This window comes from Vreelandella lutescens (genome assembly GCF_014640815.1).
In the GTDB taxonomy this organism is placed as follows: domain Bacteria; phylum Pseudomonadota; class Gammaproteobacteria; order Pseudomonadales; family Halomonadaceae; genus Vreelandella; species Vreelandella lutescens.
The window spans coordinates 516,501-572,391 of the sequence record NZ_BMHM01000002.1 but is presented as its reverse complement, the minus strand read 5'-3'; the positions used below and the strand labels follow the sequence as shown (position 1 = coordinate 572,391).

The 55,891-nt window shown below is 54.4% G+C and carries 55 protein-coding genes (1 of these 55 running past the window's edge); 25 read left to right on the top strand and 30 right to left on the bottom strand.

Features of this window, described 5'->3' with window-relative positions; translation table 11 throughout:
- Positions 1 to 231 precede the first annotated feature (231 nt).
- Positions 232 to 1,062 carry a 3-oxoadipate:acetyl-CoA acetyltransferase gene (locus tag IEW65_RS07005; protein WP_188638762.1) on the top strand — a complete coding sequence of 277 codons (831 nt, stop codon included), beginning with the start codon at positions 232 to 234 and terminating at the stop codon, positions 1,060 to 1,062.
- Between the two features lie 407 nt (positions 1,063 to 1,469).
- Positions 1,470 to 2,333 (top strand): cell division protein, encoded by an 864-nt coding sequence (locus IEW65_RS07000; protein ID WP_188638761.1) that lies wholly within the window; start codon positions 1,470 to 1,472, stop codon positions 2,331 to 2,333.
- Between the two features lie 176 nt (positions 2,334 to 2,509).
- Here IEW65_RS07000 and IEW65_RS06995 read toward each other — a convergent pair whose 3' ends face one another.
- Complete coding sequence (locus IEW65_RS06995) at positions 2,510 to 2,788, bottom strand: type II toxin-antitoxin system Phd/YefM family antitoxin (protein WP_188638760.1); 279 nt, start codon at positions 2,786 to 2,788, stop codon at positions 2,510 to 2,512.
- Between the two features lie 122 nt (positions 2,789 to 2,910).
- Here IEW65_RS06995 and IEW65_RS06990 point away from each other — a divergent pair, with 122 nt between their 5' ends.
- Positions 2,911 to 3,999 carry a flavin monoamine oxidase family protein gene (locus IEW65_RS06990; RefSeq protein ID WP_188638759.1) on the top strand — a complete coding sequence of 363 codons (1,089 nt, stop codon included), beginning with the start codon at positions 2,911 to 2,913 and terminating at the stop codon, positions 3,997 to 3,999.
- A 17-nt stretch (positions 4,000 to 4,016) separates the two neighbouring features.
- Here the strand turns inward: IEW65_RS06990 and IEW65_RS06985 are convergent, their stop codons facing one another.
- On the bottom strand, positions 4,017 to 4,904 hold the full coding sequence (locus IEW65_RS06985; RefSeq protein WP_188638758.1) for a LysR family transcriptional regulator: 888 nt from the start codon (positions 4,902 to 4,904) through the stop codon (positions 4,017 to 4,019).
- A gap of 130 nt (positions 4,905 to 5,034) precedes the next feature.
- Between IEW65_RS06985 and IEW65_RS06980 the strand changes: the two genes are divergently transcribed.
- Together IEW65_RS06980 and IEW65_RS06975 are read left to right on the top strand one after the other, a co-directional pair.
- Positions 5,035 to 6,645, top strand: coding sequence for an NADH-quinone oxidoreductase subunit L (locus IEW65_RS06980; RefSeq protein ID WP_188638757.1), 1,611 nt, complete (start codon positions 5,035 to 5,037; stop codon positions 6,643 to 6,645).
- Positions 6,642 to 9,005, top strand: a complete 2,364-nt coding sequence (locus IEW65_RS06975; RefSeq protein WP_188638756.1) for a putative inorganic carbon transporter subunit DabA — start codon at positions 6,642 to 6,644, stop codon at positions 9,003 to 9,005. The genes IEW65_RS06980 and IEW65_RS06975 overlap by 4 nt, the downstream gene beginning before the upstream one ends.
- A gap of 8 nt (positions 9,006 to 9,013) precedes the next feature.
- Here IEW65_RS06975 and IEW65_RS06970 read toward each other — a convergent pair whose 3' ends face one another.
- From IEW65_RS06970 to IEW65_RS06960, 3 genes are read right to left on the bottom strand one after another with little or no spacing between them, the layout of a single operon-like run.
- Positions 9,014 to 10,189, bottom strand: a complete 1,176-nt coding sequence (locus tag IEW65_RS06970; protein ID WP_229755491.1) for a lipocalin-like domain-containing protein — start codon at positions 10,187 to 10,189, stop codon at positions 9,014 to 9,016.
- A complete protein-coding gene (locus IEW65_RS06965; RefSeq protein WP_188638755.1) occupies positions 10,186 to 12,663 on the bottom strand; it encodes an FtsX-like permease family protein in 2,478 nt (825 codons plus the stop codon). Before IEW65_RS06965 ends, IEW65_RS06970 begins: the two co-directional genes overlap by 4 nt.
- Complete coding sequence (locus IEW65_RS06960; protein WP_188638754.1) at positions 12,663 to 13,325, bottom strand: ABC transporter ATP-binding protein; 663 nt, start codon at positions 13,323 to 13,325, stop codon at positions 12,663 to 12,665. Before IEW65_RS06960 ends, IEW65_RS06965 begins: the two co-directional genes overlap by 1 nt.
- A gap of 201 nt (positions 13,326 to 13,526) precedes the next feature.
- On the opposite strand from IEW65_RS06960, the gene IEW65_RS06955 reads away from it, so the two are divergent.
- The 4 genes from IEW65_RS06955 (at position 13,527) to IEW65_RS06940 (ending at position 16,203) form a co-directional block, all read left to right on the top strand.
- The gene (locus tag IEW65_RS06955; protein ID WP_188638753.1) at positions 13,527 to 13,709 is read left to right on the top strand and encodes a hypothetical protein; all 183 of its coding nucleotides are present in this window, start codon (positions 13,527 to 13,529) and stop codon (positions 13,707 to 13,709) included.
- 102 nt (positions 13,710 to 13,811) lie between these two features.
- Positions 13,812 to 14,846, top strand: coding sequence for a hydrolase (locus tag IEW65_RS06950; protein WP_188638752.1), 1,035 nt, complete (start codon positions 13,812 to 13,814; stop codon positions 14,844 to 14,846).
- Positions 14,847 to 14,872: 26 nt separating this feature from the next.
- The gene (locus IEW65_RS06945; RefSeq protein ID WP_188638751.1) at positions 14,873 to 15,874 is read left to right on the top strand and encodes an aldo/keto reductase; all 1,002 of its coding nucleotides are present in this window, start codon (positions 14,873 to 14,875) and stop codon (positions 15,872 to 15,874) included.
- 158 nt (positions 15,875 to 16,032) lie between these two features.
- Positions 16,033 to 16,203, top strand: a complete 171-nt coding sequence (locus IEW65_RS06940) for a hypothetical protein (RefSeq protein WP_188638750.1) — start codon at positions 16,033 to 16,035, stop codon at positions 16,201 to 16,203.
- 53 nt (positions 16,204 to 16,256) lie between these two features.
- Here IEW65_RS06940 and IEW65_RS06935 read toward each other — a convergent pair whose 3' ends face one another.
- On the bottom strand, positions 16,257 to 17,048 hold the full coding sequence (locus tag IEW65_RS06935) for a dienelactone hydrolase family protein (RefSeq protein WP_188638749.1): 792 nt from the start codon (positions 17,046 to 17,048) through the stop codon (positions 16,257 to 16,259).
- 160 nt (positions 17,049 to 17,208) lie between these two features.
- Here IEW65_RS06935 and IEW65_RS06930 point away from each other — a divergent pair, with 160 nt between their 5' ends.
- From IEW65_RS06930 to IEW65_RS06910, 5 genes are all read left to right on the top strand, one after another.
- Positions 17,209 to 17,889, top strand: a complete 681-nt coding sequence (locus IEW65_RS06930; RefSeq protein WP_188638748.1) for a Bax inhibitor-1/YccA family protein — start codon at positions 17,209 to 17,211, stop codon at positions 17,887 to 17,889.
- A 101-nt stretch (positions 17,890 to 17,990) separates the two neighbouring features.
- Entirely contained in the window at positions 17,991 to 18,380 is a 390-nt protein-coding gene (gene tusD / locus IEW65_RS06925) for a sulfurtransferase complex subunit TusD (protein WP_188638747.1), read from the top strand.
- A 12-nt stretch (positions 18,381 to 18,392) separates the two neighbouring features.
- The gene (locus tag IEW65_RS06920) at positions 18,393 to 18,758 is read left to right on the top strand and encodes a DsrE family protein (protein ID WP_188638746.1); all 366 of its coding nucleotides are present in this window, start codon (positions 18,393 to 18,395) and stop codon (positions 18,756 to 18,758) included.
- 12 nt (positions 18,759 to 18,770) lie between these two features.
- Positions 18,771 to 19,061 (top strand): sulfurtransferase complex subunit TusB, encoded by a 291-nt coding sequence (gene tusB, locus IEW65_RS06915; protein WP_188638745.1) that lies wholly within the window; start codon positions 18,771 to 18,773, stop codon positions 19,059 to 19,061.
- A gap of 3 nt (positions 19,062 to 19,064) precedes the next feature.
- Entirely contained in the window at positions 19,065 to 19,415 is a 351-nt protein-coding gene (locus IEW65_RS06910; RefSeq protein WP_188638744.1) for a TusE/DsrC/DsvC family sulfur relay protein, read from the top strand.
- A gap of 15 nt (positions 19,416 to 19,430) precedes the next feature.
- On the opposite strand, the gene IEW65_RS06905 is transcribed toward IEW65_RS06910, so the two are convergent.
- Together IEW65_RS06905 and IEW65_RS06900 are read right to left on the bottom strand one after the other, a co-directional pair.
- Positions 19,431 to 20,063, bottom strand: coding sequence for a helix-turn-helix domain-containing protein (locus tag IEW65_RS06905; RefSeq protein ID WP_188638743.1), 633 nt, complete (start codon positions 20,061 to 20,063; stop codon positions 19,431 to 19,433).
- A 70-nt stretch (positions 20,064 to 20,133) separates the two neighbouring features.
- Positions 20,134 to 21,075, bottom strand: coding sequence for a histone deacetylase family protein (locus IEW65_RS06900; RefSeq protein ID WP_188638742.1), 942 nt, complete (start codon positions 21,073 to 21,075; stop codon positions 20,134 to 20,136).
- A 106-nt stretch (positions 21,076 to 21,181) separates the two neighbouring features.
- Here IEW65_RS06900 and IEW65_RS06895 point away from each other — a divergent pair, with 106 nt between their 5' ends.
- Positions 21,182 to 23,929 carry a bifunctional acetate--CoA ligase family protein/GNAT family N-acetyltransferase gene (locus IEW65_RS06895; RefSeq protein ID WP_188638741.1) on the top strand — a complete coding sequence of 916 codons (2,748 nt, stop codon included), beginning with the start codon at positions 21,182 to 21,184 and terminating at the stop codon, positions 23,927 to 23,929.
- Between the two features lie 73 nt (positions 23,930 to 24,002).
- On the opposite strand, the gene pdxH is transcribed toward IEW65_RS06895, so the two are convergent.
- The gene (gene pdxH / locus IEW65_RS06890; RefSeq protein ID WP_188638740.1) at positions 24,003 to 24,647 is read right to left on the bottom strand and encodes a pyridoxamine 5'-phosphate oxidase; all 645 of its coding nucleotides are present in this window, start codon (positions 24,645 to 24,647) and stop codon (positions 24,003 to 24,005) included.
- A gap of 157 nt (positions 24,648 to 24,804) precedes the next feature.
- Between pdxH and IEW65_RS06885 the strand changes: the two genes are divergently transcribed.
- A complete protein-coding gene (locus tag IEW65_RS06885) occupies positions 24,805 to 25,530 on the top strand; it encodes a cytochrome b/b6 domain-containing protein (protein WP_308421450.1) in 726 nt (241 codons plus the stop codon).
- Positions 25,531 to 25,536: 6 nt separating this feature from the next.
- Here the strand turns inward: IEW65_RS06885 and IEW65_RS06880 are convergent, their stop codons facing one another.
- From IEW65_RS06880 to IEW65_RS06870, 3 genes are read right to left on the bottom strand one after another with little or no spacing between them, the layout of a single operon-like run.
- Positions 25,537 to 25,932, bottom strand: coding sequence for a DUF2069 domain-containing protein (locus IEW65_RS06880; protein ID WP_188638738.1), 396 nt, complete (start codon positions 25,930 to 25,932; stop codon positions 25,537 to 25,539).
- Entirely contained in the window at positions 25,932 to 26,555 is a 624-nt protein-coding gene (gene wrbA / locus IEW65_RS06875; protein WP_188638737.1) for an NAD(P)H:quinone oxidoreductase, read from the bottom strand. Before wrbA ends, IEW65_RS06880 begins: the two co-directional genes overlap by 1 nt.
- A 58-nt stretch (positions 26,556 to 26,613) precedes the next feature.
- Entirely contained in the window at positions 26,614 to 27,090 is a 477-nt protein-coding gene (locus IEW65_RS06870; RefSeq protein WP_188638736.1) for a gamma-glutamylcyclotransferase family protein, read from the bottom strand.
- A 147-nt stretch (positions 27,091 to 27,237) separates the two neighbouring features.
- On the opposite strand from IEW65_RS06870, the gene smrA reads away from it, so the two are divergent.
- From smrA to IEW65_RS06855, 3 genes are all read left to right on the top strand, one after another.
- Positions 27,238 to 27,828 carry a DNA endonuclease SmrA gene (smrA, locus tag IEW65_RS06865; protein ID WP_188638735.1) on the top strand — a complete coding sequence of 197 codons (591 nt, stop codon included), beginning with the start codon at positions 27,238 to 27,240 and terminating at the stop codon, positions 27,826 to 27,828.
- A gap of 155 nt (positions 27,829 to 27,983) precedes the next feature.
- Entirely contained in the window at positions 27,984 to 28,310 is a 327-nt protein-coding gene (locus IEW65_RS06860; RefSeq protein WP_188638734.1) for a helix-turn-helix transcriptional regulator, read from the top strand.
- On the top strand, positions 28,304 to 29,620 hold the full coding sequence (locus tag IEW65_RS06855) for a type II toxin-antitoxin system HipA family toxin (RefSeq protein WP_188638733.1): 1,317 nt from the start codon (positions 28,304 to 28,306) through the stop codon (positions 29,618 to 29,620). Before IEW65_RS06860 ends, IEW65_RS06855 begins: the two co-directional genes overlap by 7 nt.
- A 73-nt stretch (positions 29,621 to 29,693) precedes the next feature.
- Here IEW65_RS06855 and IEW65_RS06850 read toward each other — a convergent pair whose 3' ends face one another.
- From IEW65_RS06850 to metH, 4 genes are all read right to left on the bottom strand, one after another.
- Positions 29,694 to 30,233, bottom strand: a complete 540-nt coding sequence (locus IEW65_RS06850; RefSeq protein WP_188638732.1) for a DUF934 domain-containing protein — start codon at positions 30,231 to 30,233, stop codon at positions 29,694 to 29,696.
- Positions 30,223 to 31,878, bottom strand: a complete 1,656-nt coding sequence (locus IEW65_RS06845) for a nitrite/sulfite reductase (protein WP_188638731.1) — start codon at positions 31,876 to 31,878, stop codon at positions 30,223 to 30,225. The genes IEW65_RS06850 and IEW65_RS06845 overlap by 11 nt, the downstream gene beginning before the upstream one ends.
- Positions 31,879 to 32,011: 133 nt before the next feature.
- A complete protein-coding gene (locus IEW65_RS06840) occupies positions 32,012 to 33,334 on the bottom strand; it encodes an MATE family efflux transporter (RefSeq protein WP_188638730.1) in 1,323 nt (440 codons plus the stop codon).
- Between the two features lie 12 nt (positions 33,335 to 33,346).
- Entirely contained in the window at positions 33,347 to 37,042 is a 3,696-nt protein-coding gene (metH, locus tag IEW65_RS06835) for a methionine synthase (protein ID WP_188638729.1), read from the bottom strand.
- 271 nt (positions 37,043 to 37,313) lie between these two features.
- On the opposite strand from metH, the gene nfuA reads away from it, so the two are divergent.
- Both nfuA and IEW65_RS06825 read left to right on the top strand, forming a co-directional pair.
- Positions 37,314 to 37,919, top strand: coding sequence for a Fe-S biogenesis protein NfuA (gene nfuA, locus IEW65_RS06830; protein WP_054645091.1), 606 nt, complete (start codon positions 37,314 to 37,316; stop codon positions 37,917 to 37,919).
- A gap of 224 nt (positions 37,920 to 38,143) precedes the next feature.
- Entirely contained in the window at positions 38,144 to 39,778 is a 1,635-nt protein-coding gene (locus IEW65_RS06825) for a BCCT family transporter (RefSeq protein WP_229755490.1), read from the top strand.
- 59 nt (positions 39,779 to 39,837) lie between these two features.
- Here the strand turns inward: IEW65_RS06825 and IEW65_RS06820 are convergent, their stop codons facing one another.
- Positions 39,838 to 40,881 (bottom strand): DNA-binding protein, encoded by a 1,044-nt coding sequence (locus IEW65_RS06820; RefSeq protein ID WP_188638728.1) that lies wholly within the window; start codon positions 40,879 to 40,881, stop codon positions 39,838 to 39,840.
- A 326-nt stretch (positions 40,882 to 41,207) separates the two neighbouring features.
- On the opposite strand from IEW65_RS06820, the gene IEW65_RS06815 reads away from it, so the two are divergent.
- Both IEW65_RS06815 and IEW65_RS06810 read left to right on the top strand, forming a co-directional pair.
- Positions 41,208 to 42,323, top strand: a complete 1,116-nt coding sequence (locus IEW65_RS06815; RefSeq protein WP_188638889.1) for a tyrosine-type recombinase/integrase — start codon at positions 41,208 to 41,210, stop codon at positions 42,321 to 42,323.
- A 37-nt stretch (positions 42,324 to 42,360) separates the two neighbouring features.
- Complete coding sequence (locus tag IEW65_RS06810) at positions 42,361 to 42,780, top strand: SufE family protein (RefSeq protein ID WP_188638727.1); 420 nt, start codon at positions 42,361 to 42,363, stop codon at positions 42,778 to 42,780.
- A gap of 12 nt (positions 42,781 to 42,792) precedes the next feature.
- Here IEW65_RS06810 and yidD read toward each other — a convergent pair whose 3' ends face one another.
- From yidD to IEW65_RS06780, 6 genes are read right to left on the bottom strand one after another with little or no spacing between them, the layout of a single operon-like run.
- Positions 42,793 to 43,107 carry a membrane protein insertion efficiency factor YidD gene (gene yidD / locus IEW65_RS06805; RefSeq protein WP_188638888.1) on the bottom strand — a complete coding sequence of 105 codons (315 nt, stop codon included), beginning with the start codon at positions 43,105 to 43,107 and terminating at the stop codon, positions 42,793 to 42,795.
- Between the two features lie 11 nt (positions 43,108 to 43,118).
- Complete coding sequence (hisI, locus tag IEW65_RS06800) at positions 43,119 to 43,592, bottom strand: phosphoribosyl-AMP cyclohydrolase (RefSeq protein ID WP_188638726.1); 474 nt, start codon at positions 43,590 to 43,592, stop codon at positions 43,119 to 43,121.
- A complete protein-coding gene (locus IEW65_RS06795) occupies positions 43,592 to 44,041 on the bottom strand; it encodes a transcriptional repressor (RefSeq protein WP_188638725.1) in 450 nt (149 codons plus the stop codon). The genes hisI and IEW65_RS06795 overlap by 1 nt, the downstream gene beginning before the upstream one ends.
- A gap of 31 nt (positions 44,042 to 44,072) precedes the next feature.
- Positions 44,073 to 45,071: an alpha-L-glutamate ligase-like protein gene (locus tag IEW65_RS06790; RefSeq protein WP_188638724.1), complete on the bottom strand. Its 999-nt coding sequence runs from the start codon at positions 45,069 to 45,071 to the stop codon at positions 44,073 to 44,075.
- Complete coding sequence (locus IEW65_RS06785; protein WP_188638723.1) at positions 45,068 to 46,591, bottom strand: inactive transglutaminase family protein; 1,524 nt, start codon at positions 46,589 to 46,591, stop codon at positions 45,068 to 45,070. Before IEW65_RS06785 ends, IEW65_RS06790 begins: the two co-directional genes overlap by 4 nt.
- 38 nt (positions 46,592 to 46,629) lie before the next feature.
- Entirely contained in the window at positions 46,630 to 47,466 is an 837-nt protein-coding gene (locus IEW65_RS06780) for an ATP-dependent zinc protease family protein (protein WP_188638722.1), read from the bottom strand.
- A gap of 223 nt (positions 47,467 to 47,689) precedes the next feature.
- Between IEW65_RS06780 and IEW65_RS06775 the strand changes: the two genes are divergently transcribed.
- Entirely contained in the window at positions 47,690 to 48,238 is a 549-nt protein-coding gene (locus tag IEW65_RS06775; protein ID WP_188638721.1) for a DUF3833 domain-containing protein, read from the top strand.
- 87 nt (positions 48,239 to 48,325) lie between these two features.
- Here IEW65_RS06775 and IEW65_RS06770 read toward each other — a convergent pair whose 3' ends face one another.
- The 4 genes from IEW65_RS06770 to gorA form a co-directional block, all read right to left on the bottom strand.
- Entirely contained in the window at positions 48,326 to 48,718 is a 393-nt protein-coding gene (locus IEW65_RS06770; RefSeq protein WP_188638720.1) for an ectoine synthase, read from the bottom strand.
- Positions 48,719 to 48,807: 89 nt separating this feature from the next.
- Positions 48,808 to 50,076 carry a diaminobutyrate--2-oxoglutarate transaminase gene (gene ectB / locus IEW65_RS06765; protein ID WP_188638719.1) on the bottom strand — a complete coding sequence of 423 codons (1,269 nt, stop codon included), beginning with the start codon at positions 50,074 to 50,076 and terminating at the stop codon, positions 48,808 to 48,810.
- Between the two features lie 86 nt (positions 50,077 to 50,162).
- Positions 50,163 to 50,741 (bottom strand): diaminobutyrate acetyltransferase, encoded by a 579-nt coding sequence (gene ectA / locus IEW65_RS06760; protein WP_188638718.1) that lies wholly within the window; start codon positions 50,739 to 50,741, stop codon positions 50,163 to 50,165.
- A 212-nt stretch (positions 50,742 to 50,953) separates the two neighbouring features.
- Positions 50,954 to 52,339: a glutathione-disulfide reductase gene (gorA, locus tag IEW65_RS06755; RefSeq protein WP_188638717.1), complete on the bottom strand. Its 1,386-nt coding sequence runs from the start codon at positions 52,337 to 52,339 to the stop codon at positions 50,954 to 50,956.
- Between the two features lie 173 nt (positions 52,340 to 52,512).
- On the opposite strand from gorA, the gene can reads away from it, so the two are divergent.
- A complete protein-coding gene (gene can / locus IEW65_RS06750) occupies positions 52,513 to 53,160 on the top strand; it encodes a carbonate dehydratase (protein WP_188638716.1) in 648 nt (215 codons plus the stop codon).
- Between the two features lie 20 nt (positions 53,161 to 53,180).
- Here the strand turns inward: can and IEW65_RS06745 are convergent, their stop codons facing one another.
- The 3 genes in view from IEW65_RS06745 to tamB are tightly spaced (at most 11 nt apart) and all read right to left on the bottom strand, a layout consistent with a single transcriptional unit that may run on beyond the window.
- Complete coding sequence (locus IEW65_RS06745; protein ID WP_188638715.1) at positions 53,181 to 53,696, bottom strand: cytochrome c; 516 nt, start codon at positions 53,694 to 53,696, stop codon at positions 53,181 to 53,183.
- A gap of 11 nt (positions 53,697 to 53,707) precedes the next feature.
- A complete protein-coding gene (msrA, locus tag IEW65_RS06740) occupies positions 53,708 to 54,325 on the bottom strand; it encodes a peptide-methionine (S)-S-oxide reductase MsrA (RefSeq protein WP_188638714.1) in 618 nt (205 codons plus the stop codon).
- Between the two features lie 11 nt (positions 54,326 to 54,336).
- On the bottom strand, positions 54,337 to 55,891 hold the 3' portion of the coding sequence (tamB, locus tag IEW65_RS06735; RefSeq protein WP_188638713.1) for an autotransporter assembly complex protein TamB. 2,531 nt of this gene lie beyond the right edge of the window; only the last 1,555 of its 4,086 coding nucleotides appear in the window; its start codon lies off the right edge, out of view — the gene reads right to left on this strand; it ends in the stop codon at positions 54,337 to 54,339.

The following is a 55,891-nucleotide window of genomic DNA, read 5'->3' as shown; positions in this document are numbered from 1 at the left end:
AATATGACCAGATTGGACTTTTTTACATTCCCCGCATTATGAAAAGCAAAAGGGGCGGTGTTTTAATCGCCCCAGTGTCAGTGAGTGCAGCCGTTAATAGCTAACAAGAACGTATACAAGTGTTTGGCGCGCTTTTATTGACTGCTTTTCTTAATGTTAGGTGTTAGCCGTAGTGCATCTAATGTTTATTTCTATCTTGATTTCTTCTTATAAAAATAAAGCGAGGTTTTTATGTCTCAGCCATGCATTATCTGTGTTGCCATTACGGGAAGCCTGCCACGTAAAGAAAACAATCCTGCCGTGCCGATTACCGTTAATGAGCAAATAGAGAGCACCCAGGCAGCCTTTGAAGCCGGGGCCAGTATTGCGCATTGCCATGTGCGTAACGACGACCAAACGCCTTCCTCCGACCCGGAGAAGTTTGGCCGCCTGATGGAAGGGCTCAAGAAACACTGCCCGGGCATGATTATCCAGCTTTCTACCGGAGGCCGATCTGGTGCTGGCGAAGCTCGCGGAGGCATGCTGCCGCTAAAACCAGATATGGCCAGCCTATCGGTGGGTTCGAATAATTTCCCCAGCCGCGTTTACGAAAATCCTCCCCAACTGGTGGAGTGGCTGGCAGACGAAATGCTCAAGTACAACGTGAAGCCTGAAATTGAGGCGTTTGACCTCTCACACATCCATCAGGCGGTTGCGCTCTCAAAGCAGGGCAAGCTGAAAGCGCCGTTATACGTTCAGTTCGTTATGGGGGTTAAAAACTCAATGCCCGCCGACAAACACAGCTTTGACTTCTTTATTGAAACGCTCAAACGACTAGCCCCCGACGCCCAGTGGTGCGGCGCAGGCATAGGAGCCAACCAATACTGGCTTAACGAATGGTCGATTGCAGCAGGCGGCCATACCCGCACCGGGCTTGAAGATAACGTGCGGATAGATCGCGATACGCTAGCCGCCTCAAACGCCGCCCTGGTCGAGAGAACCGTCGCGCTGTGCGAAAAATACCAGCGCCCGGTCGCCACCTGGCAGCAAGCCCGCGACATACTCGGGCTGCCAATGGTGTAAAGCTATGAGTGGGTGCTGCTGTAAAGGTTAAACAGTGGCAGCAAGCGTAATGTGTCGGTTCTATCTATCTCAAAAGTCCTTTCTCGAAAGGGCTTTTTCTTTTTTGTTCTATGCCTTCTTGCAGCCAGTCCTTAGCGCAGAGGATGAATGCATGCAGTGTGCGTTCGCCCATTGGATTGCACGGTAAGCGTGACAGAGGCCGCTGACTTCGCTAGTGTTGGTTAAGGATGGTGAAGCTTGTGGGCTTTGTTTGCTTGCGATTTTTTGCGGTTATTCTAAGCAAACATTGATGTCACGGTGATTGGTGTTGTACTGGTAATTAATTTTTAAATTTCAATAAGTTAGGTTTCTGGTGCGCTCATTTTTATCACAGCGTTTTATATAACAACTGCTCAGCGAGGAAAGTTATGACTAAGGTACAAAGACCACCAATACCTCCTGAAATTAAAAGAGAAGTGCGAAAACGCTGTGGCTTTGGCTGTGTAATATGTGGAATGCCATTATACGAATATGAGCATATGCTCGAATGGGCCGAGGTGAAAAGGCATGTTGCAAGTGAAATTACACTCCTGTGCAGGCTGCATCATGGAGAAAAGACCAATGGTTTGTTACCAAAAGAAAATGTGATTGAGGCAAATAAAAATCCGTTCAATCTCAAGGCTGGAGTATCAAAAAATCACTTGCTGCATTACTCAGGTAAGAATGTCCAGCTTGTTTTAGCAAATAGTGTTTTTCAGTTTAATGACTTCCCTGAAAATTCTTTCTTTGCTCCGTTAGTTGTAGATGGTTTGGCTATTGTTGGTTTTCGCGTAGAAGATGGTAAGTTATTACTACAGTTCATAGCGTTTGATGAATTCAATGTTCCTGTTTTAAAAATTGTAGACAGCGAGTTGATATATAGGACAGAACAATGGGATATAGAATGGATAGGCCAAAAGCTGACTTTCCGACAAGGCCAGAGAAAAATTTTACTTCAATTGGTTTTTGAACCACCTCATACAATTCGTATGGTGAAAGGAAGAATATTATTCAACGGGATAGAGTTACTTATTGGTGCGGATTTTCTCTTTTGCTCAAATAACTCAAGTTTTTTTAGTGGTATTTCGACGACTAATTGTCCGGTAGGTTTAGCAATAGGTGATCCAGTACCCAATGCGGGTGCTGGTATGGTTTTTTCTGGGATTCCTCGGTATGGATTTGATAGAAAAGCCGCGCGGAAATTTCTGAGAAAGTGTCAGAATGAGGCACGCTTAAAAAAACCATCAATTTGAACGCATTCTGGACGGCAGATGGTGGTGGCATTAAAACTGAACACTGTGACCACCAATAGCGAAAAGATTGCAGCATTTCCTTGAGTAATTTGCACAAGGCCTTGTGTAATGCGTCTTCCCTTTTCGCGCATCGCTTCGACGTCACCCCATCTTCAGTAGCACCTGGATTTAGAGTCTTAAGTTACTTTATCGTTTTTTAACACTAGTTGCTCGACAGTCGGTTGATAGTTTTTGCCACGCGTATGGGTTTCAAGGGAGTCGGCAATCTGCTGCATGAGATGTTTGCTTTGGAGAACGTGAAGCGTTTCCTGTCCTTGCTCCCAGTCGTCGGCACTTATCACAACAAAAGCCGCTCCGGCTCGTTGTGTTACCTTGATCGGCTCATGCCTACTAGCCACTTGCTCTACAACGCTTTCCAGATTGTTTCTGAATTTGTTGGCACTGATGGTTTCCATAACAGCCCCTAATGTGCGGTAATTTCGTACAAGTACAGGTCAATAGCCCTAACAAGGTCAAGCCCCAAACCTCACCCAACTAAGCTATCCTCCCAACCCTAACTCACCACCGAGACCTCTTCATGCACACAACACGCATCGCCATCGTGGGCGCTGGTTTGGCGGGGCTGTATGCCGCTTATTTGTTGGAACAGCGGGGCATCACCGATTACGTGGTGCTGGAAGCGCGGGAGCGGGTGGGTGGGCGTATTGCGGCGCTGGTGCCGGATGCGGCCAGGGCTTCTGAGGCGTTTGATCTGGGGCCTTCGTGGTTTTGGCCGGGGTTTCAGCACGCGCTGGGGGCGCTGGTGGAATCGTTGGGGCTGTCGTCGTTTGCCCAGCATGAAACCGGCGATATGGTGGTGGAGCGCTCTCACCAGATGCCGCCTGTGCGCATGCAGGGCTTTGCGAATCAGCCGCCTTCGATGCGGCTGCAAGGCGGCATGCAGGCATTGATTGATGCGTTGCGTCAGCGTGTTGAGCCTTCGCGACTTCACACCGGGCAGGCGGTTCAGGCTATGTCGCTCACCGGCAATGGCAATGTGGCACTGCAGTGTGCGAGCGGGCAGCGTTTTACCGCACAGCACGTGCTGCTGGCGGTGCCGCCCAGGTTGGCGGCGCAGTCGATAGCCTTTACGCCGCCGCTGCCGGAGCGGCTTGCCCACCAGTGGGCCAATACCGCTACCTGGATGGCACCCCACGGCAAATACGTGGCGCTGTATGCCACACCTTTTTGGCGAGAGGAGCAGCTTTCGGGAGAAGCGCGTAGCTTGATCGGCCCGCTGGGTGAAATTCATGATGCGTCCCACCCGGATGGTCACGCAGCGCTGTTTGGCTTTTTTAGCTTACCTGCCAGCGCACGGGCACAGATTGGCGACGAGACGCTGCGCCAACACTGCCGCGCACAGCTAGCCAGGCTGTTTGGCCCTGAAGCGGCTAACCCAACGCGGGATGTGATTCAAGATTGGGCGCAGGAGTCATTTACCGCTACCCACGGCGATCAACAACCTAGCGAGCATCATGGCATGGCACCGCCCGTTCGCGCTGCTGATGGGCCTTGGCAGCCTTGCTTAACCGGCATTGGCAGTGAGTGGGGCGAGCAGTATGCCGGTTACTTGGCAGGTGCCATTGAAGCCGCCGAGCGCGGCGTGGCAAATGTGCTGGCGAAGTAGGCCGCTGGTGCCAAGCGCTAATCCAGCAGCGATTCGCCCGAGCGCGTGAGCAGCGCTTTTAGGCTGGGGGATTCAAAGCGGCGCTGAATGGTAATGGCGTAGAACTCCTCCCATACGCCTGGCAGCGCGCCGTAATCTTTTAGCGTGCCGTTGTGCAGCTCGTCGCGCACAACGACGGGGGGCATAACGGCAATGTGCTGAGTGTCCCGCGCTAGTAGACGCATCATCGCCATATCGTCTACCTCGGCGGCAATTTTGGGCGTTAGCCGGTAGTGGCTGCACAGCTGGTCAAAGGCGTGGCGCGTGGCGTTTTCAACCCCGGGCAGAATAAACGCGTGGCCGCTTAAGCCTTTGGGAAAAGCGGGGGGCGGCGAGAGGTGGGGCGCTGCAATTAAACTTACCGGCTGGCGCGCTAACCGCTGGGAGCGCCAGGGGTGTTCGCTATCACCGCGTACGGGCTGGTTAGAGAGCACCACGTCTAGCTTGTGGGCCGAAAGTCGCCTTAGCAGGTCATCCATGCCACCGCTTTGCAGTATCAAATCCAGGTCGTCTCGGCCCAGCAGCGGCCGTACAAACCCTTCCTGAAAGTTGCGCGATAGCGTGGCCACTGCCCCGACGCGCACCACTTCGCGGTGGGCGTGACCGCCTTCAGCAAACAGCGCGCTCAGCTCTTCGCCTTGGGTGAAGATGGTTTCCGCGTAATCAAACGCCAGCCTGCCCGCTTCGGAAAGATGCAGCTGCCGCCCTTCGCGAATAAACAGCGCTTGGCCCAGGCGCTCCTCTAACTGGCGAATTTGCTGGGAAAGCGACGACTGTGATACGTGCAGCGCTTCGGCCGTGCGCGTCAGGTGGCCCGATTTCGCCACTTGCCAAAAATAGTAAAGATGATGGTAGTTGAGCTTCATGGCAGAGGGGTCTCAGGCTGCGTGTTGGCTGTTCGTTCTGTTTTAAAGAACGATTTATCAAAAATAAACTATTTTTTATATGGTGACGAGCTGGGCATAGTCGGTGGCATACGACTAAGGGGGAAAGGCTATGCCAAATTTCGTCGACATAACGGTGCTATCCATATCGGTGCTATCACTACTGGCGCTGTGGTTACTGGTCCCGGTTTCGCTGTTAGTGATGGCGGGCGTTAGCGCACGGGCCAGCACGCCCGCATCGCTCCAGCGCGCTTGGAAAATAGGCCGCTGGTTAACGGCAAGCGCGCTGGTCGCAAGCCTAGCGGTGGGCGGGCTGCTGGTGCTGGATGCGCTGGGTGTACCTACCGGCCTGCCCGAAGCTGCGCAGCCGCTGGGCTTGTATCCAGATGGTTTGGCCGTGTGGATGGCGCTACTCATCAGCTTGTTAGGCACGGTGCTGCTGCGTTTTGCAGAGAACTACCTAAAGGGCGACCGTGGCGAGCGTCGGTTTTTGCCCTGGTGCTTGGTGGTGCTAGCGAGCGTGATGCTGCTGGTCTTTACCCATCACTTGGTCGTGATGCTGATTGCTTGGGTGGGCGTGAGTGTGGCGCTGCACCACTTGCTAACGCTCTACCCAGAGCGTGTTGAAGCCCAGCGGGCGGCATGGCAAAAATTTGTGGTAAGCCGCTTAGGCGATGCCGCGCTAATCGCGGCGGTCGCGCTTCTCTACGCACGTTTCGGTACCTTTCAACTACCTGAGCTGTTTGCGGCCGCCGAGACTGCTTCTGGCGGCTGGCAGGTGGAGGCCGCCTCGGTGGCGTTGGCCATCGCGGCGCTGTGCAAATGCGCCCAGGTGCCAATGCATGGCTGGTTGATCAAAGTCATGGAAGCCCCCACGCCAGTTTCCGCGCTGCTGCATGCGGGGGTGATTAACCTGGGGGGCTTTGTGTGGCTGCGCCTGTTCCCGGTGTTTGAGGGCCTAACGCTGGGCCACTACCTGCTGATTGCGGTGGGTGGTTTTACCGCGCTGGTCGCGGTGATGACGATGCTGACCCAAACCTCCGTCAAGCATGCTCTGGCGTGGTCTACCTGCGCGCAAATGGGCTTTATGCTGTTTGAAATTGGCGTAGGTGCGTACACCTTGGCGCTGGCCCACCTGCTGGCGCACTCACTTTACAAAGCTCACTCCTTCTTGGCGTCTGGCCGTACCGTGCGGGCCTCGCGCTGTGAGCGCTTGCCGCTTGCGCCGCTGCGTCAGCGTCTTTCTCTTGCGCTGCCTGCGGCCGCCGTCGCGGCGATGGTACTGATGATGTGGCCATCTCTGGTTAGCCATAATCCACTGCTGGGTGCACTGCTTAGCTTGGCGGTGGGCAGCACGCTGTTGGGTATGCCGGTGGGCACGGCCAAACCCAAGCGTTGGGCGTTGGTAGGAATGGCGCTTGCCTTGGTGCCGCTGTATGCCTTGCTACATAGCGTGTTGGCACCGGCGCTGCCCAGCGCCTACACGCCCTTAACACTCACGGCAGGCCTTTTAGGGGCACTGATGCTGGCAAGCTTAGTGCTGGCCGCAGGGGCCGTGACGCTGTTTCCTCAGGCTGCCTGGGTAGCCCGCTGGCGCGTTCACTTTAGCCAGGGGCTTTACCTGGCACTGCCGTTTCAGCGTGGGGTGGATGCGGTGGCCCCTATTCGTGCCTGGTCGCGTCCTTCATCGCTTGCCCCTGGTTTAAAAGGAGAGTGGTCATGAGTCAGCCTGTTGCCGTAGACACATCCTCACGCCATTCATCAGCGCCGTCGCCAGAGCAGTACCATGAAGCGCTAAAACGCGCGACCGACGCCATTGCCCCGGTATGGCCGCTGGACCAGTGGATCGCGGTGAACCCTTGGTGGGGCCAGAGGCATCAGCCCATTGAGCAGGTGAGCCAAGCGCTCAGCCGCCGGGCCGGGCAGCCGATGACCATGCCAGCCGAGTTTTATCGTAACGCCTGGGAATCGGGCCGGATCACTCCGCAAGACCTACAGCAGGCGCTGCGCCAAGGCGGCTACGCCTATAGCGAGCAGAGCCTAGTAAGCTACTTGGCAACACCGCCAAAGCCGGTAACGCCGCTACGCAGCGCCTGGGATTCCCTGGCAGGGCATGATGGGTTTGACCCGCTGGCGGAGAGCTGTGCGAGCTACTTCGATCACCATCAACAGCGCTGGGCAAGCCGTTCTGTGCCTTCGCTTTATCACTTCTGGAAAACGGCGGCACAGCACGATCTGCGCTGGCCTAAAGCGCAGCGCCAGGCGCTACAAACTCTGCCAGATGACCCTGCCGCTGCGGTTGAGCAAATAGCCGCAGATTGGGCGCTCACCCCAGAAGCGTTTGAGGTGCTGGCCCACACGCTGCTGCTAAGGGTTAACGGCTGGGCTTCCTGGTGCCAAGGCATTGGTTGGCATACCGCCCACCAGCAGGCAGAGGCGGGCATTACCCAGCTGGCGGCCATGGTACTGGCGTGGGAGTGGTTAGCGGTTAACCAACTGACCAGCATTCAGCAGCGCGAGTGGTTTGCCCAGTGGCAAACCGCCGATGCCGCCATTGCTTCTGCGCATGAGGCGCTGTGGTGCTGGCAGCACGCCTATGAGCTGGGCTACCAGCGGGCGCTAGCCACAACGTTAGCCGCGCCGGGTGCCGAGCTCTTCTCCGCCCCTAAGGTGCAGGCTGCGTTCTGTATCGACGTGCGCTCTGAGCGGTTTCGTCGCCATTTAGAACAGGCCACCCCTACCGTGGCCACGTTAGGGGTGGCGGGGTTCTTCGCTATGCCGGTGGCCGATGCGGCTACAGGGCCCGAGCGTGCCCAGCCCCGCGTGCCGGGGTTGTTGAAACCTGCTTATTGGGTGGGCTCGTTGCAGCCGCAGCAGCGGGGCGTTCAGCGCTATCAAAAAGAGAGCCAGCGCCAAAGCGTGCGCCACGCGAAGTACGCGCCGCTTTCAACCTTCACTCTGGTGGAAACAACCGGCATTGCCTGGGGCTGGAAGCTGATTAAAGACAGCCTGCGCAAACAGGCAACCGTGCCCCAGTGCGAAGCCCCCGCCGGGCTTTTCCATACCTACGACGGCGAGCCAATTGCCCGTCATGAAAAAATAGCGCTGGCGAAAAACCTGCTAACGCTGCTGGGAACCCCCACGGCACCGCTGCTAGTGCTGGTGGGCCACGACTCCCAAAGCGAAAATAACCCACATCATGCCGGGCTTACCTGCGGTGCCTGTGGCGGGCAGGGCGGCGGCATGAATGCGCGAGTGGCCGCTGCGCTGTTGAACGACCCAGACGTACAGCAGGCCGTACAACACGCGGGTATCTCGTTGCCTAGCCCTTTTTATGTATTGGCCGCCACCCACTGCACGCTTACCGACCGCGTGCATGTCTACCGGGATGAGCAGATGCCCAAAGCGTTAGAAGATGCGTTGGCCGCATTTGAAAGCGGTGTACACGTGGCGGGTGAGGCTACTCGTCTTGAGCGGGCACCTGACCTGGGGGTGGATGACGCCGACCCTATTGAGCGTCTGAAAACCTTCGCTATGCGCGGTGCCGACTGGTCGCAACCACGGCCTGAGTGGGGGCTGGTAAATAATGCCGCGCTTATTTTAGCGCCACGGGCCCGTACCCAAGGGAAAGCGCTCGAAGGGCGCGCGTTCTTGCACGACTACCACCCAGAGCAAGATTCGGAAGGCAAGGTGTTAGAAGGGCTGATGATGGCACCGATGCTGGTGGCCAGTTGGATCAACCTGCAGTACTACGCGTCTACCGTGGTGCCTGGGCTGTACGGCGCGGGCAATAAGCTGCTGCACTCGGTGGTGGGTGGCCATGTGGGTGTTATTGAGGGGAATTCGCCCCAACTGCGCATTGGCTTGCCGGAGCAGTCGCTGCGCGATGGCGAGAAGCTTCATCACGAGCCGCTGCGTTTAACCGTGGTAATCGACGCGCCCAGAGAGCGCATCGAAGCGATTATTGAGCGCCAGCCGGTGGTGGCGGATTTAATCAACCACCGCTGGCTGTGGCTCACCCGGATGGGGGATAAAGGCCTAGAGCGCTACTCGCCAGAAGGCTGGCAGTTGGTTGCCGTTTGAGGGGCGAGCTACTCAGCGCTGAGATCTTCATAGCCGGTCATCTCTAAATAGCCCACCCCGAGTGCTGCCTGTGTGGCGGTGTCGCGCACCGTCACATCGCCCTCCCAGTAGGGCACGGTGGTGGGCATCCAGCGGTTGGGGTCGCGGGCTTCAATGGTGAGGTCTAGCCCAGCGTTGGGCAGTGTTAGCTGCCAAGTCGTGGGTATATCGCGTTGGGCCACTCGGCTGGTGGTGAGTGGCGTCAGCGTGATGTGGTCAGTGCCCATCTGTTGAGTCGTGCCTTCAGCGTCAAACAAGTGGGTAAACAGATAGTCACCGCCGTTCTCGCCACCGCCACGTAAGCGGTACGCCATGAGCTTACGGCCATCGTTCAAATGCAGCGAAAACCAATCCCAGCCGGTTTGTTCTGCCGTTAATAGCTGGCTGCTCCACTCCCGGTCTAGCCAGCCATTACCTGTGACGGCTTTTTGCTGGCCATTGAGCGTGACGCTGCCTTCAATACGTAAAAACGGCTGGCTGTAGTAGTGAGAGCCCTGGCCTTCAACGGTTTTGGCGTTAAAACCGTTCTCGCCGTGCCATACCAGCGGGCCTTCTGCTGAAAGCGTTAGCTCGTAGCCAAAGCGCTCAGTGCCTTCACCGCTGTAGGCGCTAAGCGTGAATTGCTCAAAGTTGGCCGTGGCAGGGCTTTGAAAAAGCCAGTCGTCTATCCATGCTTGAAATGGAGCCGCTATCACACCTGCCTGTCCTTGGGGCTGCTCGCTGTGGCTGCGGGCAAAGCGTTCCGCCGCAAGGTGAGTCTCACCTTGAGAAAGCCCCATATGCGCCATCCATACTTGGTCGCTGGCCCACGGGGTAGAGGCTGGTCGCTCTTCCGGGGGCACTAGCGCTTGGCGAAATAGCGTCCATTGAAGCCCTAGCGGATGGCCAGATTCATCTTCTAAGTTAGCGGTGAGATACCACCACTCAATACGGTAATCCGGGTGGGGGCCGTGGTCTTCCGGAAACGCGAGTGGCGCGGCGGCGCTGGCTTGGGCATAGCCTTCTGCCTGTGCGCCCAGCCCGGCAAAGCCCTCAGTGGGCGTGTTGGCGTCTTCGTTGCTGCAGCCTACAAGACCAGCGCTTACGCCAGCCATCCACGCTGCCATCCATGTTGTTAATAAGACGCGTCGCATACGTGATTTCATGCATCCCCCTCGTTCAGCAGTGCGCGAGGCGAGCTGCGCCATAGTTTCCAGCAGGGCAGCGCGGCGGCCAGTAGCGCCACCGCGAGTGCCGTGAACAGCATCATGACTATTTCACTTGGGAACAGCTGCAGCGGTAGCCGCCAGCCAAAAGCCGCTACGTTGATGACCGCTACCAGCAGCCAGGTAATCGCGATACCGAGTGGCAGCGCAAACAGGCCTGTGAGTAGGGCAAGGCCACCTAGCTGCATCAACGGTAGAGTGACTAGCGTTCGCCGTGGCACGCCCAGCGCCCATAAGGCGGCCAGTTGGCGCTGGCGCTGATGCGCTTGGGCCAACAGCGTAGCGAGCAATGCTAAGGCGGCCACGCCGAGGGTAAGGCCATTCAAAGCGCGGGTAATGCTGAAGGTGCGCTCAAAGATCTGCGTGGCCAGCTGCTTCACCTCCTGCTGATTGATCAATGCGTCACTGGAAAGGTTGAACTCCTCCATTAGCGCTTGGCGAAAGCTTGCCTCGTCAGCGCCATCCCGCAAGGCAACGCCTACGGTGGCCAGCTCGCCCTCAAAACGCCGGGTTAATACCTCGACGGTCATCACCATTTGCGGCTGGGGGTTGCCGTAATCCGGGTAAATAGCGGCAATAGTGACATCGCTACGGCCTTGGCGGGTTGCTAGTGTCAGCGTGTCGCCGGGGGTTAGGCCTTGCGCGAACGCCATTTGCTCGTTGATGAACACGCTGCCTTGGCTGAGCGCCTGCCACGCGGCGGTGCTGCTGTGCTGCGTTTCTAGTAGCGGCCATTGGTCAGTGAGTAGCGGTACGGGGTGAATGCCAAACAGTGAAATGTTGCCTAGCGTGGGTTGTTCACTGCCTGAAATAGAGCGAATACCCAGTAAATCTGTATTTCCCCTGGCGGTAGGCAGAATTTCCAGCACGCTCTCTTGATCGCGCAGCCAGTCGTTAAGCGGGGCCAGGGTAGAGGGCGCGGCATTGATATACAGCGGTGCGCTTAAGCGCTGGTCCAGCCAGTCTAAAAACGTCAGCCGAAAGCCGCCCACCATGCTGCTTACCCCCAGGTTAGTGGCCAGCGAAATCAATAGCGCCATCATGGCCAGCGATAAACGGGGAAGCTGTAGCTGCATATCCGCCACGGCCCACTGCAGCAGAGCAACGCGACGAACAGCGGCTTGTAAGCCGTTCAATATTGCATTGAGTAGCGGCGGCAAGCAGAGCGCACAGGTGAGTAGAAGCGCCGCGACCAGCCCAAAACTCAGCATTAAGCCGCTGCCGCTAGGCAGCCTGCTCAGCCAGAAGGCCAGCCCAAGGGTAAGCAGTGCCGCTAAGCCGCCCGCTATCAGCATGCGCTTTAGCTGGCGCTGGTAGCCGCTGCGCCAAGCATAGGCGTGCCCAAGGGCGAGCACGTTAAGTCTTGCCGCTCGCCACAGCGTACCGCTACCGGCCAGCAGTAGGCCGCCCAGCGTGATCGCAATGCTCCCCAGCCAGTAATGCCAAGGCAGGGCGAGTGACTGTTGAACATCTGCTCGGTAGAGCGATGTCAGCGTACTGGCGACATCTGGCAGCAGGTTTCCGGCAAGCCACAGCCCGCTAAGTAGCCCGGCGGCTGCGCCTATGCCACCCAATACCAGTAGCTCAATTAATATAGCGAGGGTAATGGTGGCTGCGGGTACGCCCAGGGCACGAAGAGTGCGCAGCGTCGTTAGCCGCTGCTCCATGGCTAAGCCTAGCGCGGCCTGCACAATAAATAGCCCCACCACCAGGGAAAGAAACGCCAGCGCGGTTAAATTGAGGTGGAAGCTGTCGGTAAGCTGTTCAGGAGAGGCAATGCTGGCCGCTCGGGTGATTCGGTAGCCGCTGGGCGGCTGTTCAATGGCATCTGGTGCGCTCACCAAACTGAGTGTGGCCTGTTCACCGTAGAGTGCGGAGAGCGCGCCGATATCCATCACTAGCGTGTCTGGCGGCAGGTCGTTACGCAGTTGCAGAGGCGGTAGCGGTTGCCCACTCAGTAGCGGCGTTGCGCCTGGGGCATCTTCGCGAGTCAGCCCTAGAGTGGGCAGAGTGTCGGGGGCGAGCTGAGTTTGCCAAGGGGATGTGATGAATTCAGTGAGTGAGCCGCTGCCCTCGCCTGAAGGCAGCGTAAAGGGGTCAATGCCTAATAGCGTTAGCGGTTGGTCTTCATGGGTGAGCCTCGCTTCCAGCATCGGCGAAACCGGAAGCCCCGCTCGCCGCAGCGCGATGTAGTCGTCCACGCTGAGTGGCGCGTTGTCTAGGCGGTCTAGCTGGTCGGTGTCGGCGCTGAACAGTGCATTAGCTCGGGCGTAGCTCTCTTTCGCCGTGGCGTTAATGGCTTGCACGCTGCTCCACAGGGCGCTGGCGACCCATAGCCCCACCAGCAGCATCGCCAGCTGCCCAGGGTGGCGCTTGTAGTGGCTAAAGAGCGTGATGAGGACGCGCTTCATCATCAGCGTGCGTCCTGAAGCTGGCCGTGATGCAGTCGAAAGGCGCGGTCCAACGGCGCGGCAACCCGCTCACTGTGGGTGACCATTAACAGCGCACACTGGGTCTCTTTCACCAGCGATAGCAGCAGGCTTAGTACGCTATCGGCGGTGTGCTCATCGAGGTTGCCGGTGGGTTCATCGGCCAGCAGCAGCGCAGGGCGAACGGCCAAGGCGCGACCAATCGCAAGCCGCTGTTGCTGGCCCCCAGAAAGCTGTTCAGGGTAAGTCGCTTCCCGGCCGGCTAACCCCAGCCGCTCCAGCAAATAGGTGCTCCACGCCGGGTCTTCGCGGCCTGCAAGCCGCGCCTGGAGGCGCAGGTTATCGGCAACGTTCAAGCTGGGCACTAAATGAAACTGTTGAAATACCAGGCCGAGCTGTTGGCGACGCAGCGTTGCACGCTCGGTTTCATTCAGCGCGGAAAGCGTGTGGCCATTGATGACCACGCTGCCCTGGTCAGGAGTATCCAGCCCGGCGGCTAAGTGCAGCAGGGTAGATTTACCGCTGCCTGACTCGCCCATCAGCGCCAGGCTTTCGCCTTGTTTAAGCGTGAGGTTTACGTGATGGAGCACATGCAGTTCGCCCTGAGGGGTACTGAAGGTTTTACTAAGCTGATGCAGGGCAAGCATGCGCGTCTCCTGGGTGACTAATCGTCGTCACTATAGCAAAGTGCTCACCAAAAGGGCGGTAACTTGTACGCATCTTTTGCAGTTTTTGTTTGCTGGATAGCTATGGGTTAGGGCGGCTTGTGGCGCAATGTTGGTCTAGTCCCGTTGGTCTAGACTCAAGGCGAACAGTGCTCATCACGAAGTGCAAACCAAGGAGAAAACATGGATAGAATTTACGCGTGGGATCACAAGCACGAGCGAGTGGTGTATCGCATTCCTGGGCATACCCATAAAAACGGCCGTGAAGATAGCGACCTTTCCCCAGTGTGGCTGCCTGCCCAACCGGAGGACTTGCCCGAGGGAGTGGGCATTGATGACCTGCGCAAGGTGGATGTCCAAGAGTAGCGGGAATTGAGGCGTAACGAGAAAGCCATTCGGCGCGGCCACTGCGTTTTGTTAAAAGTTTGCTAAGCTATCCAGCGGTTTTCTTAGCGGGTACGCAATGGTATGAGTTCGCTTCACTCCCTCTTTCGCCCCACGCGCTGGCTGCCCGGCGGGCATTTGCAGACCCTTTACAGCCCGTTATTCCGCGCTAAACCCAGGCTGCAGCGCCAACGCGAGCGCTTGACGCTGCAAGATGGCGATTTTATTGATCTGGATTGGTACGGCCCGCAAGGCGAACAGACCCGCTGCGCCATTCTGCTTCATGGTTTAACGGGTAGCTCGTCATCGCTGTATATTTTGGGCCAGCAAAAGGCGCTGGCCGCGCAGGGTTGGCAGAGTGTGGCGGTGAATTGGCGGGGGTGTTCCGGTGAGCCTAACCACCGTGCCCGAGGTTATCACTCCGGCGCCAGTGAAGACTTGGCCGATATTGTGACGCAACTGGTGGCGCGCTATCCCGGTAAGCCGCTGGTGGCCGTGGGTTACTCACTCGGTGGCAACGTACTCTTAAAGTATTTAGGTGAGACGGGCAGCCAGTGCCCTTTGCGTGCGGCGGTGGCCGTCTCAGTGCCGTTTCGTTTGGACCACTGTGCGGATCGGATTGGTCAGGGGTTCTCCAAGGTGTATCAAGCGCGCTTTCTGCGTGCTCTGCGCCATTACGTGGAATCTAAGCAGCATGCATTTCGCCAGCAGGGTCGCACCGATGAGCTGGCGCGGCTCATGTCCCTTGAAACGCTAGAAGGCATGAAGACGTTTTGGGATTTTGATGGTCGAGTGACGGCCCCTTTGCATGGTTTCGCAAGCGCTGATGAGTATTACCAGCGCAGCAGCAGCGCTTATTTTGTCTCGGCCATTCAGGTGCCTACGCTGATCGTGCACGCGCAAGACGATCCGTTTATCTACCCGCATAGCGTGCCCAAGGCGGCAGCCTTACCGGACTGTGTTGCCCTGGAGCTCTTTCCCAGCGGCGGGCACGTAGGGTTTATAGAAGGTAGCCCTTGGCGGCCGCGCTACTATCTTGAACACCGGTTGCCAGCCTGGCTAGACGCCCAGGTGCCTCATGCAGCGCCTACACATAACGCGCAGGCGATAGCATTCTAATGAATCACCCTTGTTGAGGTTTTCACATGTCTGGGTTTTATGAACGTTTGAAGGAAGTCGCATCGCCACGTATCGGGCTTGGCTGTATGAACCTTTCTCACGGCTACGGCCAGTATGTGCCGGAAGAGGAGGGTATAAGAGCGCTGAACGACGCCTTTGAGATGGGCTATCGCCATTTTGATACCGCCACGCTTTACGGCGGCACGGCTAATGAACGCCTGTTGGGAAAAGCGCTCGCCTCTAAACGCCGTGAGCTGCTGCTGGCTAGCAAGTGCGGTATGGCCATGGACCCTGTGAGCGGTAAGCGAGTCATCGATGGTCGCCCTGAGACGCTTCGCCGTCAGTGCGAAGAGAGTCTGACTCGCCTAAACACGGATCATTTGGATCTCTACTATCTGCACCGGATGGATCGCCAAGTACCCATTGAAGAGAGTGTGGGGGCATTGGGCCGGTTGGTGGAAGAGGGCAAGCTGCGGGCTGTGGGCTTATCAGAAATCTCCGCTGACACGCTACGCAAGGCACACGCTGAGTACCCGGTAGCGGCGGTGCAGTCAGAGTACTCGCTGTGGACGCGTAACCCCGAGATTGCCCTTAGCCAAGCGTGCAAAGAGCTGGGTACCGCGCTTGTGGCTTTCAGCCCGCTGGGTCGCGGGTTTCTCTCTGGCGCTATTCACGCCCATACCGCTTATGCGGAAGGCGATATGCGCGCCGGGATGCCGCGCTTTAATGGCGATAATCTGACCCATAACCTAACGGTGTTGGCGAATTTCACTGCGATGGCGAACGATTTGGAGATGACGCCTGCCCAGCTGGCGCTGGCTTGGGTGAAAGCGCAGGGTGACCATGTCATTCCCATTCCTGGGTCGCGCTCCGTTAGCCATATGCAGGAAAACCTATCCTCAGAGCAGGTGCTGTTGAGCGAAGCAGCGTTAGTGCAACTCAATAAAATGATGCTGCCAGGCGATATCGCCGGAGCTCGTTATAACGAAGCACAGCAGGCAGATATCGACACAGAAGAGTTTGCCTAACGAATAAATAGAGAAGAAATAGAGAAGAAGTAACTGAGCGCTAGCCAGGGCATCCATAGGCCGTGAGTTTATTTTCTGTGGCCCGTTGCTTTCTTTTTGCGCTGAGCTACTATTCGATGAATTCAGGCGAGCTTTTCGCCTTATCAAGGGTTACCACCATGTTGAAAGGTTTAATTATCTGTTTCGCGGTACTGTTTGCGCAGCTAGCGGTGCTTAATGTGATTGATGCACGTCTTTATAATGCGCAGGACGCTCGCCAAGTGGCTGCTACCGTCACGCCCCCGCACAAAGAAGATGAAGAAGACGATAGCCAAGCACCTTCGCTGTAAGCTGATCATTGTAAAACAGGGGTAGCCGCGGCTACCCCTGTTTTTTATGGCACTTAGAGCATCTCTTCTAGCCATTGATGAAACGTTGCCCACGACTGTTCATCGGCCCGCTGGTGATAGCGCTCGCTGCCAAACACGCTAAACGCGTGCGGGGCGCCGGAGTAGATGCCCACTTCATAGGTAACCCCGGCGGCTTCCAGCTCGCCTGCCAGCGTCGCAACGTCTTCCAGACTCACCGCATCATCGGCTCCGCCATGAGCGATAAAAATGGGGGGCGTATCGCTTGCGTAGGCTTGGCCTTCGGGGGTGTCTAGCCCGCCATGGAAACTGGTGTATGCCGCTACATCGCTTGCTTCACCAGAGCGCGCTATTTCTAACGCCACCGCGCCACCAAAACAGTACCCCATAATTACCGTATTGGTGTCAGCTCCTGCTTCTCTGGCCTTAGCCAAACCTGCCAGGGTAAGCTCGCGCATGCGTTCACGATCTTCATAAAGCGCTCGGGTAGCGGCCTGTTTATCTTCGGTTGCCTGGGGGCGGTTGCCTTCACCAAAAAGATCGACTGCAAAGGCATCGTAGCCTTGTTCTGCCAGCATGTCGGCGCGCTGGCGTTCGTAGTCATCTACGCCGTCCCAGTCGTGCACAATGAGCACACTCCCTTTGGCGTTTTCTCCAGCGGAGACGAAATAGCCCTCAAAGCGTTTGCCATTGACATCGTAAATGATGTCTTCGCCGCTTGGGGTAAAGCCGTAAGCCGTTGTAGAAAGGAGGAGCGTGGAAAGGGCCATGGTAGAAAGTGCAAAAATACCCGTTGTTGGAAGTGAGGTAGGGATTTTATAGCGCATTGTTGTGTCCAAATCGGTGTGGGTGTTAAAGCATAGTCAACCTTACCGAAAGGAGAGCGACAAAAGCATACGCTTAGCGTGGAAGACAAAGACTTGCGTCTGGAACTAGGTAACGGCATGCTTGTCCGTTGTTAGTACGACTATTAGGGAGCATAGATACATGGCTTTTAACGATTCGAACATGGCAAGAACGCAAACCCACAGCGCGGTAGGTAGCGTTAGTGCCAACAAGGTTTTGCGTAATACCTACGCACTGCTGGCAATGACGTTGTTGTTTTCCGCTGTTACCGCTGGCGCTTCTGTGGCGATGGGCGTCCAACAGCTGAATATTTTTGTGTTCTTAATCGGTGCCTACGGCCTGATGTTCTTGGTCCACAAAACAGCTAATTCTGCGGCGGGTCTGCTAGCTACTTTTGCCTTTACAGGCTTCATGGGATTCACCCTTGGGCCAATCATCTCTGCGTACCTAACGCTGCCTAACGGCGGTGCGCTTATTATGAATGCGCTCGCCATGACCGGCCTGACGTTCATCGGCCTCTCTGCGGTAGCGTTGACCACTAAAAAAGATTTCAGCTTCCTCAGCAATTTCCTGATGGCGGGCGCCATCGTGCTGATTTTGGCCATGGTCGCCGGTATCTTCTTCAACATCCCAGCGCTGTCGCTGATGGTCTCCGCGGGCTTTGTGCTGTTTGCGTCTGCCGCGATTCTGTACCAAACCAGCGAGATTGTGCACCGCGCTGGCGAGACCAACTACATTCTCGCTACCGTGACGCTGTACGTGTCTATCTACAATCTGTTCGTCAGCCTGCTGTCTATTTTGGGCATTATGAGCAACGATTGATTGGGTAGTACGAACGCGATCACTTGATCGAAGTGATATCAATGACAGACCCTACTCGGTAGGGTCTGTTTTTTTTCGTTGAATTGGCACGAGACAACGCAATGGAGTACGGCTTATTAGTCATGGGTGCCCCCTATACAAGTGCGGCACCTCATTCGGCGCTGCGCTTTGCTAAGGCGGTTATCAGCAGAGGCCATCAGGTAGCGGGCGTATTTTTCTATCAAGAAGGGATTCATAATGCTTCCATGCTAATGACGCCTCCCCAGGATGAGCTCAACATGCGCGATGCTTGGATAGCGTTGCATCAAGAGCATGGCGTTACGCTGGATGTGTGCATTGCGGCGGCGCTTCGCCGTGGCGTGATGAGTGACGCTGAGGCAAAACGCCATGGCCAAGTGCACTTTAATCTGGATGCGCCATTTGAGTTGACCGGGTTAGGGCAGCTGCTAACGCTTGAGCAGCGCTGCGACCGTATGATCACGTTTGCCTAGGGAGAGACGCTAATGAGTCATGAACATGAGCGGCTAGTGATTATTCGGCATGCTCCCTATAGCTCCAATGCCTTGAGGGAAGGGCTGGATGTAGCGCTTGTCGCTGCGGCTTTTGGCCAGACGGTGAGCTTATTGTTTCTTGGCCAGGGAGTGCTGGCGCTTCTCAAAGAGCAGGTAGCCGGTGCGCCAGGTCAGAAGGCGACGCTACCGACCATTGACATGCTGGAAATGTATGATATCGACCAACTGTTGGTGCCTCAGAGCACGCTGGATGCCTTGAACTTGCAAGTGACCCAGCTAGTGGATGGGGTGACGGTGGTGGCCAACGATACGCTACCTGAACTGGTGCAGCGTCATTCCTACGTCATGAACTTTTAAACGGGCAGTGACATGTTACATATCCTGAATAAGCCCCCGCACAGCGAAGCGGCCACGCAGATGCTCTCTACCCTTGCGAAGGGCGATAGCATTTTGCTGATTGAAGATGCCGTACAGGCGCTACTGCATGCTGATTGGCAAGGCTGGAATGCGGCAACTGACGTGAATGTGTGCGTGCTGAAAGAGGATGCCGCTTCTCGTGGCTTGAGTGCAGCCGCCCTCAATGGGCACGCAACGCTGGTGGATATGGAAGGCTTTGTCGAGCTGACCGCGCAGCATACTAAGATTCTGTCCTGGTACTAATCAATGAGCGATGAAAGTTTATACCGTTATCTTGCTTCTGGCGAAAAAATTCTACTCGACCCCGAAGGGTATTTGGTAGAGCAGGCGAACTGGAACGAAGGCGTGGCTGAGTTGTTAGCTGAAGATGAAGGGCTAACACTTACAGAGGAGCACTGGGAGCTCATTCGCGTGGTGCGGGACTTCTATGCTCGTTATGAGATGGCCCCCGCGATGCGGCCACTAGTCAAAGCCACTAAGCAGGCTTTAGGCGATGAAAAAGGGCGCTCGGTCTATCTGATGAGCCTATTTCCTGGCAGCCCGCCAAAACGTTTGGCTCGCATTGCGGGTTTGCCGAAACCCACAAACTGCTTGTAGTGAGCAGACTTGGCGCTAAACCAAATCACCCCGGGTACACACCGACAGCACGACAGCATCCTCTTGGCTAGTAGAGACTAGGGCATGGCCCATGTCGCTATCAAAGTAGATGCTGTCTCCTTCGGCTAGCACTAGGGGGGCATAGAATTCTGTGTAAAGCATGATGTCGCCGTGCAGCACCATCAAAAACTCCTCACCATCGTGACGCACCCACTGGTGATACTCTTCAAAACTGCGCGCTCTCACGATGGTTTTAAACGGAATCATGCGTTTTTGCGCGAGCTGATGGCCTAGTAACTCATGCTCGTAGGTAGGAGTAGGGTGCAGCTGACCTTTCCCTTTGCGTGTGAGATCGCGCCGACCCATGGTGTAGCGTTCGCGTTTGGGTGGCGTAAAGAGTTGGGGCAGGTCGATATTGAGACCGCTAATCAGTTTCTGTACCACGCTAAACGTCGGGGAGACCTGATCGTTCTCTATTTTGGAGAGCGTAGAGCGAGCAATGCCCGTGCGTTGGCTCACATCTTCCAGGGTCCACTGATTGGCCAAACGAATCTGTTTGAGCCGTTCACCCAGACGGAGAGGCTCAACAAAGGGTTTACGCCCTGACGCGATGCGCAGCGCTGCGTGCTCTTCAGAAGTGGCGGTCATAACGGTCACGTAAAAATGGAGGGCAACATGGAAGCCGCATAGTATCACAGCTGCCCATCCGCAGGTGGCGCTAGGGTGTATTGGTAAAAGGTAGGCCGAGCAGTGCTTTTATATGTGCCTCAGCCCCGCTGGCAAGTGACGTGGGGTTATAGCCGCCTTCCAATACAGACACCACGCGGTTTTCCGCATAAAGCGCCGCAATTTCCATGGCTAGATGTGTCACCCAGTAGAAGTCCTCATCTTCCAAACAGATATCGCCCATGGGGTCATCTTTATGCGCATCAAAGCCTGCCGATAGCATTACCAAATCGGGTTTAAACGCGTGTAGCGCGGGCAACCATTGGCGTTCAATCACGCGGCGATACTCTTGGCTCGCAGTGCCTACTTCGAGTGGGGTGTTGACGACATTTTGCCATTCGCTACGCAAGTAGCGCCAAGGGTAAAAAGGGTATTGAAAGCTGGTGCAAATCAGTACGTCGGGGTCGTTCTTAAAGATATCGATGGTGCCGTTACACTGGTGCACATCAAAATCGAGGATGGCAATGCGTTTAGCGCCATATTTCGCTCTGGCATGAGCCGCGCCTACGGCAATGTTGTTATAAAAGCAAAACCCCATCGCATCCGAGGCTTCCGCGTGATGTCCTGGCGGCCGCACCGCGCAAAATACGTTGTCCGCTTGGCGCTTAAACACCTGATCCACACCGCGAACCACTGCGCCGGCGGCCACTCTGGCGGCTTTTAGGCTGTCTGGATTCATCATTGTGTCGCTATCCAGCGTCACGATACCCTCTGAAGGCAGACATTTCTCCAGTGCATTTAGGTGGCGAAGCGGATGCACACGGGCCAGTGCTTCATCGCAAGCCTCTTTAGCATCGGCCTGCATGGTTTGCTGCAATAGCCCAGAAAGAGATAGGCGCGCACGGATCGCCTCTAGCCGCAGTGGACTTTCAGGATGTTCTGGCCCCATGTGGTGCAATGCGCAGTGGGGGTGGGTAAGGTAGGCAGTGATCATGCAAGCGCTCCGGTAACGTTAAAGCCACCTTAATCGCCACGGGGGCTTGCGCGACAGTGTCAATAAGTCGTACACAGTAGTCATTCACTTCAGGGGAGACGCATCCGTGAGCACACGCTTTCTGCATCATTTTTTTGAACCTCGCTCGGTTGCAGTGTTCGGTGCCTCTGAAAAGCCCGAGTCTCTGGGTGGTTTGGTATTGGGCAATCTTCAAGAGGGCGGTTTTAGAGGCAAGCTCTGGGCCGTTAACCTGAGGGGCTACGAGACGGTCTTTGGTGTTGACTGCGTGCGCACGGTGGAAGAACTGCCTGAAGTACCAGACCTAGCCGTCGTCTGCTCTCCTATTGATGGTGTGCCAAAGCTCATCAAGAAGCTGGGGAAATTCGGCGTGAAAGCTGCGTTGGTGCTCTCTGGCGGAGCTTACCTGGACCGCGATGAGGGGAATAAAGGCTCTATTCGGCAGCGCATGTTACAAGCCGCTCTGGAATCAGGCATTCGTGTGCTTGGGCCGGAGTGTATGGGGTTGATTGTTCCCGGTAAAAAGCTCAACGCTTCTTATGCCAGTCAGCCGGTTAAGGCAGGCAAGGTGGCGTATTTAGGCCAGTCAGGCATGTTGGCCAACGCGATGATCGATTGGGCGGCAGGCCGTGATGTCGGCTTCTCGCATTTGATTACCGTGGGCGACAGCGTCGATGTGCTGCTGCCCGATTTGATTGACTATGTGAATCAGTTTTCCCCGGCTCAGGCCATCCTACTGCATCTTGAACGAGTCACCGACGCCCAGCACTTCATGACGTCTGTGCGGGATGCGTCTCGGAACCGATTGGTGGTGGCCATTAAAAGCGGGCGCACGCCGCAGTCGGATATTTCTGGCATGCCACCCACGCCGGGCATTGCCAACCGCGATGTGGTGTTTGATGCCGCCTTTGCGCGGGCGGGTGTTGTCCGGGTAAACGACTCCGACGAGATGCTCGATGCGCTTGAGACGCTGTCACGCATGAAGCCACTACGCGGCGACCGTTTGGCGATTGTGTCTAACGGCCTTGGGCCTGCCATGCTAGCCATCGATAAGCTGATCAGTGCCGGCGGTAAGCTCGCTGAATTCAACCAAGAAACCCAAATGGCGCTGCATAAAAGCCAGGTTGATATGAGCAAGCCGGGGGAAAACCCTGTCGATTTAGGCGGTAACGCAACGCCTGAACGCTTTGTGGAAGCGCTGCAAATCGTCACCGCTGACCCTAATGTCGATGCCGTACTGGTCGTTCACGCGCCCACGCGTTTAGCACCTTCTCAGATAACCGCCCAGGCTCTGATTGATCAGCGTAAAACGTTTAAACGTAATTTATTGACCAGCTGGATGGGGTTGAAAGAGGCGCTCAACGCCCGTCATGTTTGCAATATTGCCGGTATTCCTACCTACACCTCGCCTGAAAAAGCCGTTAAGGCGTTTATGCATATGGTGGACTATCAACGCGTTCAGGCGCTGCTGCATGAAATCCCGCCCAGTCTGCCATTCTCCACCAGCCCGGAAATACGCGCAGAGTGCAGGGCGCTGATCAAACAGGCAAAAGAGCAGGGTCGCCAGACGCTTACTCACTCTGAAACCGCCCAGGTGCTGGAAGCTTACGGTATTCCTACCGCCACTAGCGTCTATGTCCACTCCCCAGAAGAGGCCCTAGTCGTGGCAGAGCGCTTTGCTGGGCCCAAAGCGTTAAAGGTCGTTCACGAGGGTAACTGTCGACCATACCGCTACCGCAAGCACCCGCATAAAATTTCTGCCGGGTTACTGCAGGACCTGGAAACGCCAGAGCAGGTCGCCGACGGCGTTCGGCGACTGGGCGATAAGGTGCAAGAGAAGTTTCCTGAACATGCCATTCACGAATACTGCTTACAGCCTATGCAGCGCGGTAAGCACTCTATGCAGATCTGTGCCGGCATCACGCGGGACCCAGTGTTTGGGCCTTTAATTGTGTTTGGAATTGGTGGGTATAAGGTGAACGTACTAGCGGATCGACAGGTCGCGCTGCCGCCGCTAAATATGAGCCTTGCATCCGATGTGGTAGGCCGCACTCACGCGGCATCCTTGATTCGTGAACACTCAGCTGACCCTGAACGGGATATTCAGCACCTTTGCCAGTTACTCGTAAAGCTATCGCAAATGGCTTCTGACTTAACCGACTTGCGTGGCCTTGAACTTAACCCGTTGCTGCTGAATCGCGATGGCATGCTGGCCGTCGATTTTGCGATGGATTTAGGTCATCCAGCCCGTTTTGCGATTATGCCTTACCCAGAAGAGCTGCGAGGGTGGGTCACGTTGAAAAATGGCTGGCAAGTGGAAGTGCGGCCGATTCGTGCCGAGGATGCGCCGCTCATTACCACCTTTCATCGACAGCTATCGGAAGAGAGCATTCGTTTTCGCTACTTCCATAACAAATCAAACCTTACTCAACGGGATCTCTCTATCCTGTCGCATATTAACTATGACCGCCAAATGGCCTTTATCGCCGAGCATCAGCATGATGACGGCAGTAAGGAGATGTTAGGGGTCGTGCGGGTGTGGAACGACCCGGATAACATTCGTACCGAGTTTTCCATTATTATTCGTGATGATTTGCAGGGGCTTGGGATTGGCAGCCTGCTGATGAAGAAGATGATCGACTACTGCACCAGCATTGGCACGCTAGAGATGATCGGTAAAATCATGGTGGATAATCACCCCATGCGAGCACTCATGAAGCATCTTGGCTTCCGTTGTCGTTACAATATGGAAGAGCAGGTGATTGACGCGGTGTTGCGCTTAAACGAGCCCGATAGCGAATGGCAGCGCCACCGCTTGGAGAGCCAACCCGATTAACGCGTTGCTGATAAAAAAGCCTGCTGACAAATGTCAGCAGGCTTTTGCGTGTAGGCAAAGCGGCGAAAGGGGGCTAAGGCGCTAGGCGGAAACGGCTCCATTCACCACCGTCGCGACGCTCATAGCGCAGTCGGTCGTGCAGGCGGCTGGGCTGACCCTGCCAAAACTCGATCATTTCCGGATTTACCCGGTAGCCACCCCAGTGAATAGGGCGTGGAATATCCTGGCCCTCATAGGCTTGCTCAAAGCGTTTTTGCCGCTCTTCAATCCAGTTGCGGTCAGGAATCACTACACTTTGAGTCGCAATCCAAGCGCCTAACTGGCTGCCACGGGGGCGGCTGCTAAAGTACTCATCCGACTCTTCAGCGGAGACTTGCTCGACGCGACCTTCGATACGTACTTGACGCGATAGCGATGGCCACCAGAACGTGAGCGCCGCAAAAGGAACATTGTTTAATTCGCTACCTTTATGGCTATGGTAGTTGGTGAAAAACACCATGCCCTTTTCATCAAACCCCTTGAGAAGTACAACCCGTGCGTGGGGGCGACCCTGGCTATCCACTGTGGCAAGCGTCATGGCATTGCCATCTTTACCTTCGTTTTCAAGCGCTAGGCTAAACCACTCATCAAACATCACAAACGGGTTGTCTGGGGTTTGCGCCTCGTCTAAACGCCCGCCCTCATAGTCACGCCTGACGTCGGCAATATTACGTGTCATCGATGAAGCTCCCTTGCAGTTATAAGTTGCATTATGGTCATGTTCGCTGGTCTACCGATAAAGCTCAAGTGTTGTTCGGTGTGTCAGTTCAAACGATCGTCATATTGTGAAAGCGTTGGCAGGCGTGCGGAATCCTTCTATGAGAAAACAGCAATAAATGAGAAACTCTACCAGTATGACGATAGAGGATAGCTTGATGCAGAGTCGCACTACACGCATAGCTGTATGGGATAGGTTGATCCGCTTGTTTCACTGGTCCTTGTTGGCAGCGGTGGTGATCTCCTTTTACACCACTAAAACCACGGGAGCCCCGTTTTTATTCCCCATTGAGGTGCATGCACAGGCCGGCTATATCATTATTGGCCTGCTGGTTTTTCGATTTATCTGGGGGTTAGTAGGCACCACCTACGCTCGTTTTAGTAGCTTTCTCTATGGCCCCAAAACGACCGCGCACTATGCCAAGGCGCTGGTAATGCGCCGCGCGCCGCGCTATGCAAGCCACAATCCGCTCGGCGGATGGATGGTTGTTTTGTTGCTATTGTCATTGGGATTTCAAGCGCTTAGTGGGCTATTTCTTAGTGATGACATTTTCTTTCAGGCACCGCTTTACGGGCTATTTGGCCCAGCATTGGGCGATGTAATGCCAAGGCTACACTCGTTGAACAGCGACCTGTTATTGATCTTGATTGGCCTACATCTAGCAGGTTTGGTGTGGCATACCCTGCAGGGGGAGCGCTTAGTACCCGCGATGCTGACGGGCGTGAAACGCTTCACAAACGCGCCAGCCGATGAGAAACCTGCCGTTTCTCGTGCGCACAAGCGCTATGCGATTGGCGCGCTGCTGATCGCGGCAGGGATTAGTGGCTGGCTGTGGTTTTATTAGTCAACGTTAGCCATTGAGACGCTGCTGACGGCTGCGAAAGCGCGCATAGCCCATACAGCCTGTAAACAGTATTAGCGATACAACGGCTTCTAGCACGCCACGCATGCCTTGCCCCGGTAATGTGGCGAGCATAACGCCTTGCGTAAAGTAGAGCAGACTGACAAAGGCAAGCCATGCATGCCCGCGTGCTCGCTGGCCAATGATAGACGGTAAGAACAGTATGAGTGGCAGTACAAAGGCAACGACCGGTCGCCAGTTAAAGGTTTCTCCTTGAATAAAAAAGCCGCGATAAATCACCAGTAGCAGCAGAACAATAAAGCTACCAATGACCAGTTGTCGCGTTAGCCGGGTCAGCTGATCAAGGCCATGCTTATCTTCAAGCCCTTCTAGCCATTGCCTCATTATTTCTCTCCTTGACGCATGTGATGGAGTGCAAGCGCCAATCTTGCTAACCGTTTTCCTTGTGCCTGACACAGGGCGCGTTCATGTTCATCCACCGGCCGGTCGCTGCGAGCACCGGCTACATGGCTGGCACCGTAAGGTGTACCGCCGTGCTGCGTGCTCAGCAGTTCAGTTTCGCTGTAGGGAATGCCTGCATACACCATGCCGTGGTGGAGAAGCGGTACTAACATGGTGAGTAGCGTACTTTCTTGACCGCCATGCAGGCTGGACGTGGAGGTGAACGCACAGGCAGGTTTATCGATTAACGCCCCATTCATCCATAGGCTGCTGGTCGTATCGAGAAAGTACTTCAGCGGCGCGGCCATATTACCAAAGCGAGTGGGGCTGCCTACAGCAAGGGCGCTGCAGTGGCGTAAATCGTCCAGATCGGCATACACCGCGCCTTCCTCAGGAATCTCAGGGTCGACTGCCTCGCAGGTCGGCGATACGCCAGGTACAGTGCGCAAACGTGCTTCAATGCCTGGGATGCTCTCAACGCCAGCAGCTAGTTGGCGTGCCATGTCTGCAGTGGCTCCTGAACGGGAGTAATACAGAATTAGTACGTACGGCGTGACTTCACTCATGGCGTGTCCTAAGCAGTAGGGATGACAACCGTGTGTAGCGCTTCACGGTCATTAAAAACTAATCGTATGTTAACAGAGCTACTCCTTGGGCAGGAGAGGGGATGTTTAACTGCCCTACCATGGGAAGGCGCATATAGACCCAGGCAGAGCTGCCGTCGGCGAGAGTCTGTTTGACGCGCTCATAGCGAATGCCCAACTGCTCATAGCGGTCCAACCGTGCCAGTGCTTCTGGTGTCACTGTGAGTAGCAAGCCATCAACATATTTGCCTGTGCTCGCAGTAAGATCCAACCCTTGGCGCTCAAACCCATGAAGGCGCGCTGGCTCAGGCGAGCCGGAAGAACCCATTACCACCCAGCGTACGGGCAGGTAACGCAGCGTGCCATAGACAAATACTTGATGCGTGCGCTGCTCAATAGCGGGTAGCTCCTCTGGGCGATCATAGAACCACGGGCTCAACATGGTCAGCCATAGCCATACGGCCAATCCCGCCAGGCACAAGAGTGAGCCAATCACTAACCGCTTTAACCAAATCATGCCAATATCCTACGCAAACAGTGACGTTGTAGGGTGCAGAACTGTTAACCACAAGACAAGTCTTAAGCAGCGTCGGTGATTTTGCTACGATAAGCATTGTCGCCTAGGTAATAGACTGGGCATTAGACCCTATCGGAGGAGCCTGTTATGAGCCAGACACTTCGTGATGAGATGGACTTCCGCGCGCTGGTGGGCGATGTGAAGCCTCTTCCCCAGCGTAACCGTGCAGATACAGGCCCCCAACGTCAGCGGCCCTCAGAGGCCCAGCTAGCCAGACGTGAAAGCGCTGCGGAGCGCTTAGATGAGCGTAACTTTTTATCTGACGACTTTGTTGACCTGCTCCCCCCATTTGATCCGATTGAGTTTCGTCGTGAAGGGATTCAACAAGGTGTGGTCGATAAATTAAAGCACGGCGGTTACAGCGTGCAGGCGCAGCTGCATTTATTAAGACGGCCACTCGCCGAATGCCGCAGGATGCTGTTTCCTTTTATTCACGAAGCCTACGCCCATGATCTGCGTTCGGTATTAATCGTGCACGGAAGAGGGCGGGAGCTCGATAGCCCCGCCAACGTGCTGCGCTCTTATATGGCTAAATGGCTGATGCAATTCGATGAAGTGCAGGCCTATGTATCGGCCCAGCCTTCTGAAGGAGGGTTAGGAGCAACGTGGGTAATGCTGCGTAAAAGCGATCGCGCCAAAGCCAATAACCGAGAACGCCAGCAGAAACGGCGTGGTTGATAAGTCCATAAAGTGCTATATTTGGAACATTACACATATTTTTAAGCGTTATGTCCCTTTTTTTGCACTTTATCAATCAATGCCCATAAAGTGCCATTATTCGGGCAATAGCGCTAAAATAATCTTTTAGGTGCTTAAAAAGGTACTTTATGTGGATGAGTGATGCCACGCCTGCAGCTATCGCCGAAGAGCTTGGCCAGCGGCTGAAACAAGCAAGACTTAACAGTGATTTGACACAAACTGAGGTCGCTCTGCAGGCAGGTGTGTCTCGTAAAATCGTGATAAATGCCGAAAAAGGGCAAGTCCAACTAGAGGCACTGTTGGCGATTATGCAGGTGTTGGGGCTCACCTCGCAGTTAGACCTCTTTTTGCCCCCAGCGGCTGTCTCACCCATTCAACTTGCCAAACTACAAGGCAGACAACGACAACGTGCCTCTGGGCAGCGTAAGCATAATAGTGATGAGGGTCCCGCTGAATGGTAATGGAAGTTGTCAAAGTTAACTATCAAGGACAGCTAGTGGGGGCCGTGAGCTTTGACTCTCAGCGAGGTGAGGGCGCTTTCGAATACGACTCTGCGTTTATCAAAAAAGGGATTGAGCTCTCGCCCCTTAAAATGCCGTTGGCTAACCGCATTTACGCCTTTCCTGAATTAAGCACTGCAACGTTCAGAGGCTTGCCTGGCTTAATCGCAGACTCGCTGCCGGATGATTTTGGTAACGCAGTGCTCAATGCCTGGGTGGCCAGTCGCGGCGGGCAGCCAAGTGATATAACGCCTCTTCAACGCTTACAATATACGGGCAAAAGAGGCATGGGGGCGCTTGAATATGCGCCTGCTACAAAGCTAAAGAGCCTTAATGCGTCATCTCAGCTAGAAATAGCCTCTCTCGTGAGTATCGCCCAGGATATTTTAGATAGCCGCTCATCCTTTTCAGTAGAGCTTTCAAGAGACGGGCAAGAGGATCGTGAGGCAATGATGGCGCTGCTATCGGTAGGTATGAGTGCAGGAGGTGCGCGTCCAAAAGCAGTACTAGCGTGTGACGACACTTTTTCTCAAGTACGTTCTGGCCAAACCGATATTCCAGAGGGGTTTACCCATTATTTAATAAAATTTGATGGAGTAAGTGACCAAAATAAAAATCGCGAGACCTTTGGTGACCCTTTGGGCTATGGAGCCATGGAGTACGTCTATCATTTACTAGCAACCGAGTGCGGTATCGACATGATGCCTTGCCGGTTGCTGAATGAAGGTGATCGTCGTCACTTTATTACTCAACGTTTTGACCGTATCGGCAACCATAAACAGCATGTGCAGACGCTAAATGGAATTGCTCACGTTGATTATAAGCAGCCGGGATCTTTCTCATACGCGGAGTTATTTGCTGTTGCACGACAACTGCGGCTAAGTGCGAGAGACGCGGAGCAGCTGTTGCGTAGGATGGTGTTTAATATTGTCGCTAGAAATCACGATGATCACGCCAAGAACGTTGCTTTCATGCTGAAAGGAGATGTCTGGGAGTTGGCGCCCGCCTATGATCTGGCCTATAGCTACAAGCCGGGTAGCCCTTGGGTTAACCAGCATTGGATGAGCCTGAATGGCAAACGCGACAATTTTGTCCGGGAAGATATCTACTCCCTTGAGCGGCTTAGCCCACTATTTACACGCAAAAAAATCGACACCATCGTGAATGAGATCACCGCCAGTGTGGCGCAGTGGACATTACTGGCTAAACGTCACTCTGTCCCTGACTTTTTGATTGATGAAGTGGCCAACCATCTGCGTCTAAAGCTTTAGTGCGAAGAGCGCTATCCATTAAAAAGCCGACAAAGGCGTACCTTTGTCGGCTTTTATATCACTACCTAAACGCTCAGTGATTCGCGGTTAGCCGCTTCTCAAACAGCGCTTGACGCTCTTCCACGTCAGTTTGGTAACGAACGCTGAAGGCATTGAGGGCGCGAAGGGCGTCTTCAGGATGTTGGTCATCACGCAGCGCCATGGTGGTGAAGCCGCAGCGGCGCATGTAGTCCAACTGATCCACGAGCACATCGCCTACGGCACGAATTTCGCCTTGGTAGCCATAACGCTCACGCAGTAAGCGGGCAATGGTATACCCCCGGCCATCGGTGAACGCAGGGAAATCCACGGCAATGGCAGCGGCTGCTTGCAGTGTGCTGCCTAGCTCTGACGTTAACTCCGTGTCGCTGGTGAGCAGAGGCGCGAGTTCTGCGTCGTTTTGATTCGCCTGCCACAGCGCCAGCGGAACAAACGCAGGACGCTGTTCGGGAAGTGTGTCGGCATCGTAAGACACGCACCATGCATTTTCAGCGGCCAGGTCGCCATTTTCAATCAAGTGATCCACATGAACCGGAGCTTGAACGGCATCGGCTTGGGTGTCGTTACTTGGCATACACACGCTCCTTAAAGGGTTTTAAGCCAATACGTCGATAGGTATCGAGGAAGCGCTCCTCTTCATGGCGCTCGGCCACATAGACTTCCAGCACCTTCTCAACGACGCCCGGGACGTCTTCACGGAAGAAAGAGGGGCCCAGAATTTTGCCCAGCGAGGCATCATCGGTGGAGTTACCGCCAATAGAGATCTGGTAGTACTCTTCGCCTTTCTTATCGACACCCAAAATGCCGATATGGCCGACGTGGTGATGACCACAGGCGTTCATGCAGCCTGAGATATTAAGATCCAGCGGGCCTAGGTCATAAAGGAAGTCCAAGTCTTCAAAACGCTCTTGGAGTGCCTGGGCAATCGGAATAGAGACCGCATTGGCAAGGCCGCAATAGTCACCACCTGGGCAGCAGATGATGTCGTTTAGCGTGCCGACGGTGGGGTTAGCCATACCCAGCGCATCCAGCTCTTTCCAAAGCGCTTCCAGCTCATCTACGGGTACATCCGAGAGCACCAGGTTCTGCTCGTGAGTGACGCGTACTTCACCAAAGCTGTAGCGGTCGGCCAAATTAGCGACGGCTTCCATCTGGTCAGCGGTCACGTCTCCAGGCGCATGCTCGCGGCGCTTGAGTGACAGCGTCACTGCTTTATAACCCGGCACCTTGTGGTCGGTGACGTTATTAGTCACAAAGCGTGCAAAGCTGCGGTTTTCGCTGCGTAGCTTGTCAAAATCTTCGGTGGCACTTGCAGCCACTGGGCGGCGGTCAGGCTCTGGGAAGTGCACCTTAGCCGCATCCACGGCGGCCTGGTTCAATGTTTGCGGACCATCTTTCAAATGTGCCCACTCTTCATCGACGCGGCGGCGGAACTCTTCAATGCCTAGTGCTTTGACCAAGATCTTAATACGCGCTTTGAACTTATTGTCGCGGCGGCCAAACTGGTTATATACCCGCACGCACGCTTCCAGGTAGGTCAGCAGGTGCTGCCAGGGCAAGTCTTCGCGGACAACATCCGCAATCATGGGCGTACGACCAAGACCACCGCCGGCTAGCACCTTAATACGCAGTTCGCCCTCATCGTCACGCCATAGACGTAAACCGATGTCGTGTACCTGAATGGCCGCGCGATCCTGTGCCGCACCGCTGACGGCAATTTTGAATTTGCGCGGCAGGTAGGCGAACTCAGGGTGTAGGGTAGACCACTGACGAATCAGCTCGCACCAGGGGCGTGGGTCTTCCACCTCATCGTTGGCAATACCCGCGAACTGGTCGCTGGTGGTATTACGGATGCAGTTGCCGCTGGTTTGGATGGCGTGCATTTGCACTTTGGCCAGCTCGCCCAGAATATCCGGCACGTCTTCCAGCGCGGGCCAGTTCAACTGTAGATTTTGGCGCGTCGTGAAGTGGCCATAACCGCGGTCGTAGCGGCGGGTAATATCGGCCAGTGCACGCAGTTGAGCGCCCGCTAGCATCCCGTAGGGGATGGCAATGCGTAGCATGGGGGCATGCTTTTGAATATACAGGCCGTTTTGAAGCCGCAGCGGGCGAAACTCTTCTTCTCCCAAACGTCCTGCTTGGTAGCGTTCCATCTGGTCGCGGAACTGAGCAACCCGCTCGTCAACCAGGGTTTGGTCGTGAATATCATAACGGTACATGTGGCACGATCCTGCTAAAAGCGAAATGGTCACGTCGAGACGGACGGTAATGTGCCGTCACCTTAACGCGGGCGTCATATTCTACAAAAGAATATATAATTATCTTTTTATCGTTAAATGCTATTACAGACATCTATTTGAAGCCATGGGCTAACCAACGACGGCGTTGCCATACCCACAAGAAGCTACTGGAGTTCAATAGTCGATAAATAAGCTGTGCCAGCCAAACACCTACCAAACCGTAGCCCATGCCGATCCCCACCCACCATGCCAGCGGCAAGAAGATCAGCCACTGCATACCCAGGGTTAGCATCATAACGGTGCGTTGCGCGCCGGCTCCCATTAAAGCCTGCGCCAACACTAATGCGGCGGCATCTAATACAATCATCAACCCCGTGATTTGCAGTGGAAGTTTGCCTAATTGCACCAGCGCTTCATCGGTAAAAAAGATGCTTAAAATGAGCTCGGGCATAATGAACATGGGGAGCGCCAACACCGTCAGCAGCATACCGGCAACGCTTAAGGCGTCAATACCCCAGCGATGAGCCGCCTGCTGATCGTCGCGGCCTAACGCTTCGCCTACCAGGCTCATGGCGGCAACACCCACACCCACGCCGGGCAAAATGAGCAATAAGGACAAGTTCACCAGTACATGACCGACGGCGACACTTGACGTACCCAGCTTACCGAGTAACCAAAACAGTACCACGTAGCCTGCGGCAAACCAGAGCTGTTGTAGCGAGTGGGGAGCAGCAAGCATCAGCGTTGCTTTTATGCTCTGCCATGAAGGCCACACATACGCACTCAGGTAACGTTGCTGCCAGGTGATCACCGTCCAAATGATGAAGCCAAGCAGTAGCGACAGGGTAGTCCCTATGGCAGCGCCATTCACCCCTAACGCAGGCAGACCTGCAAATCCGTAGATCAGCGCGGCGCTAAGCAGCACATTCACGGCATGCACCGCAACGATAATACGCAGGTAAAGATGAGTGTGCTGCCGCCCGTTCCAGTAGCCGCGCAAGCACAGCGTCAGCGCAATAATGGTCAGTGCAATCACGCGCCAGCGAAAGTAATCAATTGCGATCTGCGTGACCTCATCCGAGGATGCCATTAGCTGAATCAGCGCAGGGGCCTGCCACCAGGCCAAGCAAGATAGAGGTAGCGCTAACGCGATACCAATCGTTAAGCCCGCCCGAAGTGGCTGAGTAATACAGACCGTTTCGGCACCAGAGGCATGCGCCGTTTGCGACTGCACGCTAGAAGAGAGCCCAAAAACCAGGGCCGTCATCATGAACATGGCGTAGCCGCCGATGCCGACGCCTGCCAGCGCCTCCTGGCCTAAATGACCGACCAAGGCAGCATCAATAAGGTTAAGCACGCTCTGAGAGAGCATGCCTAACATAATGGGAAAGGCCAAGCGCATGACCTTTCCCTGACGACGTACCACCGGTGACATTCGCTGAGGCTATTAGCTAGGGTCGTAGGAGAGTACCGGCGACAGCCACCGCTCCATGTCGGCCAACGGCATCTGCTTACGCTCGGCCAGCGCTTCAACTTGGTCGCGGGTAATTTTGCCGGTAGAGAAGTACTTCGACTGGGGGTGAGCAAAGTACCAACCCGATACGGCCGCTGCAGGCCACATGGCAAAGTTTTCTGTCAGCGTAAGGCCTGTGTTATCAGGCGCGTTGAGCAAGCGGAAGAGCGTTGCCTTTTCGGTATGGTCGGGGCAAGCGGGGTAACCCGGAGCCGGACGAATACCTTGGTACTTTTCTGCAATCAGTGCTTCGTTATCCAGCGTTTCTTCGGGTACGTAGCCCCAGAACTCTTTACGTACCCGCTCGTGCATTCGCTCGGCAAAGGCTTCGGCCAAACGGTCGGTCAGCGCTTGCACCATGATGGCGTTGTAGTCATCGCCCGCTGCCTCATAGGCTTTGGAAAGCTCGTCAACTCCGTGGCCAGTAGTGACGGCGAAGCCACCAATCCAGTCCGGCTTGCCGCTCTCTTTAGGAGCGATGAAGTCGGCCAGGCTGTAGCAGATGCCGTCGCGGCCTTTGGTGGTTTGCTGACGAATATGGTGTAAGCGTTCGACAACCTCAGTGCGGCTCTCATCGGCATACACTTCGATGATATCGTCATCCACGCTGTTGGCGGGCCAGAAGCCAATCACGCCCCGTGCCTGCACGCGCTTTTCATCAATCAGTTTACGCAACATGACTTTTGCATCGGCAAACAGGTTTTGGGCCGCTTCGCCGACCACGTCATCGTTGAGAATTTTGGGGTACTTACCGGCAAGCTGCCAGCTCATGAAGAAGGGCGTCCAGTCGATACGCTCGACTAACTCCTCCAAGTCATAATCATCAAAGGCTATAAGCCCCAAGGTGTTGGGTTTGGCAGGAGTGTGGTTCGCCCAATCGGTGCGGAAGCGGCGTTTACGCGCCTGGGTGTAATCCAGGTCAGCCGCTTTTGGGCGACGCTTGGCATTACGCTCGCGCACTTTTTCGTACTCTTCGCGAATTTCGGCCACGTAAGCAGGTTTCAAATTGGGTGCCAGCAGCTTGCCAGCCACGCCGACCGCACGGGAAGCATCGGTCACGTAAATAACGGGGTGCTCGTACTGTGGCTCGATTTTCACGGCCGTGTGCGCTTTTGAGGTGGTGGCACCGCCAATCAGCAGCGGTAGGTTCATACCACGACGCTGCATCTCTTTGGCCACATGCACCATTTCATCCAGCGAGGGCGTAATCAGGCCAGAGAGACCAATGATATCGGCATTGTGCTCAATGGCGGCCTGGAGGATTTTCTCGGTGGGTACCATCACACCCAGGTCAATCACTTCGTAATTATTACACTGCAGCACGACGCCCACGATATTTTTGCCGATGTCGTGTACATCACCCTTCACCGTGGCCATGACGATCTTGCCTTTGGCTTGGGTGTCTTCGCTTTTTTCCGCTTCAATATAAGGGATCAGGTAAGCGACCGCTTGCTTCATGACGCGAGCCGACTTGACCACCTGGGGCAGGAACATTTTGCCCGCGCCAAACAGGTCGCCGACCACGTTCATACCGTCCATGAGCGGGCCTTCGATCACCTCAATGGGGCGCGCGGCCTGCGCACGAGCCTCTTCGGTATCTTCCTCGATAAAGGCAGTCACACCTTTCACCAGCGCGTGTTCAATACGCTTGTTGACGGGCCAGCTGCGCCACTCCAAATCTTCTTTTTTAGCAGGGCCGCTACCATCGCCTTTGTATTTGTCGGCAAGGTCCAGCAGACGTTCAGTACCGTCAGCGCGACGATTCAGTACCACGTCTTCCACTGCATCGCGCAGTTCGGCGGGCAGGTCATCGTAAACCGCCAGCTGGCCGGCATTCACAATACCCATGGAGAGGCCGGCGCGAATCGCGTGGTAGAGGAACACCGAGTGGATCGCTTCGCGTACCGGGTTGTTACCCCGGAACGAGAACGAGACGTTGGAGACACCGCCCGAGATCATGGCGTGGGGTAGGTGCTCGCGAATCCACTGAGTGGCTTCGATAAAGTCGACGGCGTAGTTATTGTGTTCTTCGATGCCGGTCGCAATCGCAAAGATGTTGGGGTCGAAAATAATATCTTCTGCAGGAAAGCCAATTTCATCGACCAGCAGGCGGTAGGCCCGCTCACAAATTTCGGTTTTGCGGGCAAAGGTGTCTGCTTGACCCTGTTCATCAAACGCCATCACCACAATGGCTGCACCAAAGCGGCGGCATTTGGTGGCCTGCTCGCGGAAGGCGGCTTCGCCTTCTTTAAGGGAGATTGAGTTAACGACCGCCTTGCCTTGAACGCACTTCAGGCCCGCTTCGATGATGTCCCATTTTGAAGAGTCGATCATGATGGGCACGCGGGCAATGTCCGGCTCGCCCGCAATCAGGTTCAGGAAGCGCACCATGGCTTCCTTGGACTCCAACATGCCTTCGTCCATGTTGATGTCGATAATCTGTGCGCCGCTCTCGACTTGCTCAAGGGCAACTTCCAGTGCGGTGGTGAAGTCCTCTTCAACGATTAAGCGCTTAAAGCGGGCGGAGCCAGTCACGTTGGTACGCTCACCCACGTTCACAAACAGGGAGTCGGCTTCGATGTTATAAGGCTCAAGCCCTGACAAACGGCAAGCCTTACTGCGTGTCGGTATCTTGCGCGGTGCCATCGGGCGTACGGCATCAGCAATCGCGCGAATGTGCTCAGGTGTCGAGCCACAGCAGCCGCCAATAATGTTGACTAAGCCGCTTTGAGCAAACTCACCCACAATAGCAGCCATCTCTTCGGGCGTTTGGTCGTACTCACCGAACTCATTAGGCAGGCCCGCATTGGGGTGGGCAGACACAAACGTATCGGCTTTGGTTGATAGCTCTTCTAGATAGGGGCGAAGTTCTTCCGCGCCCAGTGCACAGTTCAAGCCAACCGACAGCGGCTGAGCGTGACGCACGGAGTTCCAGAAGGCTTCCGTTGTTTGCCCGGATAGCGTACGGCCGGAGGCATCGGTAATAGTGCCAGAAATCATCACCGGCAGGCGGCGGCCCAAATCATCAAACAGCTCTTCAAGCGCATAGATAGCGGCTTTGGCATTGAGTGTGTCGAAAATGGTTTCGATCATGATGAGATCGGCACCGCCTGCGATCAGCGCATTAGCGGCTTCGTAGTAGTTTTCCCGCAGCTCATCAAACGTCACGTTGCGTTTAGATGGGTCGTTCACATCAGGGGAAAGAGACGCTGTGCGGGACGTGGGGCCGAGTACCCCGGCTACATAGCGTGGCGTATCGGTTTCTGCCGCGACGGCATCACACACTTCACGCGCCAGCCGGGCTGATTCGCGGTTGAGTTCTGGCACCAAATCTTCCATGCCATAATCAGCTTGCGATAACCGGGTGCTGTTAAACGTGTTGGTTTCTAAGATATCTGCGCCTGCCAATAAGTAGTCGCGATGAATACGCGCAACTACATCGGGGCAGGTAAGCGCCAACAGATCGTTATTGCCTTTTAGATCAGACGGCCAGTCGCGAAAGCGTTCACCGCGAAAATCGTCTTCGCTGAGCTGGGCATTCTGCAGCATGGTACCCATGCCGCCATCCAGAATCAGGATGCGTTGGGCAAGGCGTTGGGTGAGGGATGCAGTCAAATCACTAGCGGCCATGGCAGGGGAAAATCTCCAGCGTCTCAGTCGAAAAGGATATTTTTATAGTCGTCGTCATTAGGTGAGCGGCGGCTATCATACCAAAGGGTGCCCCATAGGGCAGCAAACGCGGGCGTGAAGTTATTGCAGCATCCTTATTAGCCGCACTCATGGGCGTGAGCAATAGCCGACTAAAACACTCGGGATTGTGTCGGCACGCGGTTTTGCTTACCATAGGCACAAATGACATGTGATGTGGCCTTGCCACTACCACGGGAGGATAACATCCCTTATGACCACGACTATCGAAGCGCCCGGCATTAACATTACCGACAGCGCACAAGACTACTTAGCGGAACTGCTGGAAAAGCAGAACGTTGAAGGCATCGCAGTACGTATCTTCATCACTCAGCCCGGCACGCCCTACGCAGAAACCTGCTTAGCCTATTGCCGCCCTGGGGAAGAAGAGCCCACCGACGTGAAGCTGGAGCTTGAGAAGATTGGTGTATTTCTCGACAAAAACAGCTTGGCGTTCTTGGAAGAGGCCGTTGTTGATTTCAATGCAGACCGCATGGGCGGGCAGCTGACAATCAAAGCGCCTAACGCCAAAATGCCCAAGGTGAATGCGGATAGCCCGCTAGAAGACCGTATTAACTATACGCTTTACAGCGAAATTAACCCTGGACTGGCGGCTCACGGTGGCGAGATCAAACTCGTTGAGCTGACAGAAGACCGGGTGGCGATCCTAGCGTTCGGCGGCGGTTGCCAAGGGTGTGCAGCAGTGGATCTAACGCTCAAAGATGGCGTAGAGAAAACACTGATGGATCGCATCCCTGAATTGGCAGGTATCCGCGACGTGACCGACCATACTGATACGACGAACGCTTACTACCGCTAGAGCATCATTCAGATGCTTTAAGCTAGCGTCGCAAAAGCCCAGCAGGCCACTGCTGGGCTTTTTTGTGTGCGCTTTGGTATGCGAAAACGATAGGCGATAGAAGCCGTTGCTGGTGGTTAACGTTTATTCCATGTAAAACTATTGTAAAGCTATTGCCTCGACTCGCAACGGGTTAGAGGCTTCCTACAAAGTGTCATGGAGAGACGGCCATTAAACGCCCATCTGTGTTTTCTAACATTCATAAACCGATCTTTTTTGGCTCCCTTGGCCTGCTGCTGGCCGTTACGCTGCCGCTCATACTGTTCCCAGAGATGGGGCGTGTCTGGGTAATGGCGGCGCAAAGCTTCGTCACAACCAATTTTGGCGTGCTCTATCTGGCCATGGGCGTCGCGTCGCTAGGGTTTATGTTCTACATCGTGTTTAGCGATATAGGGCAAATCAAGCTGGGTGATGTAGACGCGGAGCCGGAGTTTTCGCTGCTCTCCTGGGGTGCGATGCTATTTGCAGCAGGCATCGGCGGGGCGGTTGTGTTCTGGGGCATGGTGGAGTGGATGTACTACCTGCAAAACCCTCCCTTTCATGTCGAGCCCTTTTCTGAAGAGGCAACCGCATGGGCGGCGACGTACGGTATGTTCCACTGGGGCCCTATTGCCTGGTCGATCTACCTCGTGCCTGCGCTCCCTATGGCCTATTTTCTTCACGTTCGTAAACATAAAGTGCTGCGCATCAGCGAAGCCATTCGCCCCGTGCTGGGTGAAAAACTGGCCAGAAGCTGGCTAGGTAACATTATCGATATTCTGTTTATTTTCGGCATGCTGGGCGGCGGCGCAACGTCGCTGGGCATTTTAGTGCCGCTAATTAACGAAGGGCTGGGTAATCTGTTCTCTTTTACCCCTAATGCAACCAGTCAAATTGCCGTACTGATCGGCACCACGGCCATTTTTGCCGTGAGCGCATGGCGTGGTTTGAAGGGCGGCATCGAGATGCTTTCTGACATCAATATGTGGCTAGGCTTGTCGGTATTGCTGTTTGTTCTGGTGATGGGGCCTACGGTATTTATTCTGGATACCGGTCTGAACTCTATTGGCCTAATGCTCAGCAACCTCATTCAAATGGCGACCTGGACTGAACCCTTTGGCGACTTAAACGGCTTTGAAGACACAGGCTTTCATCAGTCATGGACGATTTTTTACTGGGCGTGGTGGCTAGTGTTTGCCCCAACAGTGGGACTGTTCATTGCGCGTATTTCTAAAGGTCGTCGTATTAAAACCATGGTGGCCGGGTCGATCTTCTTTGGCTCACTTGGCTGCGCGCTGTTTTTTATCATTCTGGGTAACTACGGTCTTTATTTACAGCTTTCAGGCACGTTAGATGTCATCCAGGTAATGAATGATCAGTCTGCGAATGCTGCGTTTTACGCCGTACTGAGCCAACTGCCGCTCTCCTGGTTAGTGACGTTGGCGGTGGTGATTTTGCTGTCTATTTTCACTGCCACCACCTTTGATTCGATTGCCTACATTCTCTCTTCTGCTGCGGAGAAGAAGCTCGATAAAGAGCCTGCACGTTGGCACCGCCTGTTTTGGGCCTTCACGCTGTCCCTGCTACCAATGTCTCTGCTGTTCTTGGGAGGGCTGCAAACACTGCAGACCGCCAGCATTGTGAGCGGTGTGCCGTTGTTGCTGATTTCAGTGCTGCTAATGGTGTCGATGGTAAGGGCGGCGCAGTACGATTTGCGCTACCAACCCGACTACGATGAGCCTGAAATTAATATTGAAGAGTTCCCGGAAAACGATCCATGGACAGAAAAAGGTACGTGGGAGCTACCCGATGATCAGAGTAGCGAACCCAGCAAATCATAGCCTGTATACATAGCCTGCCTGTATAGCTTCTGAATCCTGCATACTGAGTAGCCATCCCACTATTGGGATGGCTTTTTTGTGTCAGCCGTTTCGTCGCTGTTGCTGGCTAGTGTATTAGGTAGCTCTGCCAGCTGCGCTTGCAATGACGCCATGCGCTGCCATAGCTGCTCTTGCCAGTGCTCACTGTCTCGCGTTTGCTGCTGCTGTGTTTCCAGCGCTTGATGCGCTTTCTCTAACGACGCTTCTAGCGTGCTGCGATGTGTGTGCAGCTCACTATTTTGGCGCTCAAGCTCGGTGGTGCGCTGTTTGAGCGAGCTACACTCTTGCTGGTAACCCTGAAGAGCGTCATTTTTTTGCTTCAGCTCGTGGCTCAGCGCGTCTGCTCGTTGCTCCCACTGCTGCAGGCGTTTCTGCAACGCTTTCTCTTCCTGGGCGCGCTCTTGTCGTAACGTATCCAATAGCGCCATTAACTTGCCTTCTGATGCCTCATTGCGCTGCTCTTCTTGGGTTAAGCGCTGCTCCCAACTCTTCTGCAGCTCTTCGAGCTTTTCAGTGTAATGCGTTTGCACTTCTTTTAACGCTTGCTGTGCTTGGTCGAGCTGATGTCGGTGTTGGGCGGCCTCCTGGTGGAGGTTTTTAGCTTGCTGCTGCCAGTGGCGCTCATTGGCGTGGCTCTCTGCCAGTTCTCGATTGAGCGTTTCAAGACGCTCCTCGGTTTGGCGAAAGTGAGCAGCCAGTGCGCTTTCACGCTGTTCGGCGTTTGCTGTCTGCTGTAGCGCCTCGGCGGCTGCCTGTTGAGCGCTTTCTACTTGGCGGTTGGCATCTTCACGGTAGTGAACCAGCGCTTGATTGGCGACTTCTTGAGCCTCTCGCCACAGCTCGCTAGCGACATTAACGACCACTTCAGGCACGCCTTTGGGGGGCGGTACATCACGGTTGTGCTCACGCTCAGTGCGCCATAAGCGAAAGTGCTCGCTGATCGTTGTAAAGCTTCCTGTGCCCAGCACTTCACGAATGCGCTGCACGCTGGGCGTGTCTCCGCGAGCAAGCAGCGTATCGATTGCTTGCTGAACATCACTGTATTGAATGCCACTGCGCGCCATGATCACCGTCCTAGCCTAATGAAGAGAGGTATTGTCGATGTTATTCTTGAAAAACACAATAATTACGTAATATGTAAAACGTAATAATATTTATCAAACTAACATAAAATTCAAGATTACCCCTATTATCTTGAATTTTATGAGCCGTAGCGTCACACTTAAGCCATTGAATTAAAAAGACGCGATAGGGCACAGCTATGCCAGATAAATCCTCGATACCGACCTCATATGCGTTAACCATGCATCGAGATGATGGCCTGAACGCCGAGCGTCACATCGGCGTGCCTACAGACGTGGCTGCGCTTAGCAACCAGGCCGTTGGCAAAATGGAGGTTGGGTCAGGAGTGCGTAGCCATGCGGCCCGCATTGAAGCAAATAGTGATCACCAAGCAGTATCGATGTGGCTTGTGGAGTATCGCGATAGCCCACAAACGCTTAAGAGCTACCGGCGAGAGGCCGAGCGGCTGCTGCTTTGGCTAGGCAGCCAAGGGCTCGGCTTACATGATATGAACCGTGAGGTGTTACGCCAGTTTGAGACGTTTCTACAGGACCCTCAGCCGCGTTCGCAGTGGGTGGGCCCATCAAAACCGAGAGAGCATCCTGAGTGGCGACCCTTCAGAAGCGGACTTTCACCCGCTAGTCGGCGGCAGAGCATGATTATTCTGCAGGGGCTTTTCAGTTGGTTGGTCGAGGCGGGCTGGGTAGGGCACAACCCCTTTATGCTGATGCGCGACAAAGCGCGACGACTCAATAATCAGTCGCAGACCATCGAGCGGTATCTGGAGCAGCCACTGTGGCATTGGTTTTGGCAGTGGCTGAACCAACCCCTGAGCAGTCACGATGAGCGCCACGTGTATGAAAGTGCCCGTCGGCGCTTTATTTTTAGCTTTGCGTACCTGCTGGCTCCCCGCATCAGCGAAATGGCCAACGCACAAATGGACGATTTTCACGAGCAGGAGGGGCGCTGGTGGTGGAGCGTGGTGGGCAAGGGGAGCAAGCAAGCGCGCATTCCAGTGCCTGACGACATGCTGTTATATCTCAAAGCGTGGCGAAGCACACTGGGCCTGCAGCCGTTACCGGCGTACAGCGAGCCTACGCCCGTGATCCGAGCGCTGGATAAGCGGCGCGCTATTAGCGATAACCAGCTCTATCGCCTCATCAAGGAGACCTTTGCCAAGGCGGCTAATGCGCTAGAAGAGGAGGGCGGCAAGCCTGCGTATGTGGACGCCCTGCGCCGCGCAACGCCGCACTGGCTGCGGCATACGGCGATTACGCATCAGGCCCAGTCTGGCGTTAGCCTGCGCTACTTAGCTGAAAGCGCTCGCCATACCAAGCTGGATACCACTAACCGTTACTTGCACACAGAAGCCGATGAGTGGCACCGAGAGCAACAGCGCCATCGATTGAAAACACCCCCAAAAGCGGCACCCGAAACGTTATAATGCCCAGACCGTGACTCATTAACCCAAAGGATACGCCATGGCAACTTCAGGCGCAGAGCTAGCCCAACAGGAGCTGGTTGAAGAGTTTGAAATGTTTGATAACTGGATGGATCGCTATCAATACATTATCGATATGGGTAAACAGCTGCCTGACTTTCCCGCTGAGCGGCTAACCGATGAGTATAAAATCCAGGGCTGTCAGTCCAATGTATGGATGTGCCATGAAGAGCAGGCAGGGCGCTTGGTGTTCAAAGCAAAATCGGATGCCGCGATTGTGTCAGGTTTGATTGCTGTCCTGCTGCGTATATACAGCGAACGTACCGCGGCAGAGATCACCCGTACAGAGCCTCACTTTTTACAAGACCTGGGGCTTGATAAGCACTTATCGCCCACACGCAGCAATGGCTTGCATGCCATGCTAGAGCGTATTTATCAGGTGGCTAAATCAGATAGCTAGATATAGATTTGATTAGTGATGGCAGGAAGAGCGGCAGCGGTCAGAGGAGTCGTCTTTATCTTCACGGCATAACTGTTCGCTTCTGCCTCCTGGTACAGGATCCATGCCGCCCGGATTGCCCGGGTGGCATTTGATAATACGCTTAGCCGCCATCCAGCCGCCTTTAAACGGCCCATGTACCTGGATAGCTTCAATGGTATAAGCAGAGCAACTAGGCCAAAACCGACAGCGGGGGCCTAATATTGGGCTGATGGTATATTGATAAACGCGTATGCAACCTATCATAAGTACCGCGAGCAGTTTACGACAGCACTGCTTGACGGCCATCAGCCAAGTTTTCAAGGTGACTTCTTACCGTATAACGTTTTCGGGTCAATCAATGGCTCACTGGTAATCGCTGGGGGTTCTGTACTCAGTGATACATAAAAGCAGCTGCGACGTCCGGTATGGCACGCTGGCCCGGTTTGTTCAACTTGAACCAGCAATGTATCGCCGTCACAGTCCAGGGCGGCGCTTTTGAGCTTCTGCTGCTGGCCGGAAGTTTCCCCTTTGCGCCATAGTTTTTGACGAGAACGTGAGAAGTAACAGACCTGCTGTGTGCGCAATGTCTCTTCCAGCGCTTCTCGGTTCATCCACGCCATCATTAACACTTCGCCCGTGTCGTGCTGCTGGGCAATCGCGGGAATAAGACCATCAGCATTGAAGCGTACGGCATCGAGTAATGCAGATAACTCGGGCAGTGCGTCAGTGGGCTTCGCTGATTCCAGCGCTTTAAAAAGAGCAGTCGGTTCAAGTTGGTCAAAAGGGGACATTAGACATTACTCCCTGGCCGACATGCTTGGCATAAGCCTTGCAGCTCAATAGTTTGGCGCTCAACGTTAAAGCCTTGACGCTGTGCAAGGGCAGCCAGTTGGTCGCTAATTTCATCAAGATGCAGCTCTTCCACATAACCACAGTGGCGACAGATTAAAAGCTGGAAGCCGTGGGTATGCTCAGGGCAGGCGCAGGCCACATAGGCATTTTGCGACTCAATACGATGCACTAGCCCCTGCTCAATCAGAAACTCCAGTGCGCGATAAACTGTGGGTGGGCGCGCAGCCGCATGCTCTGTGGAGAGCTGATCCAGCAGATCATACGCTTTCAGCCCGCCGCCGTTTTCAGCGATAAGCTCCAGCACACGTCGACGTATCGGAGTGAACCGTACACCGCGCGTATGGCACTGAGATTCTGCTTGCTGCAATAGCGTATTCGCTTCAGTCATTAGGTCACTCGTTGAACGTCTCGCGTGTAGTCTACGCCGTTGCCGAAGGGGTGTCAGGCGTATCGGTCAGCTCACTCTTACGCGCAAAGTGATGTTGGGCAAAGGCAACGCGCTTCGCCACCGGGACGTTATCCGGCTGACGCTCAATCAAATCAAGCCGGCGCCGCAATCCCTCACCATTGGTCATTTGGATCGCCAAGCCGGGGCGAGCGTTGAGCTCCAGCAGCATAGGGCCATGTTTGCGATCCAGCACCATGTCGGTACCCAGATAGCCCAGGCCCGTCATTTCATAGCACCCAGCGGCTAGGTGAAGCAGCGTTTCCCATTGAGGGACGACAAGGCTTGCCAAGTCATGGCCGGTATCCGGATGGCTGTAGCAAGGGCGGTCGAATTGAACGCCGCGCAGGGCTGCACCGGTGGCGATATTCAAACCCACCCCCACGGCACCTTGGTGAAGGTTGGCTTTACCATCAGAAGCCGCTGTGGACAGGCGCATCATGGCCATCACGGGGTAGCCCTTGAAGACGATCACACGAATGTCGGGCACACCCTCGTAGGTGTACTCCAGCAGGCTTTCATCGAAGTTAATCAGCGTTTCAATGACCGCTACATCAGGCGAGCCACCGAGCGAATAGAGGCCCGAAAGAAGATTTGAGACGTGGCGCTCAATATCTTCCATCGTGAGGCTCGCCCCGCTGGGCTTATAGAAAAGGCCGTTTTCGACCTTTTCGATGACCAGAATACCCTTGCCGCCACTTCCTTTCGCTGGTTTGACCACAAAGCCATGGTGGCCGATAAGCATCTCACTCATATGCTTGACGCCAAACTGCGTGGTCACCGTACCAATAAGCTCTGGCGTGGTAATACCGTACTGCTGGGCCAGTAGTTTCGTTTTGAGCTTATCGTCCACCAGCGGGTATAACCGACGGGCATTGTACCGGCCAATGTAGCGAATATTACGCCGGTTCATGCCCACAATACCCTTATCCCGAAGGCGAGTCGGCCAGGTCCAATTTTTTAACCAGCTCATGAAGGCTTCTCATCTTCAGTAATGGGTTTGAAACGGCGAAGTTCCAGCAGGCGGTAGCCCGTGTAGTTACCCAGTAACAGAATGAAGGCCATCAAAATAAGCTGAACACCCAGGAAGTTGAAGGTGATATGACGCACCCAGGGGTTATTCATCGCAAGGAACGCTAGCACCGCTGTTAGCAGGCTACCACCGCCTTGAATCAATACCTGTTTTGGACCTTCTTCTTCCCATAGAATCGACATCCGCTCAATGGTCCACGCTAGGATAATCATCGGGAAGAAAGTAACCGTCAGACCCGCACTCAAGCCCATGCGATAGGCCAGCACGGTAAAGATCGAGATAATCGCAATAACCGTAATAATGACCGCCGAAACCCTAGCCACTAAGAGCAAATTAAGGTACGAAAGGTAGTTACGGATAATTAAGCCGACCGCGACGATAAGCAGGAAGCCAATCAAACCGGTGAGCAGGGTGGTTTGAATAAACGCCAGAGCAATGAGGACAGGCATAAAGGTACCCGACGTTTTGACCCCGACGAGCACCCGCAGGAATACCACCACCAGTGCGCCGATGGGGATCAATAGAATCGTCTGGAACAGCGCCTGCTCTTCGAGTGGTAGGCTGTGAATTGAGAAGTTCAGCAGCGTATCTTCAGAGTAGTGGTTACGCACGGCTGCAGAAGCTGGCTGGTAGTGCGTTAGCATCGAGAAGGAAACACGCGAGTTAGTGCCGCCTTGTACTTCCAACACCGCACGACCGCCCGTTTCCCACAGCAGTAGGTTGTCAGGTTGCCCTTGCTCACCGGTTGCGGGGTTAAATAAGGCCCACTCTTCAGCTGTTTGATCAAACACCTGAATCCAACTGCTCAAGGTTTGACGGCGACGCCCATCCTCCAGCAACAGTCCACTGACTTCCCTTGCTTGCACGCCTGCTTGGTTGAGCAAGCGCACGATGAGCGCCGATGGCTGCATCTGTGTGAGAAGCAGTCGTGCATTTTCCCCCTGGCGCTCTCCATTGATATCCAGGATGAGCTCACGGGCGAATGTCGCGTTATTGGCGCTGCGGTCCCAGGCACGATCGATCAGCTGGCTGGCCGCCGTGTCGTAGGGGCTTTCCCAAGGGGTAACGGAAGGAATGCCAGGCGGCGTTTGTATGGGAGCGCGTGAATCAGGCGAGACCAGCATCTGAACGGAGTAATAGAGCTGCTGGCTGCCTGCGGCTTCACGAATGGTCCACTGCGCCTGACGTCCCAATTCGTCTGCTTGGTAGGCCAACCCATAGCCAGAAGAGGCGGTATTTTCGGTCAATACGCGAAAGCCTGACTGATGAGAAGGCAGCGCTAGATCCACTTGAACCGGACCATTTTGGGCATTGAAGTTAATGACGGCTTCAATCTCCCATACTTGGCGCTGCTCGCCTGGAAACCAGGGGATCTCAAACTGCACATGGCGATGCACACTGGCGACAATGCCTACCAGCAGCAGCAATCCAACGATAAAATAAAATGGCAACCGTGACATGGTGATTCCTTTCAGCGTAAAGCGGCAGGGGAGTGTTGTTACTCTTCGGTATCGTCTTGATCGGCCGCTTCATCTTCAGCCGCTTCTTCAGATGGCTCACCACCCGGAAATTCGGGGCGGTCGTGCAGGTACGTTTCAGCGACGTCAATCGTGGCAATGTCTAACATAAAACGACGGCCTAATAGCACTGGGTAGTCCAGATGTGTACGGTCGTTGAGTGTGAACTCGACATTTTCACGAATGGGGCCCAAGGTCATAAGCAGTGAAATGACGGGGCGAGACTCTTCACCAGACGCCTGCACAATTTTAACGCGGCGCTCTATGGGGGCTTCAATCCATTCGTCACGAACCTGCTCAACGACCACATCGTCCTCATTCAGGGCCAGCTTGAAGCGCACCCAGTCTTCGCCATCACGCTCAAAGCGAGTAATTTCGGATGCAGACAAGGAGGAGGTATTGGCACCGGAGTCAACCCGCGCCTTTAAGTAAGTCCCAATGCTAGGCAAACCAACCCATTCGCTACGACCCAGCAGCGTTTTGTTGTCTACGGCCGTTTCAACGCGGCACTCTTCGCGGATAATGACAGGCTCTTCGCCACGGGCTTCTAAGCTTGCCACCTCTTGACGCAAATGACGCAGCAGGCTGCCCACTTCACGAACATCCGCTGTCAGCACCTGTTGCTGGCTAAGCTGCTGCTCATTAAACGCAGTGGAAACCTCACACTGCTGGGAAAGAGCCGTCTCAAGTTCAAGGATACGGGCATTGAACGACGCCTCGCTTAACGGCGGCGGCTCATTTGACTCTGGCTGTGTCACTGCGCAGCCTGCAAACGACATCGACAAACCGGCCATTAGCCATAAAACACCTGAGCGCATAACGAGGGATATCCTTGGACAATAAGAGCACGAATGATAAGGAGAAGGGTGACCGCTTGTCCAACATGGCAGCGGTTTTTCATCGGTTTAGATTATCTGATTTAACATAATATATATTATGCGAACCAAAGGAGCATTGGTTCTATCAATCAAGCCTACTGTGTTGCATGACTTTCTCCTACAATAGCTATACGCACCAAACAATTCATACAGGAATTCTCTAATGAAGACCGTTCGTCAACGACTTTTGATTCTCTCACTGCTCTCTACTTTTTTGCTGCTGGCTGGTTGCGCCAATGTGGACGTTGAGGATTATGCAGATACCACGCCTCGACTAGATATCGCTGACTACTTTACCGGCCAAACGAGGGCTTGGGGCATGGTACAAGACTACTCTGGCGAAGTGCAGCGCCGTTTTACTGTCGATATTACAGGCACCTATGAAGGCAATACGCTCACGCTAGATGAAGCCTTTGTATTTGCCGACGGAGAAACAGACCAGCGCGTATGGGAATTTGAACGCGTTGACGAACATCACTGGATTGGTACCGCAAATGACGTAGAAGGCCAAGTAGATGCCCGGCAATACGGACACGCCTTTCATATGCGCTACCCGCTCGATATTGAGGTCAGTGGTCGTACCTTAAGCTTCACGATGGATGACTGGATGTACCTGCAGCCTGATGGTCGGCTGATCAACCGCACCGCTATGCGCAAATTTGGCCTGACGTTGGGTGAAATAACGCTGGTGTTTGAACAGGTGGACCGTTAAAAGTTGCGCTTAGCTCTATAACGAGATCAAAAAAGCAGCCTAGCTAGACGCTAGGCTGCTTTTACACATTAGCTGAAACGTTGACGCTTAATCTTCAGCCGGCGCGTAAGAACCATCATCACGGTGTACTTCGTTACCTGTGATAGGCGGCGTAAACACACAGGCTAGATGCATGGTCTTGTGAGCGCGCAACAGGTGCTCATCGTGCTGATCCAGAATGTAAATATCACCTGGCTTAATGGGCCAAATTTTGCCATCTGCCAGTGTTTCGACTTCGCCTTCCCCTTCGATGCAGTAGACTGACTCGTAGTGGTGCTTATAGTGGATGTGCGTCTCGGTGCCTTCAAAGATGCGCGTAATGTGAAACGAGAAGTTTCCGCCATCGTTGGCCAGCACAAGCCGCGTGCTGTCCCAGTTGCCATTTTCAGCAGTGACGAGACGGTCAGTTTGACGAGCTTCTTCAATATTACGAACGATCATAAACGTGCTCCGTTGCATGGCAGCCAGTGACTGGCTGCCTATTCCTGTAAGGGACGTAATGGCGTGTGGCCACTTAGCCTAACGCTAAACTAGCCGTTAATAACAGACTTAACTGACGCTTCAAGAATATCCAGTGCTTCTAACAGATCCGCATCGGGAATGGTCAGCGGGCACAAGCACTTCACTACTTCACCGTCTTGGCCACTGGTTTCAATAATCAAACCGTGCTCAAAGGCAGTGCTGGTGATCTTGTCGGCAATATCACCATCAACGACATCAATACCGCGCATCAGGCCTCGGCCGCGTTCGGTAGCAGGCATGCCATTGTCCGTCAGCATAGCGGCCAGCTTTTGGAAACGCTCTTCAACGATACGCGCTTTACGCTGAACATCCCGCGCAAACGTGTCATTGGACCAGTACTTTTTCAGTGCTGCCGTCGCTGTTACCATCGCTAAGTTAAAGCCACGGAACGTACCGTTATACTGGCCAGGTTTCCATTTATCGAGCTCGGGGCGCATCAGTACGTGAGCAAAGGGTAAGCCAAAGCCAGAAAGCGATTTTGAATTCGTGACGATGTCTGGCGTAATGCCTGCATGCTCGAAACTGAAGAATTTGCCAGTACGACCGCAGCCTGCCTGGATATCATCAACAATCAGCAGAATATCGTGAGCATGGCAAATGCTTTCCAGACGCTTGAGCCAATCAAGCCCTGCAACGTTAATACCGCCCTCGCCTTGCACGGTTTCCACAATAACGCCTGCCGGAATATCCAAGCCGCCTGACTTGTCATTTAGCAGCTTTTCAAAGTAGTCCAGCGTATCGGCGTGCTCACCCATATAGCCATCAAAGGGCAGAAAGCTTGCACCTTGTGTCGGGATACCGCCGGTTGCTTCTCGGAATTTACGGTTACCTGTAGTGGCCAGCGCGCCCATAGTCACACCGTGGAAGCCGTTGGTGAAGGTCACAATATTATGGCGACCTTTAGCAACACGGGCCAAACGGATGGCCGCTTCCACTGCGTTAGTGCCGGTTGGGCCTGGCAGATGGACTTTATAGTCAAGCCCACGGGGCTTCAGAATGACGTTTTCGAGCGTTTCCAAGTAGTCACGTTTTGCGCTTGTCCACATATCCAAGCCATGAACTACTCCATCGCTGGAGAGATAGTCAATCATGGCTTGTTTGAGATGCGGGTTATTGTGACCGTAGTTCAGCGTGCCTGCACCGGCGAGAAAATCAATATATTCACGGCCGTTTTCATCTGTCAGGCGCGCATTCTGTGCCTTGGCAAAGACAACGGGAAACGAGCGTGAATAGGTACGAACATTAGATTCCATGCGTTCGAGTGTTTGGGTCTGCATTTGCGACCTCCTTATCAAGTGTGTGAGCCAAGCGAGTTAAGCAGCAAGGTCAACACGAGCGGGAAAACAGTTTGTCTAAACGTCCTTTAAATATGGCCTGTCTGGAACGGCCCAATACGCACTAAGTTTTCCGGATCGTGCTCTCCACCAAGCTGTTCGGTAGAAAAGTATTCACGACTGTTCAGAGGAGCCTGCCAGCGTGCCGCTAGCCGACGGAACAGTCCCCACGACGCCTGGTTATCAGGAGTAATCGTGGTTTCTAAGTGATGAACATCATCTAATTCAGGACGCGACATAATCGCCTCCACAAGACGACGCGCTAAGCCGGTACCCCGTGCTTTTTCACCAACGGCGACTTGCCATAAAAAATACGTGTCTGGGGCGTTATCTTTGACATAACCAGATACAAACCCAACCACTTCACCCTCTTCGTTGGTCGCCACTGCGCAGGTATCGCGAAACTGGGTGGCTAACAACAGATAAGCGTAGGCTGAATTTACGTCGAGTGGCGGACACGCTTTAATCAGCTCGTAGATTCCCCAGCCGTCATCGGCGTTGGGTTTACGAATGAAAAGCGGCATCTCTGCATGGCCCACTACCGCATCAGCAACGGTTGGACGTGCCAGTTCGACTGACGATGTAAACGGCTTGATTGGCGTACTCATGGTTATGCTTCGCTGTAGCGAATTTGAGTTTCATTATAACAGCTGATTATGAGCAATTCAAAAGCCATATTATTCATCTCCGCATTTTCCATAATTTTTGGTTATCAAACGGGGTTCACCTGCCTTTCCAGCACTCAGTTTAGATCAGCCTGCTTGGGGAGCGAGACAAAAAAGGCGAGCCAATGCTCGCCTTTTTGAGTAGTCCCATTTTCCTAATAGCGCGAGGGCGTTCGCATGGTCACGAATTCTTCAGCCCCGGTTGGGTGAATACCGATAGTGCGATCAAAATCTTCTTTCGTGAGGCCCGCTCGAACGGCGATAGCAATGCCTTGTATGAGCTCCCCTGCTTCTTCACCCACCATATGAGCACCGACAACAACATCACTAGCGTCATCTACGATCAGCTTCATGAGCATACGCTCCTGACTTCCCGAGAGCGTGTGCTTCATGGCTCTAAAATCCGTGCGATAAACCCGTATTTTGGGGAATTCATCTCTCGCGGCTTCTTCCGATAGCCCTACTGTCCCGATATTGGGATGACAGAAAACAGCGGTGGGAATGGTGGCATAGTCCAGCGGCCTGGGCGCTTTTTTATGAAAGTGAATGTCCACCAGCTGCATCGCCTCTGCTAGCGCGACCGGCGTTAATTCGGGCCCCGCCGTAAGGTCGCCAAGCGCTAAAATAGAGGGCACCTGCGTTTCGTAGCGCTCATTAACGGAAAGCTTTCCTTCATCGTTCAATGCAATACCCAGCGACTCAATGCCTAACCCTGTTATGTTGGCTTTTCGGCCGGTTGCGGAAAGTACAGCATCTACCTCAAGGATTTCACCAGTGGTTAACTCCACCTTTAGCGACCCTTCCGGCAGCTGCTCAATGCGGGCAATGTTGGTCGAAAAGTGGAGATTGACGCCTTTTTTGGCCATTTCATCACGGGTGAACTCGCGTACTTCTTGGTCAAAACCTTTCAGTAACAGATCACCGCGATAAATCAGGTGGGTTTCACTTCCCAAGCCGTTAAAGATGCTAGCAAACTCGACGGCAATATAGCCGCCACCCAACACCAAAAATCGTTTAGGAAACGTATCTAAATCAAATACCTGATTAGAATTTAATGCAAGGTCACTGCCTGGAAATTCTGGCACCCAGGGCCAACCACCCGTTGCCAGTAAAATTTTCTCAGCGCTAACATTCACTTCCCCATCGGCAGTGGTTAACGTCACTGTGTGAGCGTTGGCGACGCGCGCTCGGGCGTTAAATAACGTAACTCCAGCGCCTTCAAGCATACGCTGGTAAATACCGTTAAGACGTTTGATTTCGCTGGTTTTATTATCCCTAAGGGTTGGCCAGTCAAAGGTGGCTGGAGAATCAAGGTGCCAGCCAAAGCCAGCAGCATCATCAAAACTATCGTGAAAATGTGCGGCATATGAGTACAGCTTTTTGGGAACGCAGCCCACATTGACACACGTGCCACCTAAATAACGGTCTTCTGCAATGGCGACTCGCGCGCCGGCCGCTGCCGCCATACGTGCTGCGCGTACTCCACCTGAACCCGCGCCAATGACAAATAAATCGACGTCATATTCAGCATCTGATGACATGCTTATCTCCTATCCACTGCCAGGCTTACCCACGGATGGCGTAAGCGCTAAGATTGACCTTCTTTGCAAGGGAGGTTAAAACGCCTACCTTGTGTTTAAAACGTTGTGTTTAAAACGCCGCTGCGCGACGCGAAGCTTGCCCTACTCTGATAATGCCACTGCACGGAGACTCGATGTCTGACCAAATTGCAACGCTGCTAAATAATAATCGCGCATGGGCGGAACGTATGTGTGAAGAGGATCCTGACTTCTTTAAACGCCTCGCGAACCAACAATCCCCCGACTACCTTTGGATCGGCTGCTCAGATAGCCGCGTACCCGCCAACCAAATCATCGCACTCCCGCCTGGCGAGGTGTTTGTTCATCGTAATGTTGCCAACCTCCTCCACCATACCGATATGAATGCTTTATCGGTTGTCCAGTATGCGGTGGATGTCCTCAATGTTAGCCATATCATGATCGTCGGACATTATGGCTGTGGCGGTATTAAAGCGGCTGTCACGGGTGGTGAGTGCGGCGTAGTGGACTATTGGCTGCACTCTGTTCGCGAGCAGTACAATCGCCATCGTGACTCGCTGGAACACTTACCACTGGAAGATCAGATTGACCGCATGTGTGAGCTGAACGTGAAAGCTCAGGTTAACAGCTTATGCCGAACGAAAATTCTGCAGCGTGCTTGGCAACGGGGCCAATCTATTTCAGTGCATGGCTGGGTATATGGACTAAGCGATGGCCGCGTGAAAGATTTGAACTGCACTATCAGCGGCCTTGAGCAGGTTGAAACGCTTTATCGTATTGATCGTATGCAGCCTAGCGATTAATGACGCACCATGGCCTACCGCTAATCATAGCGGTAGGCACGATGACAGCTCCGGCAGCTCAGGCTAACATCTGAAAACGCTCGCGTTGCTGCTCGGTAATCTTCTTGCTCAGCAGCCTCCACTAAGACGCCCACTTTTTCCTCCAAGTCGATAAATCCCGCAGCGAAGTTATCCCACTCTTCCCAAATCTCAGGCTTTGCGTCTGAGCCGCGGCCATGAGTCCCCTCTATGAACGCAGGTAGAAAATGTGCTTGAGTCGCTTTCTCTTGCAATTCTGCTAAACGCGGAGCTGCGCCTCGAGCATCTTGGTTATTGACCAAGTCAAAGCGTAGCTGCCTCAGTAGACGCTCTAAATCTTTCAGCTCATCCTGACGCCAGATAACCGCTTCCCGATCACTGCCAAAGGGAGTGTCGTCAACCGATTGAGGCATCACCGGCATTTGCTCAGCGTGCGTCCCGATACTGAATAAACCGAACACCGCCATGGCGGCAGCAGATTGGGCAAGCCGCAGTGGTTTTGTGAGGTGAAGCAGCATTGTTTAACTCCTCAACCAATGGCACATGTCACACCGGTACCTTTTAAGCCGCAGTAACCACCTGGGTTTTTATCTAAGTACTGCTGATGATATGCCTCTGCATAGTAGAAGACGTCCAGAGGCTTAATTTCAGTAGTAATAGCCTCTTTGCCCGCACGGTGAAGGGCCTGCTGAAACGCCTCAGCGCTCTGCTTGGCGGCTGCAAGTTGGTGATCTGCGGTAGTGAAAATGGCAGAACGGTACTGACTGCCAATATCATTACCCTGACGGTTACCCTGAGTGGGATCGTGCTGTTCCCAGAATATTTGCAGCAGGGCATCCAGAGTGACTTTCCTTGGGTCATAGACGACTCTCACCACTTCGGTATGCCCGGTTAAACCGGTGCAAGTCTCTTTATAGGTAGGGTTAGGCGTGGAACCACCTGCGTAACCTGCCGCCGTTACAAAAACCCCCGGCTGCTGCCAAAAAAGACGCTCTACCCCCCAAAAACAGCCCATCCCAAATACAATTTCCTCATGCCCTTCAGGAAACGGCGGGTGTATGGAGTTTCCAGTGATGGTATGAAGGTCACTGGTCTCAATGGGTGTGTTACGCCCTTCTGGTACTTGCGATTTCATAAATAGCGTCATAACACCCTCTTCTATTGTTGGGGGTAAATGTAGGGTTTGCCGGAACGCGTAAATCTGTAAATCAGATCCACGGCCTGGTTAGCACCAGACACTGCCTGCACATACAGGTTCCGCCAAAGTGTATAGCGTAACGTTAGCTCGGCAATGGGAGAAAAAATACCCACACCGTAACTGATGCGAAGATCGTCGGTTAGCTGCCCACTCACGGCCACTTGGCTATCATCACCGGCCCCGGTGGTATCTAGGGTCAAATCATCAATACCAAAAGCTTCACCGATCGACCCTACAGCCCCACCTGTTCGGCCAAGTGACATGCCGATAAGCGCCGTTGTCAGGGCGCTATCTACGCCGCCTCCTGATGCATCAGGCGCACGCCCGCGCAGTAGATAGGAGAGCGCGCGGGTTTCGTCCATGGAGGGCTCTGAAAAGATCATGACATTGGGCTGTTCAGCATTACCGGTGACACGCAGTCCGGCGATTACCTCGTCTTCGGTCACTTCTGGATTTCGGATGGCTTCAAAATCGAGAACCGGTAAACCGGGTGGGCCACTGAAAATCAATTGACCACGGCGTATCAACAGATCCTGCCCAAAGGCTTGGAAGCGACCATTCACCAGATTGACATCACCAAACAGCTGCAGTGCCCCACTGTCTTGACGAATTTCCAAACTTCCACCTAATCCTGACTCTAGGCCGTAAGCAGAAATTTGCATATCACGCCCCAGAGTAAGGGTAATCAGCACGTCCAACGCCATACCCGTCGCTGCAAGTTCATCTGCCGCACTTGGGTCGTTGCCTGCTTCCGCAGCCAACTGAGCCTGGCGCTCTGCCTCACGGTCATCGCGTTCGGTAATGATAATTTCATCCGAGCTTGGGGAAGTGGCTGATGAGGGAAGATCGCCCACTTCCAAGCGTGCCCAGGGTAGGTCAACGTTGCCCCGTACCTGCAGACGCTCAGGCGTAACACGAATGCGAATATCCGGCGCGGCCTCTAAACGGCCAAACTGCGGTAGTACGACGAGCAGTGGCTCTTGTGTGGCATTTAAATCTACCCCGATACGCCAAGCTTCATCGGCAGGCCAGTAGGCATTACCACTGATTAACAGCCGACCACGCTCCGCGGCCACAAAACCGTCTATATCGCCCTCCTCACCATCAAAGGTCACGGCCAACTCACCATCCACGATGGCCACCGGAATATCCGGCCCGCTAACGCGTAAGCTGCGCAGCGCCAGTTCACCTTGTAAGTCGGGCTGACTGGTTGAACCACCAATATTAACGGTGCCATTCAGGCCGCCTTCCAGCTCGTCCATCCCTACCACCATGGGACGATAGGGAGCGAGCGTTACATTATTCGCGCGTAATTGGCCTTCAAGCGTTCCCTGACCTAAGGGATCATTGATCGCTAGATTCAGCGTTAGCTCACCGGCTTCCGATAGCGAAAGCTGAACATCAGCCTGAGCCTGTGATTGGTTAGCTTCAATTTGGGCGTCCAAACTAATAGCGGGAAGAGCGACGGGCTGCCCATAATCATTGACCGCTGTGATGGCGAGTTCGCTCAGAAGC

Coding starts and splice junctions, on each gene's coding strand:
- metH (WP_188638729.1), bottom strand. CDS start 37,042: ATGGCCGCTAGTGATTTGACTGCATCCCTCACCCAACGCCTTGCCCAA.
- msrA (WP_188638714.1), bottom strand. CDS start 54,325: ATGACGCTATTTATGAAATCGCAAGTACCAGAAGGGCGTAACACACCC.
- IEW65_RS06950 (WP_188638752.1), top strand. CDS start 13,812: ATGAGTTCGCTTCACTCCCTCTTTCGCCCCACGCGCTGGCTGCCCGGC.
- IEW65_RS07000 (WP_188638761.1), top strand. CDS start 1,470: ATGACTAAGGTACAAAGACCACCAATACCTCCTGAAATTAAAAGAGAA.
- IEW65_RS06785 (WP_188638723.1), bottom strand. CDS start 46,591: ATGTCACGGTTGCCATTTTATTTTATCGTTGGATTGCTGCTGCTGGTA.
- IEW65_RS06960 (WP_188638754.1), bottom strand. CDS start 13,325: ATGCTTGCCCTGCATCAGCTTAGTAAAACCTTCAGTACCCCTCAGGGC.
- IEW65_RS06980 (WP_188638757.1), top strand. CDS start 5,035: ATGCCAAATTTCGTCGACATAACGGTGCTATCCATATCGGTGCTATCA.
- IEW65_RS06780 (WP_188638722.1), bottom strand. CDS start 47,466: ATGCGCTCAGGTGTTTTATGGCTAATGGCCGGTTTGTCGATGTCGTTT.
- IEW65_RS06940 (WP_188638750.1), top strand. CDS start 16,033: ATGTTGAAAGGTTTAATTATCTGTTTCGCGGTACTGTTTGCGCAGCTA.
- IEW65_RS06930 (WP_188638748.1), top strand. CDS start 17,209: ATGGCTTTTAACGATTCGAACATGGCAAGAACGCAAACCCACAGCGCG.
- gorA (WP_188638717.1), bottom strand. CDS start 52,339: ATGTCATCAGATGCTGAATATGACGTCGATTTATTTGTCATTGGCGCG.
- can (WP_188638716.1), top strand. CDS start 52,513: ATGTCTGACCAAATTGCAACGCTGCTAAATAATAATCGCGCATGGGCG.
- IEW65_RS06815 (WP_188638889.1), top strand. CDS start 41,208: ATGGAGGTTGGGTCAGGAGTGCGTAGCCATGCGGCCCGCATTGAAGCA.
- ectA (WP_188638718.1), bottom strand. CDS start 50,741: ATGAGTACGCCAATCAAGCCGTTTACATCGTCAGTCGAACTGGCACGT.
- IEW65_RS06885 (WP_308421450.1), top strand. CDS start 24,805: ATGAGAAACTCTACCAGTATGACGATAGAGGATAGCTTGATGCAGAGT.
- IEW65_RS06975 (WP_188638756.1), top strand. CDS start 6,642: ATGAGTCAGCCTGTTGCCGTAGACACATCCTCACGCCATTCATCAGCG.
- smrA (WP_188638735.1), top strand. CDS start 27,238: ATGAGCCAGACACTTCGTGATGAGATGGACTTCCGCGCGCTGGTGGGC.
- yidD (WP_188638888.1), bottom strand. CDS start 43,107: ATGGCCGTCAAGCAGTGCTGTCGTAAACTGCTCGCGGTACTTATGATA.
- wrbA (WP_188638737.1), bottom strand. CDS start 26,555: ATGAGTGAAGTCACGCCGTACGTACTAATTCTGTATTACTCCCGTTCA.
- IEW65_RS06770 (WP_188638720.1), bottom strand. CDS start 48,718: ATGATCGTTCGTAATATTGAAGAAGCTCGTCAAACTGACCGTCTCGTC.
- IEW65_RS06955 (WP_188638753.1), top strand. CDS start 13,527: ATGGATAGAATTTACGCGTGGGATCACAAGCACGAGCGAGTGGTGTAT.
- IEW65_RS06995 (WP_188638760.1), bottom strand. CDS start 2,788: ATGGAAACCATCAGTGCCAACAAATTCAGAAACAATCTGGAAAGCGTT.
- IEW65_RS06860 (WP_188638734.1), top strand. CDS start 27,984: ATGAGTGATGCCACGCCTGCAGCTATCGCCGAAGAGCTTGGCCAGCGG.
- ectB (WP_188638719.1), bottom strand. CDS start 50,076: ATGCAGACCCAAACACTCGAACGCATGGAATCTAATGTTCGTACCTAT.
- IEW65_RS06855 (WP_188638733.1), top strand. CDS start 28,304: ATGGTAATGGAAGTTGTCAAAGTTAACTATCAAGGACAGCTAGTGGGG.
- IEW65_RS06795 (WP_188638725.1), bottom strand. CDS start 44,041: ATGACTGAAGCGAATACGCTATTGCAGCAAGCAGAATCTCAGTGCCAT.
- IEW65_RS06905 (WP_188638743.1), bottom strand. CDS start 20,063: ATGACCGCCACTTCTGAAGAGCACGCAGCGCTGCGCATCGCGTCAGGG.
- IEW65_RS06845 (WP_188638731.1), bottom strand. CDS start 31,878: ATGTACCGTTATGATATTCACGACCAAACCCTGGTTGACGAGCGGGTT.
- IEW65_RS06945 (WP_188638751.1), top strand. CDS start 14,873: ATGTCTGGGTTTTATGAACGTTTGAAGGAAGTCGCATCGCCACGTATC.
- IEW65_RS06775 (WP_188638721.1), top strand. CDS start 47,690: ATGAAGACCGTTCGTCAACGACTTTTGATTCTCTCACTGCTCTCTACT.
- IEW65_RS07005 (WP_188638762.1), top strand. CDS start 232: ATGTCTCAGCCATGCATTATCTGTGTTGCCATTACGGGAAGCCTGCCA.
- hisI (WP_188638726.1), bottom strand. CDS start 43,592: ATGTCCCCTTTTGACCAACTTGAACCGACTGCTCTTTTTAAAGCGCTG.
- IEW65_RS06790 (WP_188638724.1), bottom strand. CDS start 45,071: ATGAGCTGGTTAAAAAATTGGACCTGGCCGACTCGCCTTCGGGATAAG.
- IEW65_RS06970 (WP_229755491.1), bottom strand. CDS start 10,189: ATGAAATCACGTATGCGACGCGTCTTATTAACAACATGGATGGCAGCG.
- IEW65_RS06965 (WP_188638755.1), bottom strand. CDS start 12,663: ATGATGAAGCGCGTCCTCATCACGCTCTTTAGCCACTACAAGCGCCAC.
- IEW65_RS06935 (WP_188638749.1), bottom strand. CDS start 17,048: ATGCGCTATAAAATCCCTACCTCACTTCCAACAACGGGTATTTTTGCA.
- IEW65_RS06985 (WP_188638758.1), bottom strand. CDS start 4,904: ATGAAGCTCAACTACCATCATCTTTACTATTTTTGGCAAGTGGCGAAA.
- IEW65_RS06900 (WP_188638742.1), bottom strand. CDS start 21,075: ATGATCACTGCCTACCTTACCCACCCCCACTGCGCATTGCACCACATG.
- IEW65_RS06880 (WP_188638738.1), bottom strand. CDS start 25,932: ATGAGGCAATGGCTAGAAGGGCTTGAAGATAAGCATGGCCTTGATCAG.
- pdxH (WP_188638740.1), bottom strand. CDS start 24,647: ATGACACGTAATATTGCCGACGTCAGGCGTGACTATGAGGGCGGGCGT.
- IEW65_RS06820 (WP_188638728.1), bottom strand. CDS start 40,881: ATGGCGCGCAGTGGCATTCAATACAGTGATGTTCAGCAAGCAATCGAT.
- tusB (WP_188638745.1), top strand. CDS start 18,771: ATGTTACATATCCTGAATAAGCCCCCGCACAGCGAAGCGGCCACGCAG.
- nfuA (WP_054645091.1), top strand. CDS start 37,314: ATGACCACGACTATCGAAGCGCCCGGCATTAACATTACCGACAGCGCA.
- IEW65_RS06810 (WP_188638727.1), top strand. CDS start 42,361: ATGGCAACTTCAGGCGCAGAGCTAGCCCAACAGGAGCTGGTTGAAGAG.
- IEW65_RS06920 (WP_188638746.1), top strand. CDS start 18,393: ATGAGTCATGAACATGAGCGGCTAGTGATTATTCGGCATGCTCCCTAT.
- IEW65_RS06990 (WP_188638759.1), top strand. CDS start 2,911: ATGCACACAACACGCATCGCCATCGTGGGCGCTGGTTTGGCGGGGCTG.
- IEW65_RS06870 (WP_188638736.1), bottom strand. CDS start 27,090: ATGATTTGGTTAAAGCGGTTAGTGATTGGCTCACTCTTGTGCCTGGCG.
- IEW65_RS06910 (WP_188638744.1), top strand. CDS start 19,065: ATGAGCGATGAAAGTTTATACCGTTATCTTGCTTCTGGCGAAAAAATT.
- tusD (WP_188638747.1), top strand. CDS start 17,991: ATGGAGTACGGCTTATTAGTCATGGGTGCCCCCTATACAAGTGCGGCA.
- IEW65_RS06850 (WP_188638732.1), bottom strand. CDS start 30,233: ATGCCAAGTAACGACACCCAAGCCGATGCCGTTCAAGCTCCGGTTCAT.
- IEW65_RS06840 (WP_188638730.1), bottom strand. CDS start 33,334: ATGTCACCGGTGGTACGTCGTCAGGGAAAGGTCATGCGCTTGGCCTTT.
- IEW65_RS06745 (WP_188638715.1), bottom strand. CDS start 53,696: ATGCTGCTTCACCTCACAAAACCACTGCGGCTTGCCCAATCTGCTGCC.